The following is a 57,671-nucleotide window of genomic DNA, read 5'->3' as shown; positions in this document are numbered from 1 at the left end:
CCAGCGCCGGTATGGTCTGCAGACCAACGTTATACATTCCCCAGAACATCGCCGGGAAAACGGCGAACCACACCAGTATCATCATCCGCTTAAGGTCGATGGCGTCTCTGACGTGCGCCGCTCCGCGCGTCACCTGACCGGGTGTATAAAACAAGGTCGCCGTCGCTTCGAACAACGGGTAGTATTTTTCCAGCTTGCCGCCGTGCGTAAAGTGCGGCTCAAGTTTGTCAAACAGTTGCTTTAAGCCCATCACTTATCCTTCCTGCTCAATCTGGGTTAACACGCTGCGCAACGCCGGGCCATATTCATACTTGCCGGGACACACGTAGGTGCAAAGCGCCAGGTCTTCTTCATCCAGTTCCAGACAGCCCAGCGCCTGTGCGCTATCGGTATCCCCCGCCAGCAAATCCCGCAGCAGCATGGTGGGCAGAATATCCAGCGGCATCACTCGCTCATAGTTGCCAATCGGCACCATAGCCCGCTCGCCGCCGTTGGTATCCGTCGAGAAATTAAACAGCTTACGCTTCATAAAGTGGCCGAGCGTGGTGCGAGTGATGGAGAATTTGTCCTTCCCCGGCATCACCCAGCCGAACAGCTCTTTCTCTCGCCCTTCCTTCACCACGCAGACCTGTAAATGAAAGCGGCCAAGAAAAGCATGCGGCCCGCGGGCATGCGTTCCGCTGAGGACCGAGCCGGAAATAATCCGGTTTTCATCATCCAGCAGTTCATCTGCCAGCAGCTCATCAAGGCTGGCGCCTGAACACGTTTTTATCAGACGGGGCTCCTTCACCTGCGGGCCACCGAGGGCAATAATACGTTCGACAGACAGCTCCCCTTCCAGGAATAATTTGCCAACGGCGATAACGTCTTGATAGTTAAGATGCCAGACCTGCTTTTTCAGGCTAACCGGTTCGAGAAAATGGATGTGGGTCCCCACCAGCCCGGCGGGATGCGGCCCGGCAAACTGGTTGAAAGTAACCTGGCCAACCGGATGCCCGCCAAGCTTGCCGCCGCTGGCCTGACAGACGTGGACTTTACCGTCGGTCAGCCGCGTCAACAGCGTCAAACCAGCGTCAAAGGCCTCACGCTGGGCCAGTATGATTGGCTGAGGGTCTGCCGCCAGCGGATTCGTATCAATGGCGGTGACAAATATGGCCGCTGGCACGCTGCCCGGCGCGGGTATTTTGCTGAAAGGACGGGTGCGAAATGCCGTCCACATCCCCGACTCCAGCAGCTGGCGCTGTACGGCCTCGCGCGTCAACCCGGCAAGATCGGCTAATTCATAGCGGGGAAAGTGAACGGCATCATCGCCATCCACATCAATAACGACCGATTGCAGAACCCGACGCTCGCCGCGATGAATGGCGCTAATGGTCCCACTTGCCGGTGCGGTAAAACGCACGCCAGGATTTTTTTTGTCTTCGAACAGAAGCTGCCCTTTTTGTACCCGGTCACCTTCACGCACCGCCATCGAGGGGCGCATACCGATGTACTCTTCACCTAACAGCGCAACGCGCTTAACCGCAGGCTTCGAAGAAATCTGCTGTGATGGCATGCCAGCTATGGGCAAATTCAGCCCTTTCGTGATTTTAATCATATCGTTAGCAGGTATCCGTTACCTAAACCCCGGCATCAGGCCGAGGCCAGCATAATTAATGGAAAATAAGAGGAAGAAAGGAACATTGTAGTCCTGGTGATTCACAAGACGGGAGAGAAGCATCCTTTCTTACCCTGAGCATTTAGCGGGCCAAGTGTAACATTTCGTGAGCGGCGCCTGTAGACAAACCGCCATTAAGTCGTTCTAAAATGCGAGCTATTACGCAAAGTTCTGACTGCGCTTTGCCTCAAGATTCGCTATAACGGAAAACTAAAACGTAAACGTGGCACATCGTGCTTGCGAAAAAATGCCGTGGTGCTAATGTGAGCGCTCTAAAACCAGAAAACTCTGATTTCGGGTCTCTCTTGCCGTCCTGGCAATGTGGTAATTTGTTTTATCAAGGAACAAGTAGTATGCGCAAAATCGCATTATTTATTGCGATGCTTCTGTTGCCGTGCGTTTCATTCGCAGGGTTACTTAGCAGTAACAGCTCGACAACGCCGATGAGCAAAGAGTATAAGCAGCAGCTCATGGGCTCGCCGGTCTACATTGAGATCTTCAAAGAAGAGCGCATGCTCGATCTTTACGTCAAGATGGGCGAAACTTACCAGCTTCTCGACAGCTACCGGATCTGTAACTACTCCGGCGGGCTCGGTCCAAAGCAGCGCCAGGGCGATTTCAAGAGCCCGGAAGGGTTCTATAACGTTTCGCGCAATCAGCTAAAACCCGATAGTCGTTTCTATAAAGCGATCAATATTGGCTTCCCGAACGCTTACGACCGCGCTCACGGCTACGAAGGTAAGTATCTGATGATTCACGGCGCCTGCGTATCCGTTGGCTGTTACGCCATGACCGATACCGGTATTGATGAAATCTTCCAGTTCGTCACCGGCGCGTTAGTCTTCGGCCAACCCAACGTTCAGGTGAGCATCTATCCTTTCCGCATGACCGATGCCAACATGGCGCGGCACAAATATTCCTACTTCGCGGATTTCTGGCAACAGCTGAAACCGGGATACGACTACTTCCGGCAGACGCATAAACCGCCGGTGGTTTCCGTGGCCGATGGCCGCTACGTGGTGAGCAAACCGCTCAGCCACGAAGTTGTGCAGCCGCAGCTCGCGTCAAACTACTCGGTCCCCGAGGCAAAATAACGCCCACTCGCCTGGCATGATTTTATTCCAGGTTTCATTGCCGGTCAGCGGCTGGGTGGCGATAACGGAGACCACATCATTCGGTGTGGTCTCGCGTTGAAAATCAATTTCTACATCCTGATCCAGCAGCGTCGCTACGCCAAACGGCGCCCGTCGCGTAATCCAGTATAAATTCGTCGAGCAGAACGCCATCACGTAGCGCCCATCGGAGAGCAGCATGTTAAACACGCCCTTTTCACGCAGCTCTCCGGCAAGCGTAGCGATAAAGCTGAATACCTCCACCATATCGCCCGGCATTTCCGGATAGCGCTCGGTGATGCTGTGCAGCAGCCAGCAGAACGCCTTTTCGCTATCGGTTTCCCCGATGGGATGCAGATTGCCCGTCCCGAGATTCTCATACCCTTCCAGTTGACCGTTATGCGCATAGGTCCAGTTGCGCCCCCACAATTCCCGGGTAAAGGGGTGAGTATTTTCCAGCGCAACGATACCCCGGTTGGCCTGGCGAATATGGGCGATGACCGAGCAGGACTTGATAGGATATTCCTGCACCAGCTTGGCTATGGGCGACTGAAAGCTAGGCTGCGGATCTTTAAATGTGCGACAGCCCTTACCTTCATAAAAAGTAATGCCCCAGCCGTCTTTATGCGGCCCGGTTCCGCCACCGCGCTGCACCAGCCCGGTGAAACTGAAGCAAATATCTGTGGGCACATTCGCGCTCATCCCGAGCAATTCGCACATAGATCACCTCATACAGCAATGCGGGGTTAACCCCCGCGATTTATCAGGCTTTAACCATCTCTTTTTCGATAAGCATAATCAGGATATGAATCACTTTAATATGAATTTCCTGAATGCGGTCGGCGTAGCCAAAATGCGGTACGCGAATTTCGACATCCGCCGATCCCGCCATTTTACCGCCATCTTTCCCGGTCAGAGTAATCACTTTCATCCCCTGAGCGCGGGCGGCTTCGATCGCTTTGATTACGTTACCGGAGTTACCGGAAGTGGAGATCCCCAGCAATACATCACCTGTACGGCCCACTGATTCTACGTAGCGAGAGAAAACATATTCATAGCCAAAATCATTGCTGACGCAAGAGAGATGGCTCACGTCTGAAATCGCAATTGCCGGATAGCCTGGGCGGTTTTCACGATAGCGCCCGGTCAGTTCTTCCGCAAAATGCATCGCATCGCAGTGCGAACCGCCGTTACCGCAGGAAAGGACTTTGCCGCCAGCTTTAAAGCTATCCGCCAGCAGCACCGCAGCACGCTGAATCGCATGAATATTGGCTTCGTCCTGCAGAAAGTTAGCCAGCGTTTCAGCGGCTTCATTCAGTTCGTTACGAATAAGATCCTGGTACATGAGGATAATCCTTCAGTATTTGTGGGATAACCCAGGCAGTTTACCGGATAGCCGACGCAGCGAGAAGCAGCACGCAAGGTAATCCCCCGTGCTTTTGATTTTATGTGCCGCATTTCCGTACAACAATGTGAGCAAGGTTGTAATTATTTTGTAAACACATTGCTAAAACAAATTACATCCACTACAACCATATCATCACAAGTGGTCAGACCTCCTACAAGACAGGGAGCATTTCTCTATGATGATTTTGAGTATTGTTGCAACCGTAGTTTTACTCGGTGCGCTCTTTTATCACCGAATCAATCTGCTGCTCAGCAGCGCGATTTTACTTGTCTGGACCGCCGCGCTCGGCGCTGCGGGGCTGTGGAATATCTGGCTGCTAATTCCGCTGGCGATCGTTTTGCTGCCGTTCAACCTTGCCCCGATGCGTAAATCCATGATTTCAGTCCCGGCGTTCCGCGCTTTCCGTAAGGTCATGCCGCCGATGTCGCGCACCGAGAAAGAAGCGATTGACGCCGGTACGACATGGTGGGAAGGCGATCTGTTCCGCGGCAATCCCGACTGGCAGAAACTGCACAACTATCCGCAGCCGCGCCTCACCGCTGAAGAACAAGCCTTTATTGACGGCCCGGTCGAAGAAGCCTGCCGAATGGCAAACGACTTCGAAATTACCCACGAGATGGCCGATCTGCCGCCGGAGCTGTGGGCCTATCTGAAAGAGCATCGCTTCTTCGCGATGATCATTAAGAAAGAGTACGGCGGGCTGGAATTCTCCGCTTACGCGCAGGCTCGTGTACTGCAAAAGCTGTCGGGTGTCTCCGGAATCCTGGCGATTACCGTCGGCGTGCCGAACTCATTAGGCCCGGGCGAGCTGCTGCAGCATTACGGTACGGAAGAGCAGAAAAACCACTATTTGCCACGCCTGGCTCGCGGTCAGGAAATTCCGTGCTTCGCGCTGACCAGCCCGGAAGCGGGTTCCGATGCCGGCGCCATTCCGGATACCGGCGTCGTCTGCATGGGCGAATGGCAGGGCCAGCAGGTGCTGGGCATGCGTCTGACCTGGAATAAACGCTATATCACGCTTGCGCCTATCGCTACCGTGCTGGGGCTGGCGTTCAAACTCTCCGACCCTGACCGCCTGCTGGGCGGGGAAGAAGAGCTGGGTATCACCTGTGCGCTTATCCCGACCACCACTCCCGGCGTTGAAATCGGTCGTCGCCATTTCCCGCTGAACGTTCCGTTCCAGAACGGCCCGACCCAGGGGAAAGATATTTTCGTTCCTATCGATTACATTATTGGCGGCCCGTCGATGGCCGGTCAGGGCTGGCGGATGCTGGTTGAGTGTTTATCGGTTGGTCGCGGCATCACCCTGCCCTCAAACGCTACCGGTGGCCTTAAATCCGTCGCCATGGCTACCGGCGCCTACGCGCACATTCGCCGCCAGTTCAAAATCTCTATCGGTAAAATGGAAGGGATCGAAGAACCGCTGGCGCGTATCGCAGGCAATGCCTACGTAATGGACGCCGCCGCCTCGCTGATTACCTACGGCATTATGCTTGGCGAAAAACCCGCGGTACTGTCGGCAATTGTGAAGTATCACTGCACCCACCGTGGCCAGCGTTCAATTATTGACGCAATGGATATTACCGGCGGTAAGGGCATTATGCTCGGCAGCGGTAACTTCCTGGCGCGAGCCTATCAGGGCGCGCCGATCGCCATCACCGTTGAAGGTGCGAATATCCTGACCCGCAGCATGATGATCTTCGGCCAGGGAGCGATTCGCTGTCATCCGTACGTGCTGGATGAAATGGCGGCGGCGCAGAATAACGACATCGACGCTTTCGATAAGCTGCTGTTTAAACACATCGGGCACGTGGGGAGCAATAAAGTGCGCAGTTTCTGGCTGGGCCTGACCCGCGGTCTCACCAGCAGCACGCCGACCCGCGATGCCACTCGTCGCTACTATCAACATATGAACCGACTGAGCGCCAACCTGGCCCTGCTGTCCGATGTCTCAATGGCGGTACTGGGCGGTAGCCTGAAGCGTCGTGAAAGAATTTCTGCGCGTCTGGGAGATGTGCTGAGCCAGCTCTACCTGGCGTCGGCGGTCCTGAAACGCTATGACGATGAGGGGCGTAACGAAGCGGACTTACCGCTGGTTCACTGGGGGGTACAGGATGCGCTGTATCAGGCCGAGCAGGCGATTGACGATCTGTTGGTCAACTTCCCAAATCGTCTGGTCGCCGGAGCGCTTCGCGTGGCCATCTTCCCGACCGGACGTCATTACCTGGCGCCTTCAGACAAGCTGGATCATAAGGTAGCGAAGATTCTGCAGGTCCCGAGCGCGACGCGTTCGCGTATCGGTCGCGGTCAGTATCTGACGCCGAGCGAGCATAACCCGGTCGGCCTGCTGGAAGAGGCGCTGCTTGATGTCATGGCGGCAGACCCCATCCACCAGCGCCTGTGCAAAGAGCTGGGCAAGAATCTGTCGTTTACGCGTCTTGATGAGCTGGCCCGCAACGCGCTGGCAAAAGGGTTAATCAATCAGGACGAGGCGGACATTCTGGTCCGGGCTGAAAACAGCCGACTGCGCAGCATTAACGTCGACGATTTCGCCCCGGATGAACTGGCGACCCGGCCGGTAAAGCTGCCGGAGAAAGTCCGCAAGATTGAAGCAGCTTAAAAAGCCCAAATAATCACATCACGATCGAGGCGGGGACTTCCCCGCCTCTCTTTTTTCTGATAATTCATCGAAGGGTATTTCCAGGGCTGTCATTCTTTTACAAAATATTCCCTGAGCCGTCCCTCGGCTGATATGGTGTTAAAATCATTATAATTCCTCTCATCATACTGGAGTTCACCACCGTGCCCGGACTGAAAATAACCCTTTTACAACAACCGCTGGTGTGGATGGACGGTCCCGCCAACCTGCGCCATTTCGATCGTCAACTGGAAGGGATAACCGGGCGTGACCTCATTGTTTTACCCGAAATGTTTACCACTGGCTTCGCGATGGAGGCAGCAAAACAGTCGCTATCGCAAGAGGAAGTGGTTGCCTGGATGGAAGCTAAAGCCGCACAAACCAACGCGCTGATTGCCGGTAGCGCCGCGCTACAAACGGACCGCGGTCCGGTTAACCGTTTTTTGCTGGTTGAGCCCAACGGTCAAATCCATTTCTATGACAAACGGCACCTGTTTCGCATGGCGGATGAACATCATCATTACGAGGCGGGTAACGAACGGGTTATTTTTGCATGGCGCGGCTGGAGAATTCTGCCGCTGGTGTGCTACGACCTGCGTTTCCCGGTGTGGTCACGCAACCATAACGACTACGATTTAGCGCTGTACGTTGCCAACTGGCCCGCCCCACGTTCAATGCACTGGCAGTCGCTGCTGGTCGCCAGGGCTATCGAAAATCAGGCTTATGTAGCCGGATGCAATCGCGTCGGCACCGATGGCAACGGGCATCATTACCGGGGCGATAGCCGGATAATTACCCCGCAGGGCGAGATTATCGCGACGGCCGAACCGCATCAGGCAACCCGCCTGGACGCTGAGCTTTCGCTGACGTCGCTAAAAGAGTATCGCGAGAAGTTTCCGGCCTGGCAGGACGCTGACCCCTTCACGCTCAACTAAAGCAAGCAAACTCGGGGAGCCATGGCTCCCTTTCTTATGCCGCAAACGCGCACGTCAGGCCGGCAGCAAAGCCAAAAAAGTTTACCTGTTACCCATCAATGCGATTTGCGCAAGGCATGCGGGCTGCGCCGAGAGTCGGCATGTTATCGAGAGGATAGAAGCGTGTGTGAAGGCCTGGCTCAGGAAACGGCACGGGCCAGAACGACGAAAGCCTGAATCATTGCTGATTCAGGCTTTCTGAATAGTGGCGGAACGGACGGGACTCGAACCCGCGACCCCCTGCGTGACAGGCAGGTATTCTAACCGACTGAACTACCGCTCCACTTACTGTTCCCTTGGGAACGAGGCGAATATTACGGATTCCCCTCTACCCCGTCAACGCTTTTTCTTCATTTTTGAATCGCTTGCTGCAAAAATCGCCCATCAGGCTATTTTTAGCGCGTTTACGGGTAAATCAGGCGCGCCACAGGCAGCTTCCGCCTTTCTTTTGCACCAGATCGAGCCGCGATTCATGGTTCATCAACTCTTCATCGGAGGCATAAACCACCCGTAATTTGCTGGCAGCGCGAACAACGCGTTGAATGCCCATTTCTCCGGCCTGCTGCTGACCTTCCCCTTCCATTGAGAAAGCCATCGTCGTCTGGCCGCCGGTCATCATCAGATAGACGTCGGCCAGAATCTGGGCATCGAGCAACGCGCCGTGCAGCGTTCGCTTGCTGTTGTCTATTTCATAACGTGAACAGAGGGCATCAAGGCTGTTACGCTTGCCCGGGAACATTTTACGCGCCAGGGCCAGGCTGTCGGTCACCTTACAGAAGGTATCCGTCTTCGGAATTCCGCGATTCAGCTTCGCAAATTCATAATCCATAAAGCCGATATCAAACGATGCGTTATGGATGACCAGCTCCGCGCCGCGGATATAGTCGATGAACTCATCGACCACATCGCCAAACGCGGGCTTATCCATCAGGAATTCGTCCGCAATGCCGTGAACGCCAAACGCTTCAGGATCCACCAGCCGGTCCGGCTTTAAATAGACGTGGAAGTTGTTTCCGGTCAGGCGGCGGTTGATCACCTCCACCGCACCGATTTCAATTATCTTGTGCCCTTCATAGTGCGCACCAATCTGATTCATACCGGTGGTTTCGGTATCGAGAACGATCTGTCGCGTAATTGCAGTGCTCATAGCGGTCATTTATGTCAGACTTACCGTTTTACGTATCGATTTCAATTACAGGAAGTCTACCAGAGATGCTCAAACAGGTAGAAATTTTCACCGATGGTTCTTGCCTGGGAAATCCAGGCCCCGGCGGCTACGGTGCGATTTTACGCTATCGCGGGAAAGAAAAAACTTTTAGCGAAGGCTTTAACCTTACAACGAACAACCGCATGGAGATGATGGCCGCCATCGTCGCCCTGGAAGCGCTGAAAGAACATTGTGAAGTGATCCTCAGTACCGACAGCCAGTACGTGCGTCAGGGGATTACGCAGTGGATCCACAACTGGAAAAAACGCGGCTGGAAGACGGCGGACAAGAAACCGGTAAAAAATGTCGATCTCTGGCAGCGCCTGGACGCCGCGCTGGGTCAACACAAGATCAAATGGGAATGGGTTAAAGGCCACGCCGGGCATCCGGAAAACGAACGCTGCGACGAACTGGCGCGCGCGGCGGCATCTAACCCAACCCGGGACGACATCGGTTATCAGGCGGAAAGCTAATTCTGCCCCTTGCGCCACTGACGCGTGGCGCCTACCGCCTGCGGTATCCGTTTTTTTGCTTTGCCCGATTTCATCGGGTTTAGCGTCAACGGGATAGTGCGTTTACGGGCAATGATCAGCTGCAGACATCCCAACGCCGGGAGATGCGTACTGAGCATTTTCCCCCCGTGGCGCGACCAGGGAAGGACCTGATAGCCCCCATAATGCATAACTTCAAAATTAAGCAACCCCAGCCAATCCATCTGACGCGTTAAGGTGAACATGCGGCTGTTATAGGGGGGCTTGTTGCGTAATACCGGCACCAGCTTACGTAACCCCATCAGGCTCATGGGGTTAAAACTGGTTAAAATTATCCAGCCATCGTCGATCAGCACTCTATCCGCTTCCCGCAGCAGTCGATGCGGATCGCTGCACCACGGTAAGGTATGCGCCAGCAGGCAGGCATCGACCGACTTCTCGGCAAAAGGCAAATGCAGCGGATCGGCCTTAACCTGCACCGGATTTCCTTGTAAAGAGACATTCACCTGATGGGAAATTGCACAGGATTCTGTATTGATTTCCGCGCTCAGATTGCCAATCTTAAGTAAATGAAAGCCATATAATTTAGCGAGCCAGGGCTTCATCTGCCGTTCCAGCGACTCGCGGTAGTATTCGCCCCACGGCATGCTGGACCAGTGCTCTGGCGCTGTAACTGTTTGAGGTATCCTTGCCGGCTTCATCGCAACCTTCCGCTACGCATTAGAGGTAATTTATGAATCTTATCAGTATTCCCGCATTTCAGGACAACTACATCTGGGTTCTTAGTGAAGATAGCGGGCGCTGCCTGATAGTCGACCCGGGAGAAGCCGCTCCGGTACTCGCCGCCATTGAACAAAATCGCTGGCAGCCGGAAGCTATCCTGTTGACGCATCATCACCACGACCACGTTGACGGCGTAAAAAAACTGCGGGAAAAATTTCCGGCCATAGCGGTTTACGGACCGGCAGAAACCCAGGATAAGGGCATAACCCACATCGTCAAGGACGGAGAAAGCATCTCTGTTTTGGGCCGCGAATTTTCTATTTTTGCCACGCCAGGTCACACTTTAGGACACATCTGTTTCTTCAGCGCACCTTATCTATTTTGTGGCGACACAATGTTTTCCGGCGGCTGCGGCAGACTGTTCGAAGGGAATGCAGAGCAGATGTATCAATCATTTAAGAAGATTAACGCCCTCCCTGACGAAACCTTAATATGTTGCGCACATGAGTACACATTAGCAAATATGAAGTTTGCAATGAGCATCCTTCCCCATGATAGGGATATAAATGATTATTATCACAAAGTTAATGAGTTACGTGCAAAAAACCAAAAAACACTCCCCGTAATTCTAAAAAATGAGCGTCGTATAAATTTATTTCTTCGCACAGATGATGATGATTTAATTAAAGAAATTAGCAAAGAAACAAATTTGCAACACTCTGCTCAGCGATTTGCATGGTTAAGGTCAAAGAAAGACGACTTCTGATATTTAATTCTTGTCTTCAGCCGACTTCACCGTTATCCTTGCTCGTCTTTTAAGCAACTATTGACACACACATGAAGGCACGAGCGATTTTACTCGCCTCTGTCCTGCTGGTGGGGTGCCAGGCGTCTAAGAACGATGGCACCGTACAACAGCACGCACAGAGCCTTTCTGCAGCGAGTCAAGGGGAAGCAAGCAAGTTCACAAGTCGAGCGCGCTGGTTAGATGATGGAACCTTCTACGCGCAAGACCAGGATCTGTGGACTTCGATAGGCGACGAGCTAAAGATGGGAATTCCGGAAAATGTCCGGATTCGCGAACAAAAACAGAAGTACTTAAGAAATAAGAGCTATCTCCACGATGTAACTTTACGGGCAGAGCCGTATATGTACTGGATAGCCGGGCAAGTTAAGAAACGTAACATGCCAATGGAACTGGTATTACTACCCATAGTGGAGAGCGCTTTTGACCCGCACGCAACGTCTGGCGCCAATGCCGCAGGCATCTGGCAGATCATTCCGAGCACCGGGCGCAATTATGGTTTGAAACAGACCCGCAGTTACGATGCGCGTCGTGACATCGTTGCCTCAACTACGGCAGCGTTAAACATGATGCAACGTCTGAACAAAATGTTCGACGGCGACTGGTTGTTAACCGTCGCGGCGTATAACAGCGGCGAAGGCCGGGTAATGAAGGCTATCAAAGCGAACAAATCACGGGGTAAACCCACCGATTTCTGGTCGCTGTCATTACCGCAGGAAACCAAAATATACGTACCCAAAATGCTGGCCCTGAGCGATATACTCAAGAACAGCAAGCGGTATGGCATAAGGCTGCCGACGGCAGACGAAAGCCGTGCCCTGGCGCGTGTACGCCTCGATAGTCCGGTTGAGATTTCACAACTGGCGGATATGGCAGGAATGCCTGTCAGCAAGCTGAAAACGTTCAACGCCGGCGTGAAGGGGTCGACTCTGGGTGCAAACGGCCCCAATTACGTCCTGGTTCCGCAGAAGCACGCGGCGCAGCTGCGTGAATCTTTGGCCTCTGGCGATATTGCCGCCGTACAGCCGACTCAGCTTGCAGACAACAGACCGTTGACCAGCCGCAGCTACCAGGTGCGCTCCGGTGATACCCTTTCCGGCATTGCATCGCGTCTCGGGGTATCAGCGAAAGATCTGCAGCAGTGGAACGGCATTCGCGGCTCTGGCCTGAAAGTGGGGCAGAATCTGGTGATTGGCGCAGGCAGCAGCGCGGAACGTCTGGCGAACAATAGCGATAGCATTACCTATCGCGTACGTAAAGGCGACTCTCTGTCGAGCATTGCGAAACGTCATGGCGTGAACATCCGCGATGTGATGCGCTGGAATAGCGATACTGGCAACCTCAAGCCCGGCGATCAGCTAACGCTGTATGTGAAGAACAGCGACAGACCAGAATCCTGATGATTCAGCAGGCATTAAAAAAGGCACCCTCGCGGTGCCTTTTGTTTTATCTCTGGGTTAGATTGCCTTATGGGCCTCAAACATAATCGTATCGCTGGTGAACGAACCGTCCTGCTGCAAGGCAAAATAGGCCTTAACCTCCGCTGATGCGCTGTCCTGGTATAAACGAATCGCCTCCGTCAGCGCCGCAGGCGTCCGCATCCGCGCGACCCATGAGCTGAACTCCAGAGGCAAGCGATCGGTCAGCAGATGATTTATCACCAAACCGGCCTCGCTCGCCATTGCCAGCCACTCGCCGCTGGAGTAGTTGCGGACATGGGAAGTATCGCGCAGGGCTTCAACGGTTTGCAGCCAGACGTCGCGAACAGGGTGACCGGGCGACATCACATCCATAATAATCATCACCCCACCCGGCTTCAGCACCCGCTTCACTTCGCGCAATGCCTGGCCGACGTCGTGCCAGTGATGCGCAGAATAACGGCTGATCGCCACATCAAAGCTGGCATCAGCGAAAGGCAATGATTCAGCGTAGCCCTGCTGAGTGGCGATATTGGTGAAACCTTTATCCCTTGCGGCCTGAGCCACCACGTCCAGCATCTGGCTGGATAAATCATATGCCGTCACCTGGGCAACCTGCCCTGCCGCCGCAAAGCTGGCGTGTCCGGCGCCGCATCCCATATCCAGCACGTGGGCCTGCGGGAAGTCCGCCAGCCGTTCGGCCAGGCGCTGTAAATCCCGCCCGGAAGCGTGTACGGCGCTGGTCAGGTAGGCGCTGGCCTGTGAGCCAAACTGTTTTTCGACGTTGTCATGATGAGAGCGTGTTGTCATTGCATTGTCCTTCGGTAGTTTGAGTAATAAAGGCAGCACCATGCATATGCAGGCCTGCCCCATGGCAAGCCTGACATACCTTAATTAATCAGGCTTGCCGGGACTGAATTCGACTAGTAGAGGGTTGTGATCGGAGGCGCGGGTCACCAGCACGGAAGCGTCGTGCACGCTTAACCCCCGATAAAACACAAAATCAAGCGGACGACCAAAAGTGCGACGGCGCTGATCGTCAGAGAAGCGGACTTCGCGCAGCGACATTTCACGCGCAAAGCGATACAAAGCGTTCATTCGCGGACGGCTCCAGGCGTTAAAGTCGCCCGCCATTATCACCGGCCCGCTGTGATGGGCAATCTGGTCGCCAATCGGCAGCAGCTGTTTGCTGTAGACATCAACGCCAAGACTAAAATTGACCGCGTGGATATTCACCACCATCAGCAGACGGGAATCCGGTAACGGGTAAACGGTGACCAACGCTGACTTTGCCAGCCGCAGGATAGGCTCGCGTTCGCGCAGAGGGCAGCAATAAATGGGGTGCGCGGAAGCTAACGTCATGACCCCGGAAGGATGCTGCGGGAGCACCAGAGCCGGAACCTGGTCCGCGGCCAGATAGTTGGAGGTGGCGAATTTCACTAACTCAGGCGTGGTTTGCGCTTCCTGCAATAACACCAGGTGAGCATCTTTACCGAAATTATTAAGCACGGATTTCCACTCGGCGCGCTGTTGCTTGAAGATGTTCCACACCAGCACGCGGATTTTCTCATCCGAGCTTAACGGTACCCCGGCCGGAAAAGCCGGAGTCATGCCAGCAAACGACCCCGGAGGTAAGATTCTCTCCGCGGGTTGTCCGGCGACATAGCGCATGGCATAGGTATTCTTTCGCAATTTAGGCATCAAACCTCGATAACAGGAAACCAGCCCGACTGCGGCTGGTTCTTCTGTTATAGGGATTTTTGTATACACTTTCAATGCAATTTGCCAGAAACCTTTATCCTTCTACGGAAAGAGCCGTAGTACGGCGCCGAGGCCTATCGAGCCGACCGCTGAGAACCACCAGTAACAGTGCGACCAGAACAATTAACGCGCCAATCCACGGCGTCTGAGCCAGACCATAATGCTCTACCGTCTGACCGCCAATCACCGATCCTAAGGCAATCCCGATATTAAAGGCGGCAATATTCAGGCCAGAGGCAACGTCAACCGCGCCAGGGGTATACTGCTCCGCTTTCTGCACCACGTACACCTGCAGGCCCGGAACGTTACCAAAAGCAAAGATGCCCATCACCAATACCGTCGCCAGCGCCGCATACTGCAAACTGGCCGTAAATTGAAAGATCAGAAGTAAAGCAACTAACGCGGCAAAAATCAGCTTCAGCGCGGGCACGGCGCCGTGTTTATCCGCCAGCCTTCCGCCCCATACGTTGCCCACCGCCACAGATACACCGTAGCCGAGGAGGATCCAGCTAACGGCCGCTGGGCTAAATCCGGCAAGATCCTGCATCATCGGCGCCAGGAAGGTAAAAGCGGTAAATACGCCGCCATATCCTAAAGCAGTAATGGCGTAGATAATCAGCAAACGAGGATGGGTCAGAACCTGCAGCTGGGCGCGCAATCCCGCGCTGACACGGCCAGGAATGTTATTCGGCACCAGAATAAGGCTGCTCATTAACGCAATGACGCCAAGGATCGACACGGCGAGGAACGTCTCACGCCAGCCAAAATGTTGGCCGATAAAGGTGCCTAATGGCACCCCGGTCACCAGCGCAACAGTCAGACCGCCAAACATAATCGCAATCGCCGAAGCCGCTTTCTCTTTCGGGACCAGGCTGGTCGCAATTGTCGATCCGATCGAAAAGAAAACCCCGTGCGCCAGCCCCGTCAGCAGGCGTGCCAGAACCAGAGTTTCATAGCCCGGCGCCTGCCAGGCCAGCAGGTTGCCGGCGGTAAACAGTGCCATTAACGCGAGCAGCAGTTGTTTACGCGGCATCCGCCCGGTCAGCGCGGTGAGTACCGGGGCGCCAATCGCCACGCCGAGTGCATAGATCGAAACCAGCAGCCCCGCAGAGGGGAGCGAAATAGCAAGTTGTTCTGCGATAGTGGGCACCAGGCCCACGATGACAAATTCGGTCGTGCCAATAGCAAAGGCACCGATAGTTAAGGCCAGTAGCGCCAGCGGCATAATGTACTCCGTATCAACATGATTAAGATGACACGTAGTATGAAGAGATGTTTTAATAACAAAAATAGCCAAAGTATCAATAGAATTTTGCCACAGGTGCAATAATGAGAGCTACCTCAGAAGAAATCGCCATTTTTGTCGCCGTGGTTGAAAGCGGCAGCTTTAGTCGCGCAGCCGAACAGCTAGGTCAGGCTAATTCCGCCGTCAGCCGGGCGGTGAAAAAGCTGGAATCAAAGCTCGGCGTGAGCCTGCTTAATCGTACGACCCGTCAGCTAAGCCTGACTGAAGAGGGAGAGCGTTATTTCCGTCGCATGCAGGTTGTGCTTCAGGAGATGGCCGCTGCCGAGAATGAGCTTCTGGAGAGCCGTACGACGCCAAGAGGTCTGTTACGGGTTGACGCCGCAACGCCGGTGATACTGCATTTTCTGATGCCTTTGATAAGACCCTTCCGCGAGCGCTACCCGGAGATGAACCTTACGCTGGTTTCGTCAGAAACCTTTATCAATCTGATCGAGCGGAAAGTCGACGTCGCGATCCGCGCCGGTACGCTGACCGACTCCAGCCTGCGCGCCAGGCCATTGTTCAATAGCTACCGCAAAATTATCGCTTCACCGGACTATCTTGCTCGCCATGGAACGCCGCAAAGCGTCGCTGAGCTAAAACATCATCAGTGTCTGGGCTTTAGCGAACCCGTTTCATTGAATACATGGCCAATCTCCTGCTGTGATGGTCAGCTACTGGAAATCGAAAGCGAGATATCTTCCAATAGCGGAGAAACGCTTAAGCAGCTGTGCCTGGCCGGTAACGGAATCGCCTGTCTGTCGGACTACATGGTGGATAAGGAGATTGCTGAAGGGGCGTTTGTCGAGCTGCTGGCTGACAAACGGCTGCCGATTGAAATGCCGTTTAGCGCGGTTTACTACAGCGACAGGGCCGTAAGCACGCGGATCAGAGCCTTTATCGACTTTCTTAGCGAGCATGTAAAACAGCTCCCGAAGGAGCTGTAACAGGGTTGTAGAGTACAGATGGGGGTTAAATTAGTCCCATTCAGGCGCCAGACCGTCCGGGCTAACCAGACGATCGTTGCAGTCCAGCGCGGCGATCGCCTGGCGATCGTCTTCATCCAGCTGCAGATCCTGAGCTTTGAGATTGCTTGCCAGGTTTTCGCGCTTAGTCGAAGACGGGATTACCGCATAACCTTCGCCCATTGCCCAGGCCAGGATAACCTGCGCCGGCGTGGCATCGTATTTCGCCGCGATACGTGCGATCGCTTCATCTTTCAGCGCCTTACCGTAGGCCAGCGTCATGTAAGAGGTGATATGGATACCGTGTTCACGTGCCCAATTAACCACTTTACGGTTCTGCAGATACGGAGAGAGTTCAATCTGGTTGGTCGCGATGTTCTCCGCGCCAACGGCAGCAATTGCGCGCTCCATCAGCGGAATAGTGAAGTTAGAGATACCAATCTGACGGGTCAGCCCCTGTTTTTTCGCTTCCAGCAGCGCGGCCATAAACTCTTCAACCGCAACGGCATCATTTGGCGACGGCCAGTGGATTAACGTCAGATCGACATAGTCAGTACGCAGCTTCTGCAGGCTCTCTTTCAGGCTGGCGATCAGCTTCTCTTTGTTGAGATTTTCAATCCAGATCTTGGTGGTGATGAACAGTTCATTGCGCGCAACGCCGCTTTCTGCAATCGCCTGACCCACAGCAGCTTCATTATCATAGATTTGCGCGGTATCAATGGTGCGATAGCCCAGTTCAAGCGCCGTTTTTACAGATGTAATAACCACGTCATCTTTCAGACGGAAGGTCCCAAGACCAAATACAGGGATTGTCATGATTTTCCTCTTTCTTCATTCATATCGGTTAACGAGGACAATTATGACCAACGAGAAGATTGAGAAAAAGAGCGCTAAATGCAGAGGATTTTTGCTAAAACAGCAATAATTAAACAACAGGTAAAGAAAAAGCCCTGAGCAAATGCTCAGGGCTTTTAATAAGTGGCGGAACGGACGGGACTCGAACCCGCGACCCCCTGCGTGACAGGCAGGTATTCTAACCGACTGAACTACCGCTCCACCGAATACTTCTGTAACCACCGGATTAATGCACCGGCTTACTACTTAATTTGATGCCTGGCAGTTCCCTACTCTCACATGGGGAGACCCCACACTACCATCGGCGCTACGGCGTTTCACTTCTGAGTTCGGCATGGGGTCAGGTGGGACCACCGCGCTAGTGCCGCCAGGCAAATTCTGTTATCTGTATCAGGCTGAAAATCTTCTCTCAATCCGCCAAAACATCTTCGGCGTTGTAAGGTTAAGCCTCACGGTTCATTAGTACCGGTTAGCTCAACGCATCGCTGCGCTTACACACCCGGCCTATCAACGTCGTCGTCTTCAACGTTCCTTCAGGACCCTTAAAGGGTCAGGGAGAACTCATCTCGGGGCAAGTTTCGTGCTTAGATGCTTTCAGCACTTATCTCTTCCGCATTTAGCTACCGGGCAATGCCATTGGCATGACAACCCGAACACCAGTGATGCGTCCACTCCGGTCCTCTCGTACTAGGAGCAGCCCCCCTCAATTCTCCAGCGCCCACGGCAGATAGGGACCGAACTGTCTCACGACGTTCTAAACCCAGCTCGCGTACCACTTTAAATGGCGAACAGCCATACCCTTGGGACCTACTTCAGCCCCAGGATGTGATGAGCCGACATCGAGGTGCCAAACACCGCCGTCGATATGAACTCTTGGGCGGTATCAGCCTGTTATCCCCGGAGTACCTTTTATCCGTTGAGCGATGGCCCTTCCATTCAGAACCACCGGATCACTATGACCTGCTTTCGCACCTGCTCGCGCCGTCACGCTCGCAGTCAAGCCAGCTTATGCCATTGCACTAACCTCCTGATGTCCGACCAGGATTAGCTGACCTTCGTGCTCCTCCGTTACTCTTTAGGAGGAGACCGCCCCAGTCAAACTACCCACCAGACACTGTCCGCAACCCGGATAACGGGCCCACGTTAGAACACCAGCCATTAAAGGGTGGTATTTCAAGGATGGCTCCATGCAGACTGGCGTCCACACTTCAAAGCCTCCCACCTATCCTACACATCAAGGACCAGTGTTCAGTGTCAAGCTATAGTAAAGGTTCACGGGGTCTTTCCGTCTTGCCGCGGGTACACTGCATCTTCACAGCGAGTTCAATTTCACTGAGTCTCGGGTGGAGACAGCCTGGCCATCATTACGCCATTCGTGCAGGTCGGAACTTACCCGACAAGGAATTTCGCTACCTTAGGACCGTTATAGTTACGGCCGCCGTTTACCGGGGCTTCGATCAAGAGCTTCTCCTTACGGATAACCCCATCAATTAACCTTCCGGCACCGGGCAGGCGTCACACCGTATACGTCCACTTTCGTGTTTGCACAGTGCTGTGTTTTTAATAAACAGTTGCAGCCAGCTGGTATCTTCGACTGATTTCAGCTCCATGGGTAAACCACTTCACCTACATATCAGCGTGCCTTCTCCCGAAGTTACGGCACCATTTTGCCTAGTTCCTTCACCCGAGTTCTCTCAAGCGCCTTGGTATTCTCTACCTGACCACCTGTGTCGGTTTGGGGTACGATTTGATGTTACCTGATGCTTAGAGGCTTTTCCTGGAAGCAGGGCATTTGTCACTTCAGCACCGTAGTGCCTCGTCATCACACCTCAGCGTTAATAACGTTCCGGATTTACCTGGAACATCCGCCTACATGCTTAAACCGGGACAACCGTCGCCCGGCCAACATAGCCTTCTCCGTCCCCCCTTCGCAGTAACACCGAGTACAGGAATATTAACCTGTTTCCCATCGACTACGCCTTTCGGCCTCGCCTTAGGGGTCGACTCACCCTGCCCCGATTAACGTTGGACAGGAACCCTTGGTCTTCCGGCGTGCGGGTTTTTCACCCGCATTATCGTTACTTATGTCAGCATTCGCACTTCTGATACCTCCAGCAACCCTCACAGGCCACCTTCAACGGCTTACAGAACGCTCCCCTACCCAACAACACATAGTGTCGCTGCCGCAGCTTCGGTGCATGGTTTAGCCCCGTTACATCTTCCGCGCAGGCCGACTCGACCAGTGAGCTATTACGCTTTCTTTAAATGATGGCTGCTTCTAAGCCAACATCCTGGCTGTCTGGGCCTTCCCACATCGTTTCCCACTTAACCATGACTTTGGGACCTTAGCTGGCGGTCTGGGTTGTTTCCCTCTTCACGACGGACGTTAGCACCCGCCGTGTGTCTCCCGTGATAACATTCTTCGGTATTCGTAGTTTGCATCGGGTTGGTAAGTCGGGATGACCCCCTAGCCGAAACAGTGCTCTACCCCCGAAGATGAGTTCACGAGGCGCTACCTAAATAGCTTTCGGGGAGAACCAGCTATCTCCCGGTTTGATTGGCCTTTCACCCCCAGCCACAAGTCATCCGCTAATTTTTCAACATTAGTCGGTTCGGTCCTCCAGTTAGTGTTACCCAACCTTCAACCTGCCCATGGCTAGATCACCGGGTTTCGGGTCTATACCCTGCAACTTAACGCCCAGTTAAGACTCGGTTTCCCTGCGGCTCCCCTATACGGTTAACCTTGCTACAGAATATAAGTCGCTGACCCATTATACAAAAGGTACGCAGTCACCCCATAAAGAGGCTCCTACTGCTTGTACGTACACGGTTTCAGGTTCTTTTTCACTCCCCTCGCCGGGGTTCTTTTCGCCTTTCCCTCACGGTACTGGTTCACTATCGGTCAGTCAGGAGTATTTAGCCTTGGAGGATGGTCCCCCCATATTCAGACAGGATACCACGTGTCCCGCCCTACTCTTCGAGTTCACAGCCTGTGTGTTTTAGTGTACGGGAGTATCACCCTGTACCCTGCGACTTTCCAGACGCTTCCACTAACACACAAGCTGATTCAGACTCCGGGCTGCTCCCCGTTCGCTCACCGCTACTGGGGGAATCTCGGTTGATTTCTTTTCCTCGGGGTACTTAGATGTTTCAGTTCCCCCGGTTCGCCTCGTTTGACTATGTATTCATCAAACGATAGTGCAACGAATTGCACTGGGTTTCCCCATTCGGACATCGCCGGCTATAACGGTTCATATCACCTTACCGACGCTTTTCGCAGATTAGCACGTCCTTCATCGCCTCTGACTGCCAGGGCATCCACCGTGTACGCTTAGTCGCTTAACCTCACAACCCGAAGATGTTTCGTGAAACATCATCGTGTCGCGAAAATTTGAGAGACTCGAACACACATTAGCTGTGTGTCGTTTCAATTTTCAGCTTGATCCAGATTTTTAAAGAGCAAAACTTCGCAGTGAACCTTTTCAGGTACACTCTGAAGTTTTCTTGTGGTGTGCAGTAAAAGATGGTGGAGCTATGCGGGATCGAACCGCAGACCTCCTGCGTGCAAAGCAGGCGCTCTCCCAGCTGAGCTATAGCCCCATCGTAGTTAAAACCTCTTCAAATTCACCGTGATGAATTTGGTAGGCCTGAGTGGACTTGAACCACCGACCTCACCCTTATCAGGGGTGCGCTCTAACCACCTGAGCTACAAGCCTGCAGAGATTTTTTACTGCTTATTTTTCATCAGACAATCTGTGTGGACACTACAAAGGCAGGTTCTTTCAGGTAAGGAGGTGATCCAACCGCAGGTTCCCCTACGGTTACCTTGTTACGACTTCACCCCAGTCATGAATCACAAAGTGGTAAGCGCCCTCCCGAAGGTTAAGCTACCTACTTCTTTTGCAACCCACTCCCATGGTGTGACGGGCGGTGTGTACAAGGCCCGGGAACGTATTCACCGTGGCATTCTGATCCACGATTACTAGCGATTCCGACTTCATGGAGTCGAGTTGCAGACTCCAATCCGGACTACGACATACTTTATGAGGTCCGCTTGCTCTCGCGAGGTCGCTTCTCTTTGTATATGCCATTGTAGCACGTGTGTAGCCCTACTCGTAAGGGCCATGATGACTTGACGTCATCCCCACCTTCCTCCAGTTTATCACTGGCAGTCTCCTTTGAGTTCCCGGCCGGACCGCTGGCAACAAAGGATAAGGGTTGCGCTCGTTGCGGGACTTAACCCAACATTTCACAACACGAGCTGACGACAGCCATGCAGCACCTGTCTCACGGTTCCCGAAGGCACCAAAGCATCTCTGCTAAGTTCCGTGGATGTCAAGAGTAGGTAAGGTTCTTCGCGTTGCATCGAATTAAACCACATGCTCCACCGCTTGTGCGGGCCCCCGTCAATTCATTTGAGTTTTAACCTTGCGGCCGTACTCCCCAGGCGGTCGACTTAACGCGTTAGCTCCGGAAGCCACTCCTCAAGGGAACAACCTCCAAGTCGACATCGTTTACAGCGTGGACTACCAGGGTATCTAATCCTGTTTGCTCCCCACGCTTTCGCACCTGAGCGTCAGTCTTTGTCCAGGGGGCCGCCTTCGCCACCGGTATTCCTCCAGATCTCTACGCATTTCACCGCTACACCTGGAATTCTACCCCCCTCTACAAGACTCCAGCCTGCCAGTTTCGAATGCAGTTCCCAGGTTGAGCCCGGGGATTTCACATCCGACTTGACAGACCGCCTGCGTGCGCTTTACGCCCAGTAATTCCGATTAACGCTTGCACCCTCCGTATTACCGCGGCTGCTGGCACGGAGTTAGCCGGTGCTTCTTCTGCGGGTAACGTCAATCAACAAGGTTATTAACCTTATCGCCTTCCTCCCCGCTGAAAGTACTTTACAACCCGAAGGCCTTCTTCATACACGCGGCATGGCTGCATCAGGCTTGCGCCCATTGTGCAATATTCCCCACTGCTGCCTCCCGTAGGAGTCTGGACCGTGTCTCAGTTCCAGTGTGGCTGGTCATCCTCTCAGACCAGCTAGGGATCGTCGCCTAGGTGAGCCGTTACCCCACCTACTAGCTAATCCCATCTGGGCACATCTGATGGCAAGAGGCCCGAAGGTCCCCCTCTTTGGTCTTGCGACGTTATGCGGTATTAGCTACCGTTTCCAGTAGTTATCCCCCTCCACCAGGCAGTTTCCCAGACATTACTCACCCGTCCGCCACTCGTCACCCGAGAGCAAGCTCTCTGTGCTACCGTTCGACTTGCATGTGTTAGGCCTGCCGCCAGCGTTCAATCTGAGCCATGATCAAACTCTTCAATTTAAGTTTGATGCTCGTGAATTAAACTTCGTAATGAATTACGTATGTTCACTCAGAGACTTGGTATTCGTTTTTCGTCTTGCGACGTTAAGAATCCATGTCACTTTGAGTGCCCACACAGATTGTCTGATAAATTGTTAAAGAGCAGTGCAACGCGGCTTTCGCTCACCGTTGCGAGGTGGCGTATATTACGCTTTCCTCTTTCAGAGTCAACCCGTTATTTCAGGATTTTTTCTCTTCAACTGACCGGGTTGTTTGTGAAGTGATTCACATCTGCCGTGTCAGTGGGAGCGCATTATAGGGAGTTATTCGGCGCTGACAAGCGGTAAAATACAATTTTATTTCAACCGCTCATCTTTTATACATAACGCTTATTTTTGCTGCTTTTTGATAGCATCCGGCAGGTCAGCCAGGCTATTAAGCACCCAATCAGCGGCGCTTTCCGCTTCTGGAGTGACTGGCTTGCCGGTACGCACTAATACTTTCGTGCCGACATTGGCCGCCAGAGCTGCCTGCATATCTTCGACTTTATCGCCGACCATATAGGAAGCAGCCATATCAATATGCAGATAGTCACGCGCCGAGATCAGCATACCCGGATGCGGCTTACGGCAGTCGCAGGTCTGGCGAAACTCTTCGACGGTTCCCTGCGGGTGGTGCGGACAATAATAGATGCCATCCAGATCAACGCCGCGATCGGCCAGCGACCAGTCCATCCACTCGGTCAGCGTTTCAAACTGCTCTTCAGTAAACTTACCGCGGGCGATACCGGACTGGTTGGTCACCACCACCAGCGCGTAGCCCATCTCCTTTAATTGACGCATTGCATCAATGACACCATCGATAAATTCAAAGTTGTCGATTTCATGGACGTATCCGTGATCGACATTAATCGTGCCATCACGGTCAAGAAAAATTGCGGGTACTGACATTGCCACCGGTTTGCTCCTGATAAAGGCTAATGCGCGTAGTATCGCATGTTTCCCGACGCAAGAAAGTGCTCATTATACAGAGTCAGATTGATTTAGACGTCTGGATGCCTTAACATCCATTTCATTGACAGGCATCGCCTGGACACGGCAGAAGAAAATGCCACGGCAAACGGCTAAACGATAATAAATAACTGATGATTAAACTTTCGAAGATTACCAAAGTGTTCCAGCAGGGAAATCGCAGCATACAGGCGCTGAACGATGTCAGCCTGCATGTCCCCGCCGGGCAAATTTATGGCGTCATCGGCGCTTCCGGCGCGGGTAAAAGTACACTAATCCGCTGCGTTAACCTGCTCGAACGTCCAACTCAGGGCAGCGTACAGGTGGGCGGCCAGGAGCTAACGGCGCTGTCCGAAAAAGAGCTGACTCGCGCTCGTCGCCAGATCGGCATGATCTTCCAGCACTTTAACCTGCTTGCCTCACGTACCGTATTCGGTAATGTGGCGTTGCCGCTGGAACTCGACAATACCCCGAAGGAAGAAATCAAACGCCGGGTTACCGAGCTGCTCGATCTCGTCGGCCTGGGGGATAAGCACGATAGCTATCCGGCAAACCTCTCCGGCGGTCAAAAACAGCGCGTCGCCATCGCCCGTGCGCTGGCGAGCAACCCAAAAGTCCTGCTCTGCGACGAAGCCACCAGCGCCCTGGATCCGGCTACCACGCGCTCGATTCTGGAGCTGCTGAAGGATATCAACCGTCGTCTGGGCCTGACGATTTTGCTGATTACCCACGAAATGGATGTCGTCAAACGCATCTGTGATTGCGTTGCCGTGATCAGCAACGGCCAATTGATTGAACAGGATACGGTGAGCGAGGTCTTTTCTCACCCCAAAACTCCGCTGGCGCAACAGTTTATTCAGTCAACGCTGCACCTGGATATCCCGGATGATTATCAGGCGCGTCTGAAGTCTGAGGCTCTTCCCGATAGCGTGCCCATGCTGCGCATGGAGTTCACGGGTCACTCCGTTGATGCCCCGCTGCTTTCTGAAACTGCCCGTCGCTTTAATGTAAACAACAACATTATTAGCGCGCAGATGGATTACGCGGGCGGCGTGAAGTTCGGCATTATGCTGACCGAGATGCACGGCACGCAGGAAGATACCCAGGCCGCGATCGCCTGGCTACAGGAACACCATGTAAAAGTAGAGGTACTGGGATATGTCTGAACCAATGATTTGGCTGCTGGTTCGCGGCGTATGGGAAACGCTGGCCATGACGTTCGTCTCCGGCTTCTTCGGTTTTGTTCTTGGTCTGCCGGTCGGCGTCCTGCTTTATGTCACCCGTCCGGGGCAAATTGCCGCTAATGCGAAGCTCTACCGTACGCTTTCGGCGGTGGTGAATATTTTCCGCTCGATTCCTTTTATTATCCTGCTGGTCTGGATGATCCCCTTTACCCGCGTGATTGTAGGGACGTCGATCGGCCTGCAGGCGGCCATTGTTCCGCTAACGGTCGGCGCAGCGCCCTTTATCGCCCGTATGGTTGAAAACGCCCTGCTGGAGATCCCCACCGGCCTTATCGAAGCGTCCCGGGCCATGGGCGCAACGCCGATGCAGATCGTGCGTAAGGTCCTGCTGCCGGAAGCGCTGCCGGGTCTGGTGAACGCGGCAACCATTACCCTCATTACGCTGGTCGGCTATTCCGCGATGGGCGGCGCCGTGGGTGCAGGTGGTCTCGGACAGATTGGCTACCAGTACGGTTATATCGGCTACAATGCAACGGTAATGAATACCGTACTGGTGCTGCTGGTTATTCTGGTGTACTTAATTCAATTCTCTGGCGATCGTATCGTCCGGGCTGTGACTCACAAATAACATTACACACAATACAGAATCTTACAGGAAGGAAATAACATGGCCTTTAATTTCAAAACCTTTGCGGCAGTCGGCGCGTTAATCGGTTCTCTGGCTCTGGTGGGTTGCGGTCAGGACGAAAAAGATCCTAACCATATTAAAGTCGGCGTTATCGTCGGTGCGGAACAGCAGGTTGCGGAAGTCGCGCAGAAAGTAGCAAAAGAAAAATACGGCCTTGATGTTGAACTGGTGACCTTCAACGACTACGTTCTGCCGAACGAAGCGCTGAGCAAAGGCGATATCGACGTTAACGCCTTCCAGCATAAGCCGTATCTTGACCAGCAAATCAAAGACCGCGGCTACAAGCTGGTTTCCGTAGGTAACTCTTTTGTTTACCCAATTGCCGGTTATTCGAAAAAAATCAAATCGCTGGACGAGCTGCAGCCGGGCTCTCAGGTCGCGATTCCTAACGATCCCACCAACCTTGGCCGCTCTCTGCTGCTGCTGCAGCAGGTTGGCTTGATCAAACTGAAAGAAGGCGTTGGTCTGCTGCCAACCTCGCTGGATATCGTTGAAAATACGAAAAACCTGAAAATTGTTGAGCTGGAAGCCCCGCAGCTGCCGCGCTCCCTGGATGATGCGCAGATCGCTCTGGCGGTTATCAATACCACCTATGCCAGCCAGATCGGCTTAACGCCGGCAAAAGACGGTATTTTCGTGGAAGGTAAAGAGTCTCCGTACGTGAACCTGATTGTCGCTCGCGAAGACAACAAAGATGCGGAAAATGTTAAGAAATTTGTTCAGGCTTACCAGAGTGACGAAGTTTACGAAGCGGCTAACAAAATCTTTAACGGCGGCGCGGTGAAAGGCTGGTAATCTTTTCTCAGCGTAATATCATTCAGGACGGGCTTTATGCCCGTCTTGTCATTTATGCAAGCACCTGATTCAATAGCGCCCTGTTTTATTATTTATTGAGGAAATACTATGCGTGCTTTACCGGTCTGTTTGTTAGCACTCATGTTAAGCGGTTGTTCTATGCTAAGCAGATCTCCCGTCGAGCCTGTACAAAGCACCGTAACCCCGCCAGCCAAATCGGAACCGGCAAAACCGAAAGCGACGCGTCCGGCCCCGGTAAGAATCTATACCAATGCAACAGAATTGGTGGGTAAACCTTTCCGCGAACTCGGCGAAGTCACCGGTGAATCCTGCCAGGCCTCGAATCAAGACTCTCCGCCCAATATCCCGACGGCTCGCAAGCGCATGCAGATTAACGCTGCAAAAATGAAAGCCAATGCCGTGCTGCTGCACCGCTGCGAAGTCACCAGCGGAACCCCAGGCTGCTACCGCCAGGCCGTCTGCCTTGGTTCAGCGCTTAACGTTACGGCGCAATGAGTGATTTTCAGTTTGCGCAGATAGGCGTTATTCGCTCGCCCTATAAAGAAAAATTTGCCGTCCCCCGCCAGCCTGGGCTGGTTAAAAACGGCGGCGGCGAATTACATCTTCTGCCTCCCTATAACCAGGCCGATGCCGTACGCGGCCTGGAAAACTTCAGCCATTTGTGGGTCCTGTTTGTGTTTCATCAGACCATGGAAGGCGGCTGGCGCCCAACCGTACGCCCTCCCCGCCTCGGCGGCAACGCGCGGATGGGCGTTTTCGCCACCCGCTCTACCTTCCGCCCTAATCCAATCGGTATGTCGCTGGTCGAGCTAAAAGGTATTTGCTGCCAAAAAGAGCGCGTCGTTCTTGAGTTAGGCAGCCTGGACCTGGTGGACGGTACGCCGGTAGTCGACATCAAACCTTACCTGCCCTTTGCCGAAGCGCTGCCGGAAGCCAGCGCGAGCTACGCTCAGCAGGCGCCGCAGGCGGAAGTGGCGGTAAGCTTCACGTCAGAAACCGAAGCCCAGCTTTTCGCTCTGGAAAAGCGCTATCCCCGGCTTAAGGCGTTTATTCGCGAAGTTCTGGCACAAGATCCGCGGCCGGCATATCGTAAAGAAGAAGACCCGGGAAAGACCTATGCCGTCTGGCTGCTGGATTTTAACGTGCGTTGGCGGGTGATTTCGTCCGGTTTTGAAGTCTTTTCTCTCGAACCACGCTAATTTTATTTTCCTCTCTTTTGGCATCTTTGCCACACTGGTAAACTAAACCACTTTTTTGTGTCAGGCTGGCTTCCAGCCTGTATCGATCGTCCAAATGGAACCGTAACAACATGCGTACTAGCCAATACCTGCTCTCCACTCTGAAGGAGACACCTGCCGACGCCGAGGTTATCAGCCATCAGCTGATGCTGCGCGCCGGGATGATCCGCAAGCTGGCCTCCGGGTTATACACCTGGCTGCCGACCGGCGTGCGCGTCCTGAAAAAAGTCGAGAACATCGTGCGTGAAGAGATGAATAACGCCGGTGCCATCGAGGTGTTAATGCCGGTAGTTCAGCCCTCTGAACTGTGGCAAGAGAGTGGTCGTTGGGAACAGTACGGCCCGGAACTGCTGCGCATTGCTGACCGTGGCGAACGTCCGTTCGTGCTCGGCCCGACTCATGAAGAAGTGATCACCGACCTGATTCGTAACGAGCTGAGCTCTTACAAACAGCTGCCGCTGAACTTCTATCAGATCCAGACCAAGTTCCGTGATGAAGTGCGCCCGCGTTTCGGCGTGATGCGTTCCCGTGAATTCCTGATGAAAGATGCTTACTCTTTCCATACTTCTCAGGAATCTCTGCAGGAGACCTACGACGCAATGTACGCCGCGTACAGCAAAATCTTCAGCCGTATGGGCCTGGATTTCCGCGCGGTACAGGCTGACACCGGTTCTATCGGCGGTAGCGCATCCCACGAATTCCAGGTGCTGGCGCAGAGCGGTGAAGATGACGTGATCTTCTCTGATTCTTCAGACTACGCGGCCAACATCGAGTTCGCCGAAGCCGTTGCGCCGAAAGAGCCGCGCGCTGCCGCTACTCAGGAAATGACCCTGGTCGATACGCCGAACGCCAAAACCATCGCCGAGCTGGTTGAGCAGTTCAATCTGCCGATTGAGAAAACGGTGAAAACCCTGCTGGTGAAAGCGGTAGAAGACAGCAAGTCTCCGCTGATTGCCCTGCTGGTTCGCGGCGATCATGAGCTGAACGAAGTTAAAGCGGAAAAGCTGCCGCAGGTCGCCAGCCCGCTAACCTTCGCCACCGAAGAAGAGATCCGCGCGCTGGTGCAGGCGGGCCCCGGTTCTCTGGGCCCGGTTAACATGCCGATTCCGGTAGTTATTGACCGTACCGTTGCCGCAATGAGCGATTTTGCCGCAGGCGCGAACATCGACGGTAAACACTACTTCGGCATCAACTGGGATCGCGATGTCGCGACCCCAGAAGTGGCTGATATCCGTAACGTGGTGGCGGGCGACCCGAGCCCGGACGGCAAAGGGACGCTGCTGATTAAACGCGGTATCGAAGTGGGCCACATCTTCCAACTGGGTACCAAGTACTCTGAAGCGATGAAAGCCTCTGTCCAGGGCGAAGATGGCCGTAACCAGATCCTGACCATGGGTTGCTACGGCATCGGGGTGACTCGCGTGGTGGCAGCAGCCATTGAGCAGAACTTTGACGATCGCGGGATCCTGTGGCCGGAAGCTATCGCCCCATTCCAGGTTGCGATTCTGCCGATGAACATGCATAAATCCTACCGCGTACAGGAGCTGGCCGAGAAGCTGTATGCTGAGCTAACCGCGTTGGGTATCGACGTGCTGATGGACGACCGTAAAGAGCGTCCGGGCGTGATGTTCGCCGATATGGAGCTTATCGGTATTCCGCACACTATCGTGCTGGGCGACCGCAACCTCGACAACGACGATATCGAATATAAATATCGTCGCAGCGGCGAGAAGCAGCTGATTAAAACCGGTGATATCGTGAACTACCTGGTTAACGCTATCAAAGGTTAACAATCATCTTTGAATGCAAAAAGGCCTCGCTTATGCGAGGCCTTTCTTTTTCCACGGGAAACCATTACTGATTACAGTCTTTGCCTGGAATAAATTTAATATTTTTATCCGCCATCAGCGTTTTTACCATCTCGCCGTTATCCGGATTCGCTTCCAGCGTAAAGTGCCCCTCGACCACCAGCAGCACCGGACGAGTATCCGTTCCGCGCGCCGCGGCATAATCACGCTCGAGCTGCGCATTATTCGCGACTGCCACCCGCTTGCCGGTTGCGCAATCGGTAAAGGTCGCGGCATCCGCCATATAAAAGTACATGCCGCGCATCGCCATCGGCGTGATGGGCAGGCTGGCTTTGACGGATTCCAGCGTATAGTTCAGCGTTGACTCGATGGGATTACCGTCGCGATCGAGCATTTCCAGCTTGTCGCCTTTCGCCCGATAGTAAGATTTCTCGCCTTTGCTGTCGGTCAGCACCAGCTTATCGGCCGTGCGCGCCCAGGTACCGTATGAAGCAAAAGAGGAGGGCTCGCGCCTGACGCCCTGATATCGCTCATTCATCACCCAGGTGCCGTCTTTCTCAAGAAAGAGCGAGGTTTCGATACCTTCGCAGTCTGCGCACGGCAGCACGCCGCGCCAGCTCTGCTGCATCGGCTTTAGCTCTTCCATCGGCGCCGGTTGTAACGTTTCCATCTCCGCACGATGGTTGCAGCCGAATAACGCAAAAAGCGAACAGGCCGCCACGACTGAAAACACGATTTTCTTCACTGTAAATTCCTTATCATCCATTCCACCGGTTCGCCATGCCCTTAATGGCGAACTTTTCCACGCAGCGCTTTAACTGAAGATTTTTGCGCCTTTGAGGCAAGCCGGCGCTCTTTCGACGCTCTGGTCGGTCGCGTCTCCCGACGACTTTTCTGTACTGCGGTTAATTCTTGTATTAAGGCAACCAGGCGCGCAATCGCCGCTTCACGATTCATCTCCTGGCTGCGATATTCTTGAGCCTTAATGATAACCACACCATCGGCAGAAATTAAGTGATGGCTGGAAGTCAGCAGGCGTTCCTTATAAAACTCAGGCAGGCTCGATGCTTTAATATCAAAGCGCAAATGAATAGCCGTCGATGCCTTATTGACGTGCTGACCGCCCGCCCCCTGCGCGCGTATTCCGGAAAGTGAAACCTCATCATCCGCAATCATCACGCTGCGGCTAATCGTAATCATGCGGATGTTTGCCAGGCCGTTAAATGAATTTCAAGATTATTCTTAGCGTCTGATAACCAGATACCGCCGTCCTGAATAGTCGCCTGTAGCGACATCGTCCGATCGGCAAAAGCACTGAGCTGCGCCAGTTGAGTATCATCTAAATACCATACGGTCAGCTTTGAAAACTGTGCCATTTTACTTTTATTTTGCTGCCACCAGATTTCTGCCGCCCGACTATTATAGGCAAACAGCGCGACCTCTTGCGCCCGCGAGCAGGCTTTTTTAATCCGCCGCTCGTCCGGCAGCCCCAGTTCGATCCACAGATCAACGCCCAAATGATCGTTTAGCAGCCAGAGTTCAGCTTCATCATCGGAAGACAAACCGCGGGTAAACTGCAGACGCTCGTCGGCGTATTTAATCCACGCCAGCAAGCGCAGCATCATACGCTCCTGGGTTTCTGACGGATGCTGGGCAAGGGTCAAACTGACATCCAGAAACTGGTTGCGGTCCAGGTCGGCCACGTTCACCGTCGCTTTATAAATCGTCGCTTTCAGCGCCATGAGGAAACTCCTGATAAAAATGGCGTACATTGTAGCGAAACTGGCGGCAAAAGGCTGTCAGCAATCACAGGATCCCCTTTCATCCTGCTGATATTGCTTAAATGACTATGGTATAGTCACCTTGCTAAACAGAGTTTATCTTCGTAGGCTTAAACTTACATCCCACGGTTAAGTCAGAACGCTGACAGGAGGGCATGTGGACAAATATTGTGAGTTAATACGCAAGCGGTATGCGGAAATAGCCAGCGGGGACCTTGGGTATATCCCGGATGCGCTAGGTTGCGTGTTGAAAGTATTGAATGAGGTTGCGGCGGATCAGGCCCTTGCTGAGTCAGTCAGGGAAAAGGCCGCATATGCGGCGGCAAACTTACTGGTGAGCGATTATGTCAATGAATGATACTTATCAACCCATCAATTGCGATGATTATGACAACCTCGAACTTGCCTGTCAGAACCATCTGGTCCTGGCGCTGGAGCTCAAAGATGGCGAACAGCTGCAAGCGAAGGCCAACGATCTTATCTCGCGCAAAAATATCGAGTATCTGGTCGTGGAGCTCGCCGGCGACGTTCGCGAGGTGCGCCTGGATAAAATCGCCAGCTTCAGCCATCCGCAAATCGGTACGGTAGTGGTCAGCGAGTCCTGAAGCAAAACGGGTGGCTCAGCCGCCCGTTTCCATCCATATCAACTGCACGCCTTCACCTTCCTGAACTTTCCCATCGACGGTAATAAACAGACCATCGGCTGCGGCGATTAGCGTTTCGCCGTAAAACAGCAGCGGCGTGGTATCGCGCCGCCAGGGAGCAACGTTCAGCTCCTGCCAGATTTTCTTCAGCTTACGGCCACCGTGGCGACCGACGATATGCAGATGACCGCTGGCGCGAAAGCGAATGGTTACCGCTTCGTCCTGGCGCGGGCCGCGTAACGGGCCGCCGGGCAGGAACCTCAGTTCACCCAGCCCGCCGGGTAACGGCAGCGGCTTAGCGATATCGGGCCACGCCAGTACCGTTTCACTCTGGCCGGGGAGATATTTCACCCAGTACAGCCGCTGCTGGAAGCGACGGACGGTAAATTGCCCAAGCCGCAGGCAGGGAAAAGCATCCTCGCGCGCCATCGCCACTTCACGCCAGATACGCTCCGGCACCTCGCGCGAAGGCATTGGCGCATTGAATCCAGCCAGCCAGCGGCGCAGCAGCGCGGCCCGACGCGGAGCGCTCATGGCCGTCAACGGTTCGATAGCCAACGCGCCATCCTCAGCCACCAGCGTTGCCAGCTCCGCCGCCAGCATTTCATCCAACAGTCGTTCCTGTTCGCCGCACAGGCTGGCGCTGCGCGCCACGGCCTCGGCAAAGTGCGGCCAGCGGGCGTTAAGCAGCGGAACAATCCGCAGGCGGAGAAAATTGCGATCGTAGGCGTCGTCCTGGTTACTTTCATCTTCAATCCAGCTGAGCTGATGGGCTATCGCCCACCGGTGCAGAGAGTCGCGACTTTCGTTAAGCAGCGGACGCAGCAGTTTCGTTCCGGCAAAATCGGACTCGCAGGCCATTGCCGAGAGCCCGGTGGGACCGCTCCCCCGCTTAAGCGCCAGCAGGAAGGTTTCACACTGATCGTCAAGATGCTGCGCGGTCACCAGCGCTTCGCCAGGCAGCAGCGCTGAACGGAAAGCCTGATAGCGCGCTTGACGCGCATGGGCCTCAATCCCCAGCCCCTCATCGGCGAGGACCACCCGTTCAACCAAAAGCGGCACCTGCCACTGCTGACATATTAGCCGGCAGTGCGCCACCCAATCGTCAGCGTTCACGCTGAGCCCGTGGTGAATATGCATCGCCCGCAGCTGAACGGTGGGATCCTGTTCGCGCCAGCGAACCAGGCGATATAAGAGCACGCTCGAATCCAGGCCGCCGCTAAAGGCCACTAAAAACTGGCGATGCGGTCGGAGCGTTTGCGCAATATCTGGGATCATCATCATGAGAGTACTAACTGAGGAAAGCGTGTCCGGCACGTTACCCGGCAGAACACGCTCTGACAAGAATTACTGCTGATAAATCTCCAGCGGTAGACCGTCCGGATCGTTAAAAAACGTGAATCGCTTACCGGTGAAGGGGTCGATACGAACGCCTTCACAGGCTACGCCATGCGCCTCAAGATGGGCAACGGCGGCATCAACATCGTCGACGCTAAACGCCAGATGGCGTAACCCGCAGGCTTCAGGGCGGCTCGGGCGCGCAGGAGGAAACGGGAAAGAAAACAGTTCAATAACATATTCGCCATTCAGCGCCAGATCGCCCTTCCATGAATCACGCTCTGCACGGTAAAACTCGCCCTGCAGGGTGAACCCCAGAATGTCGCAGTAGAACGCTTTACTCTTTGCATAATCCGTTGCAATGATGGCGATATGGTGAACCCGTTTTAAACCTAGCATGCTCAAACTCCTCCCGTTGAAGCCAACAACGTTACTCGTTCAGTTCGTTATTGCGCAAGCGCTTAGTCATTTTTTAAGACTCGAACCCAGTACACGCCATCTTCATCGCGTTTCGCGCCGTGGATATCGGTTTCGAAGCCTGGATAGTGGCGGCCGATGGAGCACAACATTAATAGAAAATTGAGCACCGCCCGGCTCTCCTCGACGATCATCTCACCGGGCATCAGCAGCGGCACGCCCGGCGGATACGGTAAGATCATATTCGCTGAAATACGCCCGACCAGATTCTCCAGTTCGATGGTTTCCACTTCGCCTTTAATCTGCCGCTGCCAGGCCTGATGCGGCGTCATTTTCATCTCCGGCAGAACGTCAAAGGCGCTCAGCATCAGCTGCGAGAGCTGGTGCTGGCGAATCAGGCGATGGATACCCTGCGCCAGATCCTGAATGCGCATGTTGCGGTAAAAATCAGGATCTTCAGCGTACAGATCCGGCAGCATGTTTTTCACCCGTAAATTGAGATCGTAAGAGCGTTTGAATTCGGTTAACCCGCGCAGCAGCCCCATCGCTCGGGTTTTATCAATGCCGATACTGAAAAGGAACAGCAGATTGTAGGGCCCGGTTTTCTCAACCACCACGCCGCGCTCATCCAGAAACTTCGCCACCAGCGCGGCCGGAATGCCTTCGCTATCCATGTTGCCCTGTTCGTCCATACCGGGCGTCAGAATGGTTACTTTCACCGGATCGAGGAACATATGGTCGTCATCGGCATCCTGAAAGCCATGCCATTGTTCACCGGGGGACACCGGCCAGCACTGTGCTTCCCCTACCTCTTCCGGCTGCCAGATATCAAAGAACCAGCCGTCAGACTCTTCGCGTAACCGCTGCACTTCTTTCCGAAAATCCAGCGCCCGTTCAATCGAACGCTGAATCAGCCGCCTACCGGAATTGCCGCGCAGCATCGCGGCAGCCGTTTCAATGGAGGCAACGATCGGGTAGCTCGGAGAAGTCGAGGTATGCATCATAAAGGCTTCATTGAAGGTGTCTTCATCGTAGCTGCCTTTAATATGAATCAGCGAAGCCTGCGATAGCGCGGCCAGCATTTTATGCGTCGACTGCGTTTCAAAGATCACTTTCCCCGGAATGCGATCGCCGCTCATCCCGCTTTTGCCCTGATAGATCGGATGAAAATGGGTGTAGGGCACCCAGGCGGAATCAAAGTGGATTGACGGTACGTCGAGGGTCTCTTTGATCCAGGTGGTGTTATACAGCAGCCCGTCATAGGTGGAGTTGGTGATCACCGCATGCACGGGCCACCCGGCGCCGCCTGTCGTATTCACCTTTTGCTGAATACTATCGCGGGTAAATTCGCGCTTAGGTATGCCGCCAAGGATCCCCAGCGCATTGCGCGTCGGTTTGAGCCACAGCGGCACCACATCGCTCATCATCAGTAAATGAGCCAACGATTTATGGCAGTTGCGATCGATAAGCAGGGTGCTGCCCGCCGGGGCGGAATACATCCCGACAATTTTATTCGACGTCGAGGTCCCGTTGGTCACCATATAGCTCTGTTCGGCGCCGAAGGCTCGGGCAATATACTCTTCAGCTTCCAGGTGCGGGCCACTATGATCGAGCAGCGACCCCAGTTCCGTCACGGATATGGAGACGTCGGCCTTTAAGGTATTCCCGCCAAAGAAATCGTAAAACAGACAGCCTACCGGGCTTTTTTGGTAAGCCGAGCCGCCCATATGCCCGGGGGTACAGAAGGTATATTTTCCTTCCTGCACATAGTTGAACAAGGCTTTGGTAAACGGCGGGGTAATGTTGTCGAGGTATTCGCGGGTGTATTGACCGATGCGGGTAGCGATCTCTTCCGCCAGCCCCAGCGCGTATTCAAAGAACCATAGCGTCATGCGCAGGTCCTGACTGCTGACGTCCATCGTCGAATGGGCGTTGATAAATGCGTAGAGCGGCAGGTATTCATTTAAGCGATTAATATCGCTGCACAGGTCAACGCTGTATTCATCCCAGTCGAAAATAACCCCACAGATCCGCGGATTATGCTCGATAAATTGCAAAAGATCGGCGCTATTTTGCGGCCAGATGGTCTGGAAGCCTTGCCGTTGCAGGGCGGCTTCCAGTTCTTTGATCGGTTCGTCTTTATAATAGACGCCGTGGGGACCCATGATCGCAATGATATTCACGCTTTCCTCCTGGAATTTACCTAAGGAAAGCATAATAGCACCCCGCCAGCGCTAAGCACTGGCGGATTTATCTCTATTACCGCGCTTTCCAGGCATCGCCCCAGGCTTAACGTGATCCCCTCGGACACGGCGCTTAACATGACAGTTTTATGCTATGCATATTTATCCTTGTTAAATGCCTGCCGGGTCGCAATACCTGGCCGTTGCTGCAGTTTCAGGGGAGACCGGCATCATCCGCTAATCACATTAGCTCTTGTCCCTCTCATCTCAGTCAACAATACATAAAAAAAGGGCCGGAAAATCCGGCCCTTAGAGATAAAAAATGAGATCGATAATCAGGCGTAGCCGTAGCTCATCAAACGCTGATAGCGTCGGTTCAGCAGCTCTTCCTCACTCAGAACGTCGAGATCAGCCAGATCGGCCAGCAGCTGCGCTTTCAGAGAGGCTGCCATCACTTCCGGATTACGATGCGCGCCGCCCAGCGGCTCAGGAATGATGGAGTCAATCAGCTTCAGCTCTTTCAGGCGCGGGGCAACAATACCCATCGCTTCGGCGGCCAGCGGCGCTTTATCGGCGCTTTTCCACAGAATGGACGCACAGCCTTCCGGGGAGATAACGGAATAGGTGCTGTACTGCAGCATATTCACTTTATCGCCCACGCCGATTGCCAGCGCGCCGCCGGAGCCGCCTTCACCGATAACGGTGCAGATAACCGGTACGCTCAGGCGCGACATTTCACGCAGGTTGCGCGCAATCGCTTCAGACTGGCCGCGCTCTTCCGCGCCAACGCCAGGATAAGCGCCAGGGGTGTCGATGAAGGTGATGATCGGCATTTTAAAGCGCTCGGCCATCTCCATCAGGCGCAGCGCCTTACGATAGCCTTCCGGCGCCGGCATACCGAAGTTGCGGCGAATTTTCTCTTTGGTTTCGCGCCCTTTCTGGTGGCCGATAATCATCACCGGACGCCCGTCCAGACGCGCAATGCCGCCAACGATAGCTTTATCGTCAGCATAGGCGCGGTCACCGGCCAGTTCGTCGAATTCGTCGAAAGCCAGGCGGACATAATCCAGGGTGTATGGGCGACGTGGATGGCGAGCCAGTTGCGCAACCTGCCATGCACCAAGATCGGCGAAGATCTTGCGCGTCAGCTCTACGCTTTTTTCACGCAGGCGATGCACTTCTTCATCGATGTTAATATCCAGTTTCTCATCCTGGCGGCTTACCGCTGTCAGAGAATCGATTTTCGCTTCCAGCTCTGCAATCGGCTGTTCAAAATCAAGGAAATTCAGACTCATAGTATTCCTGTATTAGTCAAACTCCAGTTCCACCTGCTCCGAGCCGATCAGGCCACGCAGATCGTTAAGTAAACGATCGCTCGGAGAGACGCGCCATGTTGCGCCAAAACGCAACCGCGCGCGTGCATCCGCCCTCTGATAATAGAGGTGTACTGGAATAGTTCCCGAACGGTGGGGTTCCAGAGACTGACGGAGTCGGTTTAAAAGCTGGTCATCAATTTGCCTGTCCGTCAGCGAGATAGCAAGCCCGCGAGCATATTTTTCCCGGGCTTCGTCAATGTCCATGACTTCACGGGCGGTCATTTTAAGCCCCCCGCTGAAGTCATCAAAGCTGACCTGTCCGCTGACGATAAGTATGCGGTCTTTTTCCAGCAATTGCTGGTATTTATCCAGGGCGTCGGTGAACAACATCACCTCCAGACGCCCGGAACGGTCATCCAGCGTACAGATGCCGATACGATTGCCGCGCTTGGTGACCATGACCCGCGCGGCAATAACGAGCCCGGCCGCCGTGGTCACTTTACCACGATCGGTCGGATGCATGTCTTTGAGTCGTACGCCGCCAACGTAGCGCTCGATCTCTTTCAAATACTGGTTAATCGGGTGCCCGGTCAGATACAGCCCCAGGGTCTCCCTTTCGCCATCCAGCACCACCTGTTCCGGCCACGGTTGACAGTTGGCGTAGGACTGCTCGATTTGCTCCGGCTCTTCCGCCAGCACGCCGAACATATCCGCCTGGCCGATGGCTTCGGCTTTGGCGTGCTGATCGGCGGCCTTCAGCGCATCGCCCAGTGAATTCATTAACGCCGCGCGATGTGGCCCGAGGCGGTCGAACGCCCCGGACATAATCAGTTTTTCCAGCACCCGGCGGTTGAGCTTTTTAATATCCGTTCGCGCGCAGAGATCAAACAGTTCGCGGAAATAGCCGCCCTGATTACGGGCTTCAATGATCGCTTCTATCGGGCCTTCGCCGACGCCTTTGATCGCGCCGATACCATAAACGATTTCGCCATCGTCGTTAACGTGGAAATGATACAGGCCGGAGTTAATATCCGGCGGCAGGATTTTCAGCCCCATCCGCCAGCACTCATCCACCAGACCGACGACTTTCTCGGTGTTATCCATATCCGCGGTCATCACCGCTGCCATAAATTCGGCCGGATAGTGCGCCTTTAGCCACAGCGTCTGATAGGACACTAAAGCATAAGCGGCGGAGTGCGATTTGTTAAAGCCATAACCGGCGAATTTCTCCACCAGGTCAAAGATTTTGATCGCCAGCTCACCGTCTACACCGCGCTTCCTCGCCCCTTCTTCAAAGGTGCCGCGCTGCTTAGCCATCTCCTCCGGCTTTTTCTTACCCATCGCACGACGCAGCATATCCGCGCCGCCGAGGGTATAGCCGGAAAGCTCCTGGGCAATCTGCATGACCTGTTCCTGGTACAGGATGATGCCATAAGTTGGCTCCAGTACCGGTTTCAGGCATTCGTGCTGCCACTGCACGTCCGGATACGATATCTCTTCGCGACCGTGCTTACGGTCGATAAAGTTATCCACCATCCCCGACTGCAGCGGCCCCGGACGGAACAGGGCCACCAGCGCGATCATATCTTCGAAGCAGTCGGGCTGCAGACGCTTGATCAGATCCTTCATACCGCGCGATTCAAGCTGGAAAACGGCGGTGGTTTCCGAACGCTGCAGCATATCGAAGCTTTTTTTATCGTCGAGCGGGATCGCGGCGATATCCAGCGGCCCCTCGCCGTTCTTCTCGCGGCGGGCGTTGATCATCTCCAGCGCCCAGTTAATGATGGTGAGCGTACGCAGGCCGAGGAAGTCGAACTTCACCAGCCCGGCATATTCAACGTCGTTTTTATCAAACTGGGTAACCGGATGCTGGCCCGCTTCATCGCAGTAAAGCGGAGCAAAATCGGTAATTTTAGTTGGCGCGATCACCACCCCACCCGCATGTTTACCGGCGTTACGGGTGACCCCTTCGAGCTTACGCGCCATGTCGATCAGCGCTTTAACCTCTTCGTCCGCCTCATAAATTTCCGGCAGCTGCGGCTCGGCTTCAAACGCTTTCGCCAGCGTCATACCCGGGTCAGGCGGCACCAGCTTGGAAATGCGGTCCACAAAGCCGTACGGATGGCCCAGCACACGGCCAACGTCGCGGATAACCGCTTTCGCCGCCATGGTACCGAAGGTAATAATCTGCGATACCGCATCGCGACCGTACATGTCCGCGACGTGTTCAATCACCTGGTCACGCTTCTCCATACAGAAGTCAACGTCGAAGTCGGGCATGGAGACACGTTCCGGGTTAAGGAAACGTTCGAACAGCAGGTCGAACTCCAGCGGATCGAGGTCGGTAATTTTCAGCGCATAGGCGACCAGCGATCCGGCGCCGGAGCCACGTCCCGGCCCTACCGGCACGCCGTTATCCTTCGACCACTGGATAAATTCCATAACGATCAGGAAGTAGCCAGGGAACCCCATCTGGTTAATTACCTGCAGCTCAATGTCCAGGCGTTCATCATATTCAGGGCGGCGTTTCGTCCGCTCATCCGGATCGGGGAACAGGAATTCCAGGCGCTCTTCCAGACCCTCTTTGGATTTCTTGACCAGATAATCTTCGGTGGTCATATCCCCGGTCGGGAACTGCGGCAGGAAGTACTCACCAAGGCGCACGGTCACGTTACAGCGTTTGGCGATCTCCACGGTGTTTTGCAGCGCTTCGGGAATATCGGAAAAGAGCTCGCACATTTCCTCTTCGCTGCGCATATACTGCTGCGGCGAGTAGTTGCGCGGGCGCTTAGGATCGTCGAGGGTAAAACCGTCATGGATAGCCACGCGGATTTCATGGGCGTCGAAGTCACCCGGCTCAAGGAAGCGAACATCGTTGGTCGCCACCACCGGTAAGCCCCGGGTTTCCGCCAGCCCCACCGCCGCATGCAGATAGGGCTCTTCATCCTGACGGCCGGTGCGAATCAGCTCAAGAAAATAGCAGTCAGGGAAATGTTGTTCATAAAAATCAACGCACTGATCCACCAGCGCCATGTTGCCGCGCAGCAGGCTACGACCCACGTCGCCCATACGCCCGCCGGAGAGCAAAATCAGCCCTTCTTTTAATTCGATCAGCCAGTCGCGATCGATAATCGGGCCCGCCGCGCCGTAGCCGCGCTGATAAGCTTTGGAGATCAGCAGCGTCAGATTCTGATAGCCAGCGTTGTTAGCGGCCAGTACCGTCAACTGGCTCAGTTCATCGCCAAGCAGATCGCTCTGGACGTGGAAATCGGCCCCTACGATGGGTTTAATTCCGGCGCCGTGTCCCGCTCCGTAGAACTTCACCAGTCCGCAAAGGTTGGTAAAATCGGTGATCGCCAGCGCAGGCATGCCGAGCGCGGCCGCCTTTTTTACCAACGGTCCGGTTTTCGCCAGACCATCGATCATGGAATAGTCGCTGTGCACCCGCAGGTGTACGAAACGTGGTTCAGCCATCTTCAGATTCCGCGTTACTTAATTGCTTGCGTGTCGGTTCAGGACGCCAGGCCCAGCGCGCGCTTCACCGGGCCAAAGCTGCGCCGGTATTGCTCGATTACGCCATGTTCCAGCAGCTTTTGCAGATGAAAAGCGGTGGGATAACCTTTATGTTGCGCAAAGCCGTACTGCGGGAATTCCCGGTCCAGCACGGCCATTTCAGCATCTCGCGTCACTTTAGCCAGAATAGACGCGGCGCTGATTTCCGCCACTCGGCTGTCGCCTTTAACGACCGCCAGTGAAGGTACAGGCAGCGGCGGACAGCGGTTACCATCAATAAGAACAAACTCAGGGGAAATGCCCAAGCCCGCAACGGCGCGCTGCATGGCCAGCATGGTCGCATGTAGAATATTCAGCTCATCGATTTCATGCGGCTCCGCGCGACCGAGGCTCCAGCACAGCGCTTTTTCTTTGATCTCGTCGAATAGCGCAAGGCGCCGCTTTTCGCTGAGCTTTTTCGAGTCGGCAAGGCCCAAAATCGGCTTTGCCGGATCGAGAATAACCGCGGCAGTCACCACCGCGCCAACCAGCGGACCGCGCCCGACTTCATCGACTCCCGCAACCAGATGGGTATGCGGATAAACGAACTCCATCATTTTGCTAACTCCAGTACTGCATCCGCCGCCTGCTCATCAGCGTTGCAGCGGATCTGCTGATGCAGCGCGCGAAAGGTTTCATGCATATCGTGGCTGGTTTTACCGTCGGCCAGCAGCGGCTTCAGCGCCTCGGCCAGCGCCTGCGGCCGACATTCATCCTGCAGCAGTTCTTTAACCAGTTCACGCCCGGCCAGTAAATTCGGCAGCGATACATAGTCGGTTTTAACCAGCCGTTTCGCCAGCCAGAAGGTAAACGGCTTCATCCGATAGCCAACGACCATCGGACACTTAGCCAGCATACATTCCAGCGCAGCCGTTCCGGAAGCCAGCAGCGCGGCATCGCTGGCGATCATCGCATCGCGGGCCCGGCCATCCAGTAGATGTACGGCAAGATCCGGCGCCGTTTCCGCTTTGATACGCTCGAACTGTTCCCGCCGCTTCGCGTTGACCAGTGGGACCACCACTTCCAGATCGGGGTAATACTCTCGCAGGATCTGCGCCGTTTTCAGGAAATCGGCGCTGAGCATCTCAACTTCCGCCCCGCGGCTTCCCGGCAGTAGCGCCAGGCAGTGCACGTTACGATCGATTCCCAGACGGTCGCGCGCCGCGCCTTTGTCCGGATCCAGCGGCATCGCATCCGCCATCGTGTGGCCGATAAACCGGCAGGGAACGTTAAATTTGTCATAAAACGCTTTTTCGAAAGGCAGGAATGCCAGTACCAGATCGGTGGATCTGCCAATTTTGAAAACGCGTTTTTGCCGCCATGCCCATACCGACGGGCTAACGTAATGAATAGTTTTGATGCCCTGCTTCTTCAGATTACCTTCGAGGGTAATATTGAAGTCAGGCGCATCAATGCCGACGAACACGTCCGGCTTGAGCTCGGTCAATCGACGGGTGAGATCGGCGCGAATATGCAGCAGCCGACGCAGGCGACCAAGCACTTCCACAATGCCCATCACCGCCAGCTCTTCCATCTCATACCAGGCCTCGCAGCCTTCCGCCTGCATCAACGGCCCGGCAACGCCGACAAAGCGGGCATCAGGGATGCGGGCTTTGAGCGCGCGGATAAGACCGGCGCCAAGAATATCGCCGGAGGTTTCTCCGGCGACCAGGGCAATCGTCAGGGGACGCGATTCAGCCATTAACGAATCAGGCCGCGCGTGGAGCGGGCAAAAAAGTCGGTAAATGTCTGCACTTCAGGGTACTGCGCCGCCAGCTCGGCGATCTCAGCTTTCGCTTCGTCCAGCGTTTTACCGCTGCGGTACAGCAGCTTGTACGCGTTACGAATCGCTGTGATCGCCTCACGGCTGAAGCCGCGGCGTTTCAGCCCTTCGATGTTGACGCCAAACGGCGTCGCGTGGTTGCCCTGAGCAATCACGAACGGCGGAACGTCCTGCGCTACGCCTGAGCAGCCGCCAACCATTACGTGCGCGCCAATAATGCAGAACTGGTGCACGGCGGTCATGCCGCCGATGATAACAAAATCATCCAGCGAAACATGGCCCGCAAGGGTCGCGTTATTCGCCAGAATACAGCGGTCGCCCAGCGTACAATCGTGCGCCACGTGGGCGTTGATCATCAGCAGGTTATCGCTGCCCACCTTCGTTAATCCACCGCCCTGTACTGTGCCACGATGAATGGTGACGCTTTCGCGGATGCGGTTGCGATCGCCAATTTCCACACGGGTCGGTTCGCCAGCATATTTCAGATCCTGGTTAACTTCACCGATGGAAGCAAACTGATAGATCTCGTTATCGCGGCCAATTTTGGTATGCCCGTTAATGACAACGTGAGACTTCAGTACGGTACCTTCGCCGATTTCGACGTTAGCGCCAACAATACAAAACGGGCCAATGTGGACGTTAGCGCCAATAACGGCGCCATCTTCTACAATGGCGGAAGGATGAATAAAGGCGGTTTTATCAATCACGTATCAGGCCTCCCGGCTACGGGCACACATCATCGTTGCTTCGCAAACCACTTTTCCGTCAACCGTCGCAACGCCCTTGAAACGAGTCAGGCCGCGGCGGGTTTTCTCAAAAGTGACTTCCATAATCATCTGGTCGCCTGGCACGACCGGACGTTTGAAACGCGCTTCGTCAATCCCGGCAAAATAATACAGCTCGCCCGGTTCCAGTTTTCCAACGCTTTTGAATGCCAGAATACCGGTGGCCTGGGCCATGGCTTCGAGAATCAGTACGCCCGGTAAAATCGGCTTACCAGGGAAGTGTCCCTGGAAAAACGGCTCATTTACAGAAACATTTTTAACTGCGCGTAGAAAACGACCTTCTTCAAAATCCAGCACGCGATCGACCAGCAGGAACGGGTAACGGTGAGGCAGAAGTTCCAGAATCTCTTCAATGTGCAGAGTATGAGTGTCAGTAGTCAAAATACTCTTCCTGTCTAAATATCCTAAAAGGCAATAATAACACGGCCTGCGGCAATCTCATGAATGCAACAGGCCGAAAATTTAATGTGGCTGGATGAAGCACTAATCTTGCTGATTAACCTTGCGCTCAATGGCTTTGAGTCGCTTGCTCATATCATCAATATTCAGTACCAGCGCAGCGGTCTTACGCCAGACCTTATTCGGCTGCAGCGGGATACCTGAAGAGTAAACCCCTGGCTCGGTGATAGGACGCATAACCATCCCCATCCCCGTGACGGTGACTTTATCGCAGATTTCCATGTGACCGTTGATCACGCTGGCTCCGCCAATCATGCAGTAGCGGCCAATTTTCAGGCTGCCCGCCATGATGACGCCGCCAGCAACCGCAGTGTTGTCGCCAATCACTACGTTGTGCGCGATTTGACACTGGTTATCAATAATGACGCCATTTCCGATGACGGTGTCGTCCAGCGCACCGCGGTCAATGGTCGTACAAGCGCCAATCTCCACGCGATCGCCGATGATCACGCGACCCAGCTGCGGGATCTTCACCCAGTTGCCGCGATCGTTCGCATAGCCGAAGCCATCCGCGCCAATCACCGTGCTGGACTGGATCAGGCAATTCTCGCCGATCTCAATGTTGTGGTAAACGGTGACGTTGGCCCATAAACGCGAGCCAGCACCTATTTTCGTATTTTTCCCAACGAAGCAACCGGCGCCGATAACCACGTTATCACCGAGGATCGCGCCGGATTCGATAACGGCATTCGGGCCAATGGCGACGTGATTACCCAGCTTAGCCGTGGCATCGATGACCGCGCTGGGCGCGATATCCTGGGCCGGCTGCGGCGTGGTATCAAGAATTTGGGCCATGCGCGCGTAGGTCAGGTAGGGATTACGCACTACCAGCGCGGCGCTATGAGCAAAAGGCAAATCATCCTGCGTCATCACAACGGCAGATGCCTGGCAAACGGCCAGGTGTTCACGGTACTTAGGATTTACCATGAAGGTAATATCGCCCGCCTGTGCGGACTGCATGGACGCAACGCCGGTGATGACGATATCGCCATCACCGTGTAATTCTGCATCCAACTGCTGGGCTAAATCAGCCAGTCGAATTGAAGGCATTACTTATTTAACCTGTTTCAGCACATCAGCGGTGATGTCTTTTACATCGCTGCTGTTGTATGCGACGGCATTAGAGTCAACAACCAGATCGATGCTCTGATCTTTAGCCACGCTCTGCACGGCGCTCTGAATACGAGTCACCAGCTTGCCGCGCTCTTCGTTAGAACGACGTGCGCGATCCTGTTCGAAAGACTGCGCTTTCTGGGAGAAAGTCTGGCGCTGAGCCATAACGTCTTTTTCCAGTTTGGTACGGTCAGAGCCCGCTTTCATGGACTGCAGACGCTGCATTTTAGACTGCAGGTCGCCTTCCATACGCTGCAGCTCGCTCGCGCGGCCTTTAAACTCGTTTTCCAGCGTGTTAGAAACGCCTGTTTTCTGGGCAACCTGTTGGAACAGGCTGTTCATGTTAACCATTGCAATTTTATCTGCCGCCTGAGCGGAAGTAACCATTGCTAAACCCAGACCTGCAGCTAATAACCACTTTTTCACAATTAACTCCTTACCATCCCATGAGTACCCAGGGGTACCGTTATTTGCGTGGCCAGGCGATAACCTCAGTTATCGCCAATAGTCAGCGCTATACTGCAACTGCACTTACATTCCATTGTAGCCAACACCATTACCAGGTTTTACCGATGTTAAACTGGAACTGTTCGGCTTTGTCTCCATCGTACTTTTTAAACGGCTGAGCGTAGGAGAATACTAACGGCCCTAACGGCGACATCCACTGTACTGCGATACCCGCAGACATACGGATATTGCTTGGATCGCTGTAGTCCGGGTAACCGCCATATGCGGCTGAATCCCAGTGAGTATCCCACACGGTACCCATATCCCAGAAGAAGGAAGTACGTACCGAGTTCGCATATTTATCGCTAATAAACGGCGTTGGGGTGATCAGCTCAAGGCTGGCAACCGCCATGGCGTTACCGCCCACCGCATCATCAGACTTACACGGCGCAGATGCGCTGCTCTTACATTCGTTATCGTAGCTGTCGTCGTCGTCATGACGGCTGCTGGCCGGGAAGTAAACCGCTTTCGGACCGATAGTATTGGACTGGAAGCCACGCACGGTGCTTGAGCCGCCGGCGTAGAAGTTCTCATAGAACGGCATCTCTTTACCGCCCAGGCCATCGCCATAACCAAAGCGGGTACGACCCAACATGACCCATTTATGATCGTCATCGATCGGTACATAGGTCGCGGTATCCAGCGTCGCTTTATAGTATTCGTTATCCGATCCCGGGATCGTCACTTTACCATTCAGGTTGACGCGTGAACCTTCCGTCGGGAAGAAGCCGCGGTCGAGCTTGTTGTACGTCCAGCCGTAGTTGAAGGTGAAGTCGTCAGCGCTGAACGAGTTTCTGTCGTTCGTGTTGTCCGGGTACTGGCCCATCGAATTCAGATAACGCCACATGGATACCTGAGGCTGCATATTGGACAGCTTGTTATGCACATAGCCCAGACCCGCGCGCAACGTATTGTATTCGTTGACCGGGAAGCCCAGCGTAATGTCTGTACCATAGCTTTTGTTGGTATAGTCAGACAGGTCCGCATCGTTAGCGTCGAAGTCGTTATAGAACACACGACCGCCGAGGCTAACGCCATCCACGGTAAAGTACGGGTTCGTCACCGACAGTTCAGTATAGGTCTGATAGTCGTTTTTGGTGCCGTTAATCCCAACGGAATAGCCGGTACCGAGCCAGTTATCCTGCTGAACGCCGGCCTGGAAGCTGACGCCGCTTTCCGTACCGTAACCGACGCCGAAGTTAAAGCTACCGGTGTTACGTTCTTTAACCTTGTAGACCACGTCAACCTGATCCGGGCTGCCCGGCACGCGCTGCGTATCGGTATCAACCGTCTCAAAGTAGCCTAAACGGTTCAGACGATCTTTACCCTGATCGACCAGGTCGCTACCCAGCCAGGCGCCTTCCATCTGACGCATTTCGCGACGCAGAACGGCATCTTTCGAGGTATCGTTGCCTTCGAAGCGAATTTTACGCACGTAGTAACGATTGCCCGCATCGACGTTAACGTGCAGCTTCACGGTCTTATCGGTATCGCTGATTTCCGGCTGGGACTGAACGCGCGGATAGGCATAGCCGTAGCGACCGAGGAGTTTCTTAATGTCATTCTCCATTTTGGTCACTTTGGTGCCGTTATACAGCTCGCCCGGCTCAACTTTGGTCAGCGCTTCGATTTCTGCCGAATGCCCCGCCAGGTCACCCGTCACCTGCACACCGGAAAGCTTGTACTGATCGCCTTCGGTAATGTTGATGGTGATGTAGATGCCTTTCTTGTCCGGCGTCAGGCTCACCTGCGTGGAGTCAATGTTGAAACGAGCATAGCCGCGATCCAGATAGTAGCTGCGCAGCGTTTCAAGGTCCCCTGCAAGCTTCTGTTTCTGATACTTACGATCGCCAACCACGTTCCACCACGGCACTTCATCGCGCAGCTGGAAGGTCGAAATCAGTTCATCGGTGCTGAATGCATGGTTGCCGACGATATTGATCTGCTGGATTTTCGCCGAGACGCCTTCCTGGAAGACCAGCTTCAGGTCGACACGGTTACGCGGCAGCGGCGTCACGACAGCTTTAACGCTGGCGCTGTACTTACCGACGCTGTAGTAGAAATCCTCCAGCCCCTTTTCGATATCAGCAAGCGTGGTGCGATCGAGGGATTCCCCTACGCGTACGCCGGATGCCTCAAGGTTTTGCTTGAGCATGTCATCTTTCACCGACTTGTTACCGGAGAAAGTGATGCTGGCAATCGTTGGACGCTCTTTCACCTGCACCAGCAGGGTATCACCATCGCGCAGGACGCGAACGTCCTCAAAGTTGCCGGTGGCAAACAGAGCACGGATGGTGTTACTGATATCATCATCGGTTACGGTATCGCCAGGACGCACTGGCATACTGAGGAGGGCCGCACCAACAGCGACACGCTGAAGGCCTTCGAAATGAATGTCCTTCACCACGAACCCGTCAGCACCGTATACGGTTGCGCTGCTAAACAGCAGCGACGCTATGAGCAACTTTTTCATCGCCATCGTTATTATGCGTTCTTCCTAACAAACTCTCTTACAACCGAGAGAAATCATTGAAAAGTGCAAGCCCCATTAACAGCACCAGCAATATTGAGCCAATGCGATAACTAAAGTCTTGAACTCGCTCGGATACCGGTCCGCCTTTCAGCTTTTCAATCGCCAAAAACAGCAGATGTCCCCCGTCAAGAACGGGAAGCGGGAACAGGTTGATTATTCCAAGGTTCACGCTGATCAGCGCAAGAAACATCAGATAATAAATCAGCCCAAATTCCGCTGACATCCCAGCCCCCTGGGCGATAGAAATCGGCCCGCTGAGGTTGTTCAGTTTGACATCACCGGTTATCAATTTGCCCAGCATCCTGACCGTTAACGACATCAGCTGCCAGGTTTTATCCGTGGCTTGAGCGATGGCGGCAAACGGCCCGTACTGACGCACTGTCTTATATTCATCAGGCAGCGGGATGACCTTAGGTACGACCCCTGCAAACCCCTCAGCTTTGCCTTTGGTAGACTTCGTGTCCGGCGTCAAGGTCACCGACAAGGGACTCCCCTGCCGCTCGATGTCCAGAACTAATGCCCTACCTGGATTATCACGCACCAGATTAACAAACGTCATCCACTGCGTTAACGGTTGACCATCGACTTTAACGATCCTGTCGCCCGCTTGCAAACCCGCCTTCTGCGCCGCCGAGCCAGATTGTACTTCAGCCAGGACGGTATCAATCTGCGCGCTGCGGGGTTGAATGCCCAATGAGGCAACCGGATCTTGTTTATCCGGCTCGAACGCCCAGTGCTGCAGATCGAGGATTTTATCCTGGCGTTGATTGGTCCCGAAAGGGGCGACGGTAACTATTGTTTGCCGATCGCCTATCTTCGCCACCAGCGCCATCCGTACTGCATCCCAATCAGGCGTTTCGATGCCATCTATCGCTTTAAGTTCCGTTCCTTTTGCAATTTGTGCTTGCGCGGCGATCGAGTTGGGCGTTATGTCGCCAACGACCGGACGAATGCCCGGGACGCCGATAATAAAGACCAGCCAGTAGGCAAAAATGGCAAAAAGGAAGTTCGCGATGGGCCCTGCGGCGATAACGGCGGCGCGCTGACCAACAGTTTTGTTGTTAAATGCGGCGTGACGCATCTCTGGCGCCACGGGCTCAACGCGTTCGTCGAGCATTTTGACGTAACCGCCCAACGGAATAAGGGCGATAATAAACTCCGTTCCCTGCTTATCAAAACGGCGCCAAAGCGCTTTACCAAAGCCGATAGAGAAACGCTCAACGCGGATACCACAGCGGCGAGCAACCCAGAAATGGCCAAATTCATGGACGGTAATCAGCACGCCCAGGGCAATAATAAAAGCAGCCAAATTCCAGAGAACGCTCAGCATAAAACCTTCCGTCAAATCGTCCTGAAAACCAACAAGAGTAGGCAAGCAAACACGGGCACCGCAGCGGTCAGGCTATCGATACGATCGAGAATACCGCCGTGTCCGGGGATCAGATTTCCGCTATCTTTAATGCCAGCTTCGCGTTTAAACATGCTCTCGGTCAGGTCGCCAAGTACCGAGGCCAGGGCCGCGACAATGGAACATACCAGCAGCACCATCGGCGTCACATCCAGATGAGCCCACCAGCCGTACGCCCAGGAGATAACCGCTGCCGTTAACAGACCGCCGAAAAAACCCTGCCAGGTTTTGCCCGGAGAAACCTTCGGCGCCAGCTTATGCTTACCGAACATTTTACCGAACATATAAGCGCCAGAATCCGCGCCCCAGACCAGAATCATCACGTACAGCAACCACAGCGCGCCGCTGTAATGGTCATCGGCGTAATGCCAGGCCCGAAGCGCCAACATGCCCCAAAAAAACGGCACGATGGTCAGGACGCCAAAAATCAGACGTAGCGTTTTTGAATGGCGCCAGAAGGCCGCTGAAGCGGGATAGGTCAGCACCAGAAGCAGCGCGACGACCCACCAGCCAAATGATGCCCATAGCGCCCCCTCAACCAGCGGTTGATGAACGTCATAATGATATTCCGGCATCAGGAATAGCATCAGCGCCAGCAGCAGACCGCAAAGCACTGACAGCCAGACTCTCTGCGTCGTTGAAGTGAAGCCGCTAAATTGCCCCCACTCCCACGCGGCAAGCATGCAGACGACTAGCGTAACGATGGCAAAACCCGCGGGCGGCAGCAAAAAAAGCGCCGCTATCACCACGGGAATTAAGACGAAAGCAGAAATCAGGCGATACTTCAGCAAAAGTGACCCCCATCAGGCATTGTTGCCGCCCGGTTCAGTGCCGCCGAAGCGACGCTCTCGATTAACAAAGGCATGGAGTGCACCTTCAAAGTCCTGTTCAGCGAAATCGGGCCAAAGAACATCCGTAAAGTAAAGTTCGGCATAGGCAATTTGCCAAATCAAAAAATTACTAATGCGATGCTCTCCCCCGGTCCTAATAACTAAATCTACGGGAGCCAGTTCATGCATACAGACCTGCTGGCTCAGCATCTCTTCTGTGATTTGCTCGGGCTGAAGCAACCCGTCTTGTACCTGTTTGGCCAGATGACGTACGCCCTGAACGATATCCCAGCGGCCGCCATAGTTCGCAGCAATATTCAGGGTCAAACCGGTGTTGTTCTCCGTCAGCGCCTCGGCTTTGCGAATACGTTCCTGGAGACGCGCGTTGAAGCGCGTGGTCTCGCCAATGATACGCAGGCGCACATTATGCCTGTGCAGACTTTTCACTTCGCTATCCAGCGCCCAGACAAATAGCTCCATCAGCGCACTGACTTCCTGCGCCGGGCGATTCCAGTTTTCACTGCTGAACGCGTATAACGTCAACGCTTCAATACCATTATTCGCCGCGAAAGAAACGGCGCGACGAACAGATTTTGCGCCGGCTTTATGGCCAAAGGCGCGGATCTTTCCTTGCCGTTTTGCCCAACGCCCGTTGCCATCCATAATAATGGCCACATGACGGCACCCATGCGCAGGCAACATTTCGCTGACAGTTTGATTAGCAGACAACATAACGCGTTTTAAGTCCATAATAAGGATTAGCTAAGCTACTAAACACGGGCCACCGGTCAGCGCTGGATACGCATTTTTATCCGGTACCGGAGCTACGGCCAATCGCAGAGAACAACCAAAAGCTTTACGCAAAAAAGCCGTGTCTTGCCACGGCCACCGTAATCTTTCACAACAAAATGCAACGATCGGATGGCGCAGACTATATCACTGAAGCACAGCGCCCACAAATATCACAACGAGTATCAGAATTTGCGCCGCGCGGCCAGGAGCTGACCTGCGCTTACCCGGGCCATCGCATCAATAGCCAGTACTTCATCAATACTTTGCGGCTCATTTAGCGCCTGCAGATCCAGCACCGACTGGTTTATCGCCGCAATATCGGTAAAGCGAATATCACCGTTCAAAAACGCCGCGACCGACACTTCATTCGCCGCGTTCAGCGTCGTGGTCGCCGCCTGACCGACATCAAAAGCCTCCATGGCCAGCTTCAGGCAGGGATAGCGCCCATAATCCGGCGCCGAGAAGCTCAGGTGACTCAATTGACAGAAATCCAGCGGTTTCACCCCAGAATTAAGGCGTTTTGGCCAGCCCATCGTGTGGGCAATCGGCGTACGCATATCCGGCTCGCCAAGCTGGGCGAGGACGCTGCCGTCCTGATAGCGCACCATCGAATGAATCACCGATTGCGGATGGATCAGAACTTCCATTTGCTCCGCAGAGGCGTTAAACAGCCACCGGGCTTCGATATACTCCAGCCCCTTATTCATCATGGTGGCCGAATCGACAGATATTTTGCGCCCCATCGACCAGTTTGGATGCTTACATGCCCGATCGGGCGTCATCGCCGCCAGTTCAGAAATCGCCGTTTCCCGGAAAGGACCGCCGGAGCCGGTGAGCAGAATCGACGCCACGCCGTTCTGGGTTAAATCAGCGTATCCGAGATTATGTTGAATTGGTTCCGGCATACTCTGAAAAATCGCATTATGCTCGCTATCAACCGGTAACAATCGTGCGCCGTACTGCTGCACGGCCTCCATAAACAGACGACCGCAGGTCACCAGCGACTCTTTGTTCGCCAACAGTACCGTTTTACCCGCGCGGATGGCTGCAAGTGTCGGCACCAGGCCCGCTGCGCCGACAATCGCCGCCATCACCTGCTCAACCTCGTCCAGCGCCGCCACCTCAGCCGCCGCCTGCTGGCCGCTCATGACTTCCGTACGGCTACCCTGCTCGCGCAGTTTTGCCCGCAGCAGCTCCGCGCTGTGCGCATCGTCCATTACCGCGTAACGAGGGGAGAATTCCAGGCATTGTTCAACCATACGGTCGACATTTTTCCCGGCGACCAGCGCGGTGATAGAAAAGCTATCAGGATTATGGCGCACCACATCCAGCGTGCTGCAGCCGATAGAACCGGTCGAACCAAGAATGGTTAATTGCTTCATGAGGCGTCCAGAAAAATGAAGACAGGATAAAAAGCAAAACGCCGCCAGCAAACCCTTATGCATCAATTATCGGATAATAGAGCGGAGGCGCCGAGCCTTTGACTTGGCGCCAAAGGCTACAAGGCCAGTCGTCTAAACGCAATCCCGAAAATTGAGCGTACGGTCTCCTGTACGGCGTTTCAGATTTTACGCAGGGCAATGCTCAGACCTGCGTGTCGGCAGAGAATCAGAACTGCATCAGTTCCGCTTCTTTATCCGCCAGCGCCGCATCAACTTTCTTGATAGCAGCGTCAGTCATTTTCTGCACATCTTCCTGAGAGCGGCGATCGTCATCTTCGCTGATCTCTTTCTCTTTCAGAAGCGCCTTGACTTTATCGTTGGCATCGCGACGAACGTTACGTACGGCAACGCGCGCTTGTTCAGCTTCGCCACGCACGATTTTGGTCAGATCTTTACGACGTTCTTCGGTCAGCGGCGGCAGCGGAACGCGGATATCGCTACCCGCAGAGCTTGGGTTCAGACCGAGGTCGGAAGCCATAATCGCTTTTTCAACGGCCGGGCTCATGGAGCGATCGAAGACGTTGATCTTCAGAGTGCGGGAGTCTTCTACCGTTACGCTAGCCAGCTGACGCAGCGGGGTCGGCGTGCCGTAGTATTCCACGATAATGCCATCCAGCAGGCTGGGAGAAGCACGACCCGTGCGTATTTTGCTGATTTGGGTTTTGAACGCTTCGACGCATTTGTCCATGCGTACTTCAGCATCTTTTCTGATATCGCTAATCACGTTACGAATCCTTGAAAACTTGTCTCAGACAGACCAGACGGTCGCCCACTGCAAAAGTGAGCTAAGTATAGTCATGTTTATGCTCAACGTCTTTCAGGCTGCGGGTCAGCCGCAGCATTCCGTCCACAGAGCATGTTGAAAACCATCGGGTCATAAACCCGTAAAAGTAAGGCCGAATATTACCCGTATTTGACGCCGACGGGAATTACTCAGTAATTAATGTGCCTTCTTTTTCACCCATCACCACGCGACGCAGCGCGCCAGGCTTATTCATATTGAATACGCGAATCGGCAGTTTGTGGTCACGCGCCAGGGTAAAGGCCGCAAGATCCATCACTTTCAGCTCTTTATCCAGCACTTCGGTGTAGGTCAGCTGATCGTACATGGTCGCGGAAGGATCTTTGGCCGGGTCGGCGGTAAATACACCGTCAACTTTGGTTGCTTTCAGTACTACGTCGGCTTCAATTTCAATACCGCGCAGGCAGGCAGCAGAATCGGTAGTAAAGAATGGGTTACCGGTACCCGCGGAAAGAATGACCACGCGGTTGTTACGCAGCAGGCTGATAGCTTCCGCCCAGCTATAGTTATCGCACACGCCATTCAGCGGAATCGCTGACATCAGGCGGGCGTTCACATAGGCGCGATGGAGAGAATCACGCATTGCAAGGCCGTTCATGACCGTTGCCAGCATGCCCATGTGGTCGCCCACAACGCGGTTCATACCCGCTTTCGCCAGACCAGCTCCACGGAACAGGTTACCGCCACCAATCACTACGCCAACCTGAATACCCAGCTCAACCAGTTCTTTGATTTCCTGAGCCATGCGGTCAAGTATGCTCGCATCAATACCGAAGCCTTCTGAACCTTGCAGAGCTTCGCCACTTAACTTAAGCAGAATACGTTTGTAGACGGGTTTTGCATTGGTAGCCATGTTTCTTTCCTGAGACTGTCAACGAATGAGATGAGTTAATTCTGGCGACATTGTACGTCGCTTTTCAGCGTACCCACTATAGCGGTTGGCTGAATTTACACATTAGGCGCAAAAAGAAGCCGCCCTCAGGCGGCTCCTTTTGAAAATTAAGACTGCTTGGACATCGCAGCAACTTCTGCTGCAAAGTCAGTCTCAACTTTCTCAATGCCTTCGCCCACTTCAAAGCGGATGAAGCCAGTCACGTCAGCGTTGTGCTCTTTCAGCAGCTGAGCAACAGATTTGCTCGGGTCCATAACGAACGGCTGACCGGTCAGAGAAACTTCGCCGGTGAATTTCTTCATGCGGCCTTCAACCATTTTCTCTGCGATTTCTTTCGGCTTGCCAGACTGCATGGCGATATCCAGCTGAACCTGGTACTCTTTTTCTACCACTTCAGCGGAAACGTCTTCCGGCTTAACGAATTCAGGCTTGCTTGCAGCGATGTGCATAGCCAGCTGTTTAACCAGCTCTTCGCTCGCGCCTTTAGCCGCAACCAGAACGCCGATACGCGCGCCGTGCTGGTAAGAACCCAGAACTTCGCCTTCCAGAGAAGAAACGCGACGGATGTTGATGTTCTCACCGATTTTAGCAACCAGCGCAACGCGTTCTTCTTCGAACTGTGCTTTCAGAACTTCAACGTCAGTGATTTTGCCAGCAACAGCGGCGTCCAGAACTTTGTTAGCAAATGCCTGGAAACCACCATCTTTAGCAACGAAGTCAGTCTGGCAGTTAACTTCCAGAATGATGCCGTAGGTGCCATCGATTTTAGTAATGATCACGCCGTCAGCAGCAACGTTGCCTGCTTTTTTCGCTGCTTTAATAGCACCGGATTTACGCATGTTTTCGATTGCCAGCTCGATGTCGCCGTTCGCTTCAGTCAGCGCTTTTTTGCAATCCATCATGCCTGCGCCAGTACGCTCGCGCAGCTCTTTTACCAGGGATGCGGTAATTTCAGCCATTCTTTATTCCTCGGGAGATGTGATCTGCCCGGTTCCAGGAACCAGACAGATTTGAAAGTGAAAAAGGGGCCGCTAAGAGGCCCCTATTTATACACGGTACTAAATAAGGGTATGCCTTATTATTCAGCTTCTACGAAGCTTTCTTCCGCCTGAGAAGCCAGATCCTGAGAACGGCCTTCACGAACGGTAGCAGCAACAGCGCTCAGGTACAGGCTAACTGCACGGATTGCGTCGTCGTTACCCGGGATAACGAAGTCAACGCCGTCCGGATCGGAGTTAGTATCAACGATAGCAAATACCGGAATACCCAGGTTGTTTGCTTCTTTGATTGCGATGTGCTCGTGGTCAGCGTCGATAACGAACAGCGCGTCCGGCAGGCCGCCCATGTCTTTGATACCGCCCAGGCTGTTTTCCAGCTTGTCCAGCTCACGAGTGCGCATCAGCGCTTCTTTCTTGGTCAGCTTGTCGAAAGTACCGTCCTGGGACTGAGTTTCCAGGTCTTTCAGACGTTTGATAGACTGACGAACGGTTTTCCAGTTAGTCAGCATACCGCCCAGCCAGCGATGGTTCACGAAGAACTGGTCGCAGCTGTTAGCAGCGTCTTTTACCGCTTCGCTTGCAGCGCGCTTAGTACCAACGAAAAGGATTTTGCCTTTACGAGAAGAGATCTTGTTCAGTTCAGCCAGAGCTTCGTTGAACATCGGTACAGTTTTCTCAAGGTTGATGATGTGAACTTTGTTACGCGCGCCGAAGATGAAAGGCTTCATTTTCGGGTTCCAGTAACGGGTCTGGTGACCAAAGTGAACACCAGCCTTGAGCATGTCGCGCATGGAAACAGTTGCCATGTTTAAAACCTCTATAGATAAAAGTTGGGGTTATGCCTCCACGTATCCCATATTACCGACCCCAAAGGGCACCCCGGAATATGTGCCGATACGTGTGTGTTGTTACACAAAGTGAGATTTGTCGCTTCAGTCCATCTTGTGTATCTGAGAATGGAACAGAAGTCCGGCGCGCTTTATACCACAAAACAGGAGCGGAAACCAACTGTTGTTGACGTCGCGTGCTGTTAATGATTCTCAATTTGGCAGCAGGACGCCCGGACTGTTAACATTGTTCAGACATAATCTATTATTGTCGAAAAAATCGACACTGCTGGACACAATCCATGGCTATTTCTATCAAGACATCTGAAGACATCGAAAAAATGCGCGTTGCCGGCCGCTTGGCCGCTGAAGTGCTGGAAATGATCGAACCCTACGTAAAACCGGGCGTCAGCACCGGCGAACTGGACCGTATCTGCAACGATTATATCGTTAATGAACAAAAAGCCGTTTCCGCCTGCCTGGGCTACCACGGTTTTCCAAAATCGGTCTGCATCTCTATTAATGAAGTGGTGTGCCACGGGATCCCGGACGACGGCAAATTGCTGAAAGATGGCGATATCGTCAACATTGACGTCACCGTCATTAAAGATGATTTCCACGGCGATACCTCGAAGATGTTTATCGTCGGTAAACCGACCATTCTCGGCGAGCGCCTGTGCCGCATCACCCAGGAAAGCCTCTATCTGGCCCTCAAAATGGTCAAACCGGGGATTAATCTGCGCGCTATCGGCGCGGCTATTCAAAAATACGTCGAAGCCGAAGGTTTCTCCGTCGTGCGCGAGTACTGCGGCCACGGTATCGGCCGCGGTTTCCATGAAGAACCGCAGGTGCTGCATTACGACTCTCCGGAAACCAACGTGGTGCTCAAACCCGGCATGACCTTTACCATTGAGCCCATGGTCAACGCGGGTAAAAAAGAGATCCGCAGCATGAAAGACGGCTGGACGGTAAAAACCAAAGACCGGAGCTTGTCTGCGCAGTATGAGCATACTATTGTGGTGACAGATAACGGCTGCGAAATACTGACGTTACGCAAGGATGACACCATCCCGGCGATAATCTCGCACAACGAATGATGAAAAGCCGGCGCCAGCCGGCTTTTTTATGACGGGCGTCCTGCCCGTCCCCCCTTGGGCCGCCGCAGGCGACGTTAAAAATCGCTCCCGGCGATTTTTTATGGGCGATAGTTTTTTCTTATGGTGGCGCAATGAGCAACTCTTTATCTAATACTGTCCCCCCTGACCTGTCCGCTCAGCCAGAAAATCCGGGCGAGTGGCCAAAAAGTGATTTCAATTGCGCGACGATTAAGGCGCTTATCGACGCTTTTCAGCGCTGGCTGGGCGAGGCTTTTGATAGCGGTATTGCCGCGGAAAGATTGATTGAAGCACGTACCGAATTTATCGATCAGCTGCTCCAGCGGCTGTGGGTCGAGTACGGTTTCGGTTCCATTAACGACATCGCGCTGGTCGCCGTCGGCGGTTACGGCCGCGGCGAACTGCACCCGCTTTCTGATATCGATCTGCTGATATTGAGCCGCAAAAAGCTCCCCGATGAGCAGGCGCAAAAGGTCGGCGAGCTGCTGACGCTGCTGTGGGATATTAAACTGGAAGTCGGCCACAGCGTGCGCACCCTCGAAGAGTGCCTGCTGGAGGGGCTGTCGGACCTCAGCGTCGCCACCAATCTGATTGAATCGCGTCTGCTTATTGGCGACGTCGCGCTGTTCCTTGAACTACAAAAGCACATATTCAGCGACGGCTTCTGGCCATCGGAAAAGTTCTTTGCGGCAAAAGTTGAAGAGCAGAATGTACGCCATCAGCGCTATCACGGGACCAGCTACAACCTGGAGCCGGACGTGAAAAGCAGCCCGGGCGGCCTGCGCGATATCCACACCCTACAGTG

The 57,671-nt window shown here is 54.0% G+C and carries 51 protein-coding genes, 4 tRNA genes and 3 rRNA genes (2 of these 58 only partly in view); 17 read left to right on the top strand and 41 right to left on the bottom strand.

Going from position 1 to position 57,671, the window contains the following annotated elements:
- Together BWI76_RS05495 and BWI76_RS05490 are read right to left on the bottom strand one after the other, a co-directional pair.
- Positions 1-250, bottom strand: partial view of an NADH:ubiquinone reductase (Na(+)-transporting) subunit B gene (locus BWI76_RS05495; protein WP_064371488.1) — the beginning only. It extends 989 nt beyond the left edge of the window; 250 of the gene's 1,239 nt are visible here — the first part of the coding sequence; the start codon lies at positions 248-250; the stop codon falls past the left edge of the window.
- A 3-nt stretch (positions 251-253) separates the two neighbouring features.
- A complete protein-coding gene (locus BWI76_RS05490) occupies positions 254-1,597 on the bottom strand; it encodes a Na(+)-translocating NADH-quinone reductase subunit A (RefSeq protein ID WP_064342198.1) in 1,344 nt (447 codons plus the stop codon).
- 413 nt (positions 1,598-2,010) lie between these two features.
- Between BWI76_RS05490 and dpaA the strand changes: the two genes are divergently transcribed.
- Positions 2,011-2,751 carry a peptidoglycan meso-diaminopimelic acid protein amidase gene (gene dpaA, locus BWI76_RS05485; protein ID WP_004129169.1) on the top strand — a complete coding sequence of 247 codons (741 nt, stop codon included), beginning with the start codon at positions 2,011-2,013 and terminating at the stop codon, positions 2,749-2,751.
- Here dpaA and BWI76_RS05480 read toward each other — a convergent pair.
- Together BWI76_RS05480 and lpcA are read right to left on the bottom strand one after the other, a co-directional pair.
- Positions 2,722-3,489 carry a class II glutamine amidotransferase gene (locus tag BWI76_RS05480; protein ID WP_004133846.1) on the bottom strand — a complete coding sequence of 256 codons (768 nt, stop codon included), beginning with the start codon at positions 3,487-3,489 and terminating at the stop codon, positions 2,722-2,724. The two genes, dpaA and BWI76_RS05480, sit on opposite strands and share 30 nt — an antisense overlap.
- 43 nt (positions 3,490-3,532) lie before the next feature.
- Entirely contained in the window at positions 3,533-4,114 is a 582-nt protein-coding gene (gene lpcA, locus BWI76_RS05475) for a D-sedoheptulose 7-phosphate isomerase (protein ID WP_004133848.1), read from the bottom strand.
- 238 nt (positions 4,115-4,352) lie between these two features.
- Here lpcA and fadE point away from each other — a divergent pair, with 238 nt between their 5' ends.
- Entirely contained in the window at positions 4,353-6,797 is a 2,445-nt protein-coding gene (gene fadE, locus BWI76_RS05470) for an acyl-CoA dehydrogenase FadE (RefSeq protein ID WP_004133850.1), read from the top strand.
- 182 nt (positions 6,798-6,979) lie between these two features.
- Positions 6,980-7,750: an amidohydrolase gene (locus BWI76_RS05465; protein ID WP_004133852.1), complete on the top strand. Its 771-nt coding sequence runs from the start codon at positions 6,980-6,982 to the stop codon at positions 7,748-7,750.
- A gap of 245 nt (positions 7,751-7,995) precedes the next feature.
- Here BWI76_RS05465 and BWI76_RS05460 read toward each other — a convergent pair.
- Positions 7,996-8,072: transfer RNA gene (locus BWI76_RS05460), tRNA-Asp, on the bottom strand.
- 132 nt (positions 8,073-8,204) lie between these two features.
- Positions 8,205-8,936, bottom strand: coding sequence for a DNA polymerase III subunit epsilon (gene dnaQ, locus BWI76_RS05455; RefSeq protein ID WP_004133854.1), 732 nt, complete (start codon positions 8,934-8,936; stop codon positions 8,205-8,207).
- A gap of 65 nt (positions 8,937-9,001) precedes the next feature.
- On the opposite strand from dnaQ, the gene rnhA reads away from it, so the two are divergent.
- Positions 9,002-9,469 (top strand): ribonuclease HI, encoded by a 468-nt coding sequence (gene rnhA / locus BWI76_RS05450; protein WP_004129160.1) that lies wholly within the window; start codon positions 9,002-9,004, stop codon positions 9,467-9,469.
- Here rnhA and BWI76_RS05445 read toward each other — a convergent pair.
- On the bottom strand, positions 9,466-10,188 hold the full coding sequence (locus tag BWI76_RS05445) for a class I SAM-dependent methyltransferase (protein WP_004133856.1): 723 nt from the start codon (positions 10,186-10,188) through the stop codon (positions 9,466-9,468). The two genes, rnhA and BWI76_RS05445, sit on opposite strands and share 4 nt — an antisense overlap.
- Before the next feature lie 32 nt (positions 10,189-10,220).
- Between BWI76_RS05445 and gloB the strand changes: the two genes are divergently transcribed.
- Together gloB and mltD are read left to right on the top strand one after the other, a co-directional pair.
- Positions 10,221-10,976: a hydroxyacylglutathione hydrolase gene (gene gloB / locus BWI76_RS05440; RefSeq protein ID WP_004133858.1), complete on the top strand. Its 756-nt coding sequence runs from the start codon at positions 10,221-10,223 to the stop codon at positions 10,974-10,976.
- A 71-nt stretch (positions 10,977-11,047) separates the two neighbouring features.
- Positions 11,048-12,415, top strand: coding sequence for a murein transglycosylase D (gene mltD / locus BWI76_RS05435; protein ID WP_049086173.1), 1,368 nt, complete (start codon positions 11,048-11,050; stop codon positions 12,413-12,415).
- 57 nt (positions 12,416-12,472) lie between these two features.
- Here mltD and BWI76_RS05430 read toward each other — a convergent pair whose 3' ends face one another.
- The 3 genes from BWI76_RS05430 to BWI76_RS05420 all read right to left on the bottom strand — a co-directional run bounded on the left by BWI76_RS05430 (position 12,473) and on the right by BWI76_RS05420 (position 15,419).
- A complete protein-coding gene (locus tag BWI76_RS05430; protein ID WP_004133862.1) occupies positions 12,473-13,243 on the bottom strand; it encodes a class I SAM-dependent methyltransferase in 771 nt (256 codons plus the stop codon).
- Between the two features lie 84 nt (positions 13,244-13,327).
- Positions 13,328-14,125, bottom strand: a complete 798-nt coding sequence (locus BWI76_RS05425; RefSeq protein WP_024359141.1) for an endonuclease/exonuclease/phosphatase family protein — start codon at positions 14,123-14,125, stop codon at positions 13,328-13,330.
- A 103-nt stretch (positions 14,126-14,228) separates the two neighbouring features.
- Positions 14,229-15,419, bottom strand: coding sequence for an MFS transporter (locus BWI76_RS05420; RefSeq protein ID WP_004133865.1), 1,191 nt, complete (start codon positions 15,417-15,419; stop codon positions 14,229-14,231).
- Positions 15,420-15,523: 104 nt separating this feature from the next.
- On the opposite strand from BWI76_RS05420, the gene yafC reads away from it, so the two are divergent.
- Positions 15,524-16,426 carry a DNA-binding transcriptional regulator YafC gene (gene yafC, locus BWI76_RS05415; protein ID WP_004133867.1) on the top strand — a complete coding sequence of 301 codons (903 nt, stop codon included), beginning with the start codon at positions 15,524-15,526 and terminating at the stop codon, positions 16,424-16,426.
- Positions 16,427-16,456: 30 nt separating this feature from the next.
- Here yafC and dkgB read toward each other — a convergent pair whose 3' ends face one another.
- The 8 genes from dkgB to gmhB all read right to left on the bottom strand — a co-directional run bounded on the left by dkgB (position 16,457) and on the right by gmhB (position 23,561).
- Positions 16,457-17,260 carry a 2,5-didehydrogluconate reductase DkgB gene (gene dkgB, locus BWI76_RS05410; protein WP_004133869.1) on the bottom strand — a complete coding sequence of 268 codons (804 nt, stop codon included), beginning with the start codon at positions 17,258-17,260 and terminating at the stop codon, positions 16,457-16,459.
- Positions 17,261-17,423: 163 nt separating this feature from the next.
- Positions 17,424-17,500, bottom strand: a tRNA-Asp gene (locus BWI76_RS05405).
- Between the two features lie 55 nt (positions 17,501-17,555).
- Positions 17,556-17,671, bottom strand: a 5S ribosomal RNA gene (gene rrf / locus BWI76_RS05400).
- Between the two features lie 66 nt (positions 17,672-17,737).
- A 23S ribosomal RNA gene (locus tag BWI76_RS05395) occupies positions 17,738-20,644 on the bottom strand.
- Positions 20,645-20,823: 179 nt separating this feature from the next.
- A tRNA-Ala gene (locus tag BWI76_RS05390) sits at positions 20,824-20,899 on the bottom strand.
- 39 nt (positions 20,900-20,938) lie between these two features.
- Positions 20,939-21,015: transfer RNA gene (locus BWI76_RS05385), tRNA-Ile, on the bottom strand.
- Between the two features lie 71 nt (positions 21,016-21,086).
- Positions 21,087-22,626 (bottom strand): 16S ribosomal RNA (locus BWI76_RS05380).
- The 16S, 23S and 5S rRNA genes sit together here with 3 tRNA genes alongside, the layout of an rRNA operon.
- Positions 22,627-22,994: 368 nt before the next feature.
- Positions 22,995-23,561 carry a D-glycero-beta-D-manno-heptose 1,7-bisphosphate 7-phosphatase gene (gene gmhB, locus BWI76_RS05370; protein WP_024360366.1) on the bottom strand — a complete coding sequence of 189 codons (567 nt, stop codon included), beginning with the start codon at positions 23,559-23,561 and terminating at the stop codon, positions 22,995-22,997.
- Between the two features lie 188 nt (positions 23,562-23,749).
- On the opposite strand from gmhB, the gene metN reads away from it, so the two are divergent.
- The 6 genes from metN (at position 23,750) to proS (ending at position 29,331) form a co-directional block, all read left to right on the top strand.
- Positions 23,750-24,781, top strand: a complete 1,032-nt coding sequence (gene metN, locus BWI76_RS05365; protein ID WP_004129149.1) for a methionine ABC transporter ATP-binding protein MetN — start codon at positions 23,750-23,752, stop codon at positions 24,779-24,781.
- Positions 24,774-25,427, top strand: a complete 654-nt coding sequence (locus BWI76_RS05360; RefSeq protein WP_004129148.1) for a methionine ABC transporter permease MetI — start codon at positions 24,774-24,776, stop codon at positions 25,425-25,427. The genes metN and BWI76_RS05360 overlap by 8 nt, the downstream gene beginning before the upstream one ends.
- A gap of 39 nt (positions 25,428-25,466) precedes the next feature.
- A complete protein-coding gene (gene metQ / locus BWI76_RS05355; RefSeq protein WP_004137967.1) occupies positions 25,467-26,282 on the top strand; it encodes a methionine ABC transporter substrate-binding lipoprotein MetQ in 816 nt (271 codons plus the stop codon).
- A 108-nt stretch (positions 26,283-26,390) separates the two neighbouring features.
- The gene (rcsF, locus tag BWI76_RS05350) at positions 26,391-26,798 is read left to right on the top strand and encodes an Rcs stress response system protein RcsF (protein ID WP_004137968.1); all 408 of its coding nucleotides are present in this window, start codon (positions 26,391-26,393) and stop codon (positions 26,796-26,798) included.
- Positions 26,795-27,502: a tRNA (N6-threonylcarbamoyladenosine(37)-N6)-methyltransferase TrmO gene (tsaA, locus tag BWI76_RS05345; protein WP_024360364.1), complete on the top strand. Its 708-nt coding sequence runs from the start codon at positions 26,795-26,797 to the stop codon at positions 27,500-27,502. The genes rcsF and tsaA overlap by 4 nt, the downstream gene beginning before the upstream one ends.
- A gap of 110 nt (positions 27,503-27,612) precedes the next feature.
- On the top strand, positions 27,613-29,331 hold the full coding sequence (proS, locus tag BWI76_RS05340; protein WP_049085791.1) for a proline--tRNA ligase: 1,719 nt from the start codon (positions 27,613-27,615) through the stop codon (positions 29,329-29,331).
- A gap of 64 nt (positions 29,332-29,395) precedes the next feature.
- Here the strand turns inward: proS and nlpE are convergent, their stop codons facing one another.
- From nlpE to BWI76_RS05325, 3 genes are read right to left on the bottom strand one after another with little or no spacing between them, the layout of a single operon-like run.
- On the bottom strand, positions 29,396-30,094 hold the full coding sequence (nlpE, locus tag BWI76_RS05335) for an envelope stress response activation lipoprotein NlpE (RefSeq protein WP_098140354.1): 699 nt from the start codon (positions 30,092-30,094) through the stop codon (positions 29,396-29,398).
- A gap of 41 nt (positions 30,095-30,135) precedes the next feature.
- Positions 30,136-30,549: an alternative ribosome rescue aminoacyl-tRNA hydrolase ArfB gene (gene arfB, locus BWI76_RS05330; protein WP_004137972.1), complete on the bottom strand. Its 414-nt coding sequence runs from the start codon at positions 30,547-30,549 to the stop codon at positions 30,136-30,138.
- Positions 30,546-31,091: a YaeQ family protein gene (locus BWI76_RS05325; protein WP_004137974.1), complete on the bottom strand. Its 546-nt coding sequence runs from the start codon at positions 31,089-31,091 to the stop codon at positions 30,546-30,548. Before BWI76_RS05325 ends, arfB begins: the two co-directional genes overlap by 4 nt.
- A gap of 196 nt (positions 31,092-31,287) precedes the next feature.
- On the opposite strand from BWI76_RS05325, the gene BWI76_RS05320 reads away from it, so the two are divergent.
- Both BWI76_RS05320 and rof read left to right on the top strand, forming a co-directional pair.
- The gene (locus tag BWI76_RS05320; RefSeq protein ID WP_004098778.1) at positions 31,288-31,488 is read left to right on the top strand and encodes a YaeP family protein; all 201 of its coding nucleotides are present in this window, start codon (positions 31,288-31,290) and stop codon (positions 31,486-31,488) included.
- Positions 31,475-31,735 carry a Rho-binding antiterminator gene (gene rof, locus BWI76_RS05315; protein WP_004137976.1) on the top strand — a complete coding sequence of 87 codons (261 nt, stop codon included), beginning with the start codon at positions 31,475-31,477 and terminating at the stop codon, positions 31,733-31,735. Before BWI76_RS05320 ends, rof begins: the two co-directional genes overlap by 14 nt.
- 15 nt (positions 31,736-31,750) lie before the next feature.
- On the opposite strand, the gene tilS is transcribed toward rof, so the two are convergent.
- From tilS to rpsB, 20 genes are all read right to left on the bottom strand, one after another.
- On the bottom strand, positions 31,751-33,052 hold the full coding sequence (tilS, locus tag BWI76_RS05310; protein WP_064371564.1) for a tRNA lysidine(34) synthetase TilS: 1,302 nt from the start codon (positions 33,050-33,052) through the stop codon (positions 31,751-31,753).
- Between the two features lie 69 nt (positions 33,053-33,121).
- A complete protein-coding gene (locus BWI76_RS05305; protein ID WP_004137980.1) occupies positions 33,122-33,511 on the bottom strand; it encodes a VOC family protein in 390 nt (129 codons plus the stop codon).
- Between the two features lie 62 nt (positions 33,512-33,573).
- On the bottom strand, positions 33,574-35,712 hold the full coding sequence (locus tag BWI76_RS05300; protein ID WP_004137982.1) for a lysine decarboxylase LdcC: 2,139 nt from the start codon (positions 35,710-35,712) through the stop codon (positions 33,574-33,576).
- Positions 35,713-36,047: 335 nt separating this feature from the next.
- Positions 36,048-37,007, bottom strand: a complete 960-nt coding sequence (accA, locus tag BWI76_RS05295; protein WP_004137983.1) for an acetyl-CoA carboxylase carboxyl transferase subunit alpha — start codon at positions 37,005-37,007, stop codon at positions 36,048-36,050.
- 12 nt (positions 37,008-37,019) lie between these two features.
- Complete coding sequence (dnaE, locus tag BWI76_RS05290; RefSeq protein WP_004137985.1) at positions 37,020-40,502, bottom strand: DNA polymerase III subunit alpha; 3,483 nt, start codon at positions 40,500-40,502, stop codon at positions 37,020-37,022.
- 38 nt (positions 40,503-40,540) lie between these two features.
- Entirely contained in the window at positions 40,541-41,137 is a 597-nt protein-coding gene (gene rnhB, locus BWI76_RS05285) for a ribonuclease HII (RefSeq protein ID WP_004137987.1), read from the bottom strand.
- The gene (lpxB, locus tag BWI76_RS05280; protein WP_004137990.1) at positions 41,134-42,282 is read right to left on the bottom strand and encodes a lipid-A-disaccharide synthase; all 1,149 of its coding nucleotides are present in this window, start codon (positions 42,280-42,282) and stop codon (positions 41,134-41,136) included. Before lpxB ends, rnhB begins: the two co-directional genes overlap by 4 nt.
- On the bottom strand, positions 42,282-43,070 hold the full coding sequence (gene lpxA, locus BWI76_RS05275; protein WP_004137991.1) for an acyl-ACP--UDP-N-acetylglucosamine O-acyltransferase: 789 nt from the start codon (positions 43,068-43,070) through the stop codon (positions 42,282-42,284). The genes lpxB and lpxA overlap by 1 nt, the downstream gene beginning before the upstream one ends.
- Before the next feature lie 3 nt (positions 43,071-43,073).
- The gene (fabZ, locus tag BWI76_RS05270) at positions 43,074-43,529 is read right to left on the bottom strand and encodes a 3-hydroxyacyl-ACP dehydratase FabZ (protein WP_004098761.1); all 456 of its coding nucleotides are present in this window, start codon (positions 43,527-43,529) and stop codon (positions 43,074-43,076) included.
- A 102-nt stretch (positions 43,530-43,631) separates the two neighbouring features.
- Positions 43,632-44,657: a UDP-3-O-(3-hydroxymyristoyl)glucosamine N-acyltransferase gene (lpxD, locus tag BWI76_RS05265; RefSeq protein ID WP_004872009.1), complete on the bottom strand. Its 1,026-nt coding sequence runs from the start codon at positions 44,655-44,657 to the stop codon at positions 43,632-43,634.
- 3 nt (positions 44,658-44,660) lie between these two features.
- The gene (gene skp, locus BWI76_RS05260) at positions 44,661-45,146 is read right to left on the bottom strand and encodes a molecular chaperone Skp (protein WP_004098757.1); all 486 of its coding nucleotides are present in this window, start codon (positions 45,144-45,146) and stop codon (positions 44,661-44,663) included.
- 130 nt (positions 45,147-45,276) lie between these two features.
- A complete protein-coding gene (bamA, locus tag BWI76_RS05255) occupies positions 45,277-47,706 on the bottom strand; it encodes an outer membrane protein assembly factor BamA (protein ID WP_004872013.1) in 2,430 nt (809 codons plus the stop codon).
- Between the two features lie 31 nt (positions 47,707-47,737).
- A complete protein-coding gene (gene rseP, locus BWI76_RS05250) occupies positions 47,738-49,090 on the bottom strand; it encodes a sigma E protease regulator RseP (protein WP_004872016.1) in 1,353 nt (450 codons plus the stop codon).
- A gap of 11 nt (positions 49,091-49,101) precedes the next feature.
- Complete coding sequence (cdsA, locus tag BWI76_RS05245) at positions 49,102-49,959, bottom strand: phosphatidate cytidylyltransferase (RefSeq protein ID WP_004872017.1); 858 nt, start codon at positions 49,957-49,959, stop codon at positions 49,102-49,104.
- 12 nt (positions 49,960-49,971) lie between these two features.
- Positions 49,972-50,730 carry a (2E,6E)-farnesyl-diphosphate-specific ditrans,polycis-undecaprenyl-diphosphate synthase gene (gene ispU, locus BWI76_RS05240; RefSeq protein ID WP_004129109.1) on the bottom strand — a complete coding sequence of 253 codons (759 nt, stop codon included), beginning with the start codon at positions 50,728-50,730 and terminating at the stop codon, positions 49,972-49,974.
- A gap of 242 nt (positions 50,731-50,972) precedes the next feature.
- Positions 50,973-52,172: a 1-deoxy-D-xylulose-5-phosphate reductoisomerase gene (ispC, locus tag BWI76_RS05230; RefSeq protein WP_004872018.1), complete on the bottom strand. Its 1,200-nt coding sequence runs from the start codon at positions 52,170-52,172 to the stop codon at positions 50,973-50,975.
- Between the two features lie 226 nt (positions 52,173-52,398).
- Positions 52,399-52,956, bottom strand: coding sequence for a ribosome recycling factor (gene frr, locus BWI76_RS05225; RefSeq protein ID WP_004098748.1), 558 nt, complete (start codon positions 52,954-52,956; stop codon positions 52,399-52,401).
- A gap of 205 nt (positions 52,957-53,161) precedes the next feature.
- Positions 53,162-53,887, bottom strand: a complete 726-nt coding sequence (gene pyrH / locus BWI76_RS05220) for a UMP kinase (RefSeq protein WP_004872019.1) — start codon at positions 53,885-53,887, stop codon at positions 53,162-53,164.
- Between the two features lie 146 nt (positions 53,888-54,033).
- Positions 54,034-54,885 (bottom strand): translation elongation factor Ts, encoded by an 852-nt coding sequence (gene tsf, locus BWI76_RS05215; protein WP_004098746.1) that lies wholly within the window; start codon positions 54,883-54,885, stop codon positions 54,034-54,036.
- 119 nt (positions 54,886-55,004) lie between these two features.
- Positions 55,005-55,730, bottom strand: a complete 726-nt coding sequence (gene rpsB / locus BWI76_RS05210) for a 30S ribosomal protein S2 (protein WP_003856207.1) — start codon at positions 55,728-55,730, stop codon at positions 55,005-55,007.
- Positions 55,731-56,053: 323 nt separating this feature from the next.
- On the opposite strand from rpsB, the gene map reads away from it, so the two are divergent.
- On the top strand, positions 56,054-56,848 hold the full coding sequence (gene map, locus BWI76_RS05205; protein WP_004872025.1) for a type I methionyl aminopeptidase: 795 nt from the start codon (positions 56,054-56,056) through the stop codon (positions 56,846-56,848).
- Between the two features lie 131 nt (positions 56,849-56,979).
- Positions 56,980-57,671, top strand: partial view of a bifunctional uridylyltransferase/uridylyl-removing protein GlnD gene (gene glnD / locus BWI76_RS05200; protein ID WP_024360359.1) — the start only. Its footprint extends 1,972 nt past the window's final position; only the first 692 of its 2,664 coding nucleotides appear in the window; the start codon lies at positions 56,980-56,982; its stop codon lies beyond the right edge, outside the window.

Origin of the sequence: Klebsiella sp. M5al (assembly GCF_002090195.1) — a bacterium.
In the GTDB taxonomy this organism is placed as follows: Bacteria; Pseudomonadota; Gammaproteobacteria; order Enterobacterales; family Enterobacteriaceae; genus Klebsiella; species Klebsiella grimontii.
This window is presented reverse-complemented; position numbering and strand designations above follow the sequence as displayed.

What these genes read in the sequence shown, in the direction of transcription:
- BWI76_RS05490 (WP_064342198.1), bottom strand. Translation starts at nt 1,597, where the DNA reads ATGATTAAAATCACGAAAGGGCTGAATTTGCCCATAGCTGGCATGCCA.
- dpaA (WP_004129169.1), top strand. Translation starts at nt 2,011, where the DNA reads ATGCGCAAAATCGCATTATTTATTGCGATGCTTCTGTTGCCGTGCGTT.
- BWI76_RS05480 (WP_004133846.1), bottom strand. Translation starts at nt 3,489, where the DNA reads ATGTGCGAATTGCTCGGGATGAGCGCGAATGTGCCCACAGATATTTGC.
- lpcA (WP_004133848.1), bottom strand. Translation starts at nt 4,114, where the DNA reads ATGTACCAGGATCTTATTCGTAACGAACTGAATGAAGCCGCTGAAACG.
- fadE (WP_004133850.1), top strand. Translation starts at nt 4,353, where the DNA reads ATGATGATTTTGAGTATTGTTGCAACCGTAGTTTTACTCGGTGCGCTC.
- dnaQ (WP_004133854.1), bottom strand. Translation starts at nt 8,936, where the DNA reads ATGAGCACTGCAATTACGCGACAGATCGTTCTCGATACCGAAACCACC.
- rnhA (WP_004129160.1), top strand. Translation starts at nt 9,002, where the DNA reads ATGCTCAAACAGGTAGAAATTTTCACCGATGGTTCTTGCCTGGGAAAT.
- BWI76_RS05445 (WP_004133856.1), bottom strand. Translation starts at nt 10,188, where the DNA reads ATGAAGCCGGCAAGGATACCTCAAACAGTTACAGCGCCAGAGCACTGG.
- gloB (WP_004133858.1), top strand. Translation starts at nt 10,221, where the DNA reads ATGAATCTTATCAGTATTCCCGCATTTCAGGACAACTACATCTGGGTT.
- mltD (WP_049086173.1), top strand. Translation starts at nt 11,048, where the DNA reads ATGAAGGCACGAGCGATTTTACTCGCCTCTGTCCTGCTGGTGGGGTGC.
- BWI76_RS05430 (WP_004133862.1), bottom strand. Translation starts at nt 13,243, where the DNA reads ATGACAACACGCTCTCATCATGACAACGTCGAAAAACAGTTTGGCTCA.
- BWI76_RS05420 (WP_004133865.1), bottom strand. Translation starts at nt 15,419, where the DNA reads ATGCCGCTGGCGCTACTGGCCTTAACTATCGGTGCCTTTGCTATTGGC.
- yafC (WP_004133867.1), top strand. Translation starts at nt 15,524, where the DNA reads ATGAGAGCTACCTCAGAAGAAATCGCCATTTTTGTCGCCGTGGTTGAA.
- dkgB (WP_004133869.1), bottom strand. Translation starts at nt 17,260, where the DNA reads ATGACAATCCCTGTATTTGGTCTTGGGACCTTCCGTCTGAAAGATGAC.
- metN (WP_004129149.1), top strand. Translation starts at nt 23,750, where the DNA reads ATGATTAAACTTTCGAAGATTACCAAAGTGTTCCAGCAGGGAAATCGC.
- BWI76_RS05360 (WP_004129148.1), top strand. Translation starts at nt 24,774, where the DNA reads ATGTCTGAACCAATGATTTGGCTGCTGGTTCGCGGCGTATGGGAAACG.
- metQ (WP_004137967.1), top strand. Translation starts at nt 25,467, where the DNA reads ATGGCCTTTAATTTCAAAACCTTTGCGGCAGTCGGCGCGTTAATCGGT.
- rcsF (WP_004137968.1), top strand. Translation starts at nt 26,391, where the DNA reads ATGCGTGCTTTACCGGTCTGTTTGTTAGCACTCATGTTAAGCGGTTGT.
- tsaA (WP_024360364.1), top strand. Translation starts at nt 26,795, where the DNA reads ATGAGTGATTTTCAGTTTGCGCAGATAGGCGTTATTCGCTCGCCCTAT.
- proS (WP_049085791.1), top strand. Translation starts at nt 27,613, where the DNA reads ATGCGTACTAGCCAATACCTGCTCTCCACTCTGAAGGAGACACCTGCC.
- arfB (WP_004137972.1), bottom strand. Translation starts at nt 30,549, where the DNA reads ATGATTACGATTAGCCGCAGCGTGATGATTGCGGATGATGAGGTTTCA.
- BWI76_RS05325 (WP_004137974.1), bottom strand. Translation starts at nt 31,091, where the DNA reads ATGGCGCTGAAAGCGACGATTTATAAAGCGACGGTGAACGTGGCCGAC.
- rof (WP_004137976.1), top strand. Translation starts at nt 31,475, where the DNA reads ATGTCAATGAATGATACTTATCAACCCATCAATTGCGATGATTATGAC.
- tilS (WP_064371564.1), bottom strand. Translation starts at nt 33,052, where the DNA reads ATGATCCCAGATATTGCGCAAACGCTCCGACCGCATCGCCAGTTTTTA.
- BWI76_RS05305 (WP_004137980.1), bottom strand. Translation starts at nt 33,511, where the DNA reads ATGCTAGGTTTAAAACGGGTTCACCATATCGCCATCATTGCAACGGAT.
- accA (WP_004137983.1), bottom strand. Translation starts at nt 37,007, where the DNA reads ATGAGTCTGAATTTCCTTGATTTTGAACAGCCGATTGCAGAGCTGGAA.
- dnaE (WP_004137985.1), bottom strand. Translation starts at nt 40,502, where the DNA reads ATGGCTGAACCACGTTTCGTACACCTGCGGGTGCACAGCGACTATTCC.
- rnhB (WP_004137987.1), bottom strand. Translation starts at nt 41,137, where the DNA reads ATGATGGAGTTCGTTTATCCGCATACCCATCTGGTTGCGGGAGTCGAT.
- lpxB (WP_004137990.1), bottom strand. Translation starts at nt 42,282, where the DNA reads ATGGCTGAATCGCGTCCCCTGACGATTGCCCTGGTCGCCGGAGAAACC.
- lpxD (WP_004872009.1), bottom strand. Translation starts at nt 44,657, where the DNA reads ATGCCTTCAATTCGACTGGCTGATTTAGCCCAGCAGTTGGATGCAGAA.
- bamA (WP_004872013.1), bottom strand. Translation starts at nt 47,706, where the DNA reads ATGGCGATGAAAAAGTTGCTCATAGCGTCGCTGCTGTTTAGCAGCGCA.
- rseP (WP_004872016.1), bottom strand. Translation starts at nt 49,090, where the DNA reads ATGCTGAGCGTTCTCTGGAATTTGGCTGCTTTTATTATTGCCCTGGGC.
- ispU (WP_004129109.1), bottom strand. Translation starts at nt 50,730, where the DNA reads ATGTTGTCTGCTAATCAAACTGTCAGCGAAATGTTGCCTGCGCATGGG.
- ispC (WP_004872018.1), bottom strand. Translation starts at nt 52,172, where the DNA reads ATGAAGCAATTAACCATTCTTGGTTCGACCGGTTCTATCGGCTGCAGC.
- pyrH (WP_004872019.1), bottom strand. Translation starts at nt 53,887, where the DNA reads ATGGCTACCAATGCAAAACCCGTCTACAAACGTATTCTGCTTAAGTTA.
- tsf (WP_004098746.1), bottom strand. Translation starts at nt 54,885, where the DNA reads ATGGCTGAAATTACCGCATCCCTGGTAAAAGAGCTGCGCGAGCGTACT.
- rpsB (WP_003856207.1), bottom strand. Translation starts at nt 55,730, where the DNA reads ATGGCAACTGTTTCCATGCGCGACATGCTCAAGGCTGGTGTTCACTTT.
- map (WP_004872025.1), top strand. Translation starts at nt 56,054, where the DNA reads ATGGCTATTTCTATCAAGACATCTGAAGACATCGAAAAAATGCGCGTT.